This is a genomic window from Pseudomonas sp. GD03858 (genome assembly GCF_029840925.1).
Taxonomy (GTDB): domain Bacteria; phylum Pseudomonadota; class Gammaproteobacteria; order Pseudomonadales; family Pseudomonadaceae; genus Aquipseudomonas.
Map to the genome: position 1 here is coordinate 1 of NZ_JAOCDM010000033.1, position 45585 is coordinate 45585.

At 65.1% G+C, this 45585-nt stretch carries 43 protein-coding genes; 14 read left to right on the forward strand and 29 right to left on the reverse strand.

The annotated features are described in order from the left end of the window. Positions 1-46: 46 nt before the first annotated feature. Positions 47-961: a DUF808 domain-containing protein gene (locus tag N5D48_RS11350; protein ID WP_279884153.1), complete on the reverse strand. Its 915-nt coding sequence runs from the start codon at positions 959-961 to the stop codon at positions 47-49. A gap of 130 nt (positions 962-1091) precedes the next feature. On the opposite strand from N5D48_RS11350, the gene N5D48_RS11355 reads away from it, so the two are divergent. Further along, positions 1092-1703, forward strand: a complete 612-nt coding sequence (locus N5D48_RS11355; protein WP_279884155.1) for a TetR/AcrR family transcriptional regulator — start codon at positions 1092-1094, stop codon at positions 1701-1703. A gap of 127 nt (positions 1704-1830) precedes the next feature. Here N5D48_RS11355 and N5D48_RS11360 read toward each other — a convergent pair whose 3' ends face one another. After that, positions 1831-2271 carry a heme-binding protein gene (locus N5D48_RS11360; RefSeq protein WP_279884157.1) on the reverse strand — a complete coding sequence of 147 codons (441 nt, stop codon included), beginning with the start codon at positions 2269-2271 and terminating at the stop codon, positions 1831-1833. 257 nt (positions 2272-2528) lie between these two features. Between N5D48_RS11360 and gcl the strand changes: the two genes are divergently transcribed. The 8 genes from gcl to N5D48_RS11400 all read left to right on the forward strand — a co-directional run bounded on the left by gcl (position 2529) and on the right by N5D48_RS11400 (position 12307). Next, positions 2529-4304, forward strand: coding sequence for a glyoxylate carboligase (gcl, locus tag N5D48_RS11365; protein ID WP_279884159.1), 1776 nt, complete (start codon positions 2529-2531; stop codon positions 4302-4304). 54 nt (positions 4305-4358) lie between these two features. Next, positions 4359-5141 (forward strand): hydroxypyruvate isomerase, encoded by a 783-nt coding sequence (gene hyi / locus N5D48_RS11370; protein ID WP_279884161.1) that lies wholly within the window; start codon positions 4359-4361, stop codon positions 5139-5141. Positions 5142-5318: 177 nt separating this feature from the next. Further along, positions 5319-6209, forward strand: a complete 891-nt coding sequence (locus N5D48_RS11375; RefSeq protein WP_279884162.1) for a 2-hydroxy-3-oxopropionate reductase — start codon at positions 5319-5321, stop codon at positions 6207-6209. A 177-nt stretch (positions 6210-6386) separates the two neighbouring features. Continuing rightward, positions 6387-7661 (forward strand): glycerate kinase, encoded by a 1275-nt coding sequence (locus N5D48_RS11380; protein ID WP_279884164.1) that lies wholly within the window; start codon positions 6387-6389, stop codon positions 7659-7661. Further along, positions 7658-9073, forward strand: a complete 1416-nt coding sequence (gene pyk, locus N5D48_RS11385) for a pyruvate kinase (protein ID WP_279884166.1) — start codon at positions 7658-7660, stop codon at positions 9071-9073. Before N5D48_RS11380 ends, pyk begins: the two co-directional genes overlap by 4 nt. 207 nt (positions 9074-9280) lie before the next feature. Next, positions 9281-10156 carry an urea transporter gene (locus N5D48_RS11390; protein WP_279884168.1) on the forward strand — a complete coding sequence of 292 codons (876 nt, stop codon included), beginning with the start codon at positions 9281-9283 and terminating at the stop codon, positions 10154-10156. A gap of 45 nt (positions 10157-10201) precedes the next feature. Beyond that, positions 10202-11038, forward strand: coding sequence for an ion transporter (locus N5D48_RS11395; RefSeq protein WP_279884170.1), 837 nt, complete (start codon positions 10202-10204; stop codon positions 11036-11038). 270 nt (positions 11039-11308) lie between these two features. Then, positions 11309-12307 carry a sulfate ABC transporter substrate-binding protein gene (locus N5D48_RS11400; protein ID WP_279884172.1) on the forward strand — a complete coding sequence of 333 codons (999 nt, stop codon included), beginning with the start codon at positions 11309-11311 and terminating at the stop codon, positions 12305-12307. A 160-nt stretch (positions 12308-12467) separates the two neighbouring features. Here the strand turns inward: N5D48_RS11400 and N5D48_RS11405 are convergent, their stop codons facing one another. After that, positions 12468-13397, reverse strand: a complete 930-nt coding sequence (locus tag N5D48_RS11405) for a class I SAM-dependent methyltransferase (RefSeq protein ID WP_279884173.1) — start codon at positions 13395-13397, stop codon at positions 12468-12470. A 164-nt stretch (positions 13398-13561) separates the two neighbouring features. Here N5D48_RS11405 and N5D48_RS11410 point away from each other — a divergent pair, with 164 nt between their 5' ends. Then, complete coding sequence (locus N5D48_RS11410; protein WP_279884174.1) at positions 13562-14194, forward strand: DsbA family protein; 633 nt, start codon at positions 13562-13564, stop codon at positions 14192-14194. Here N5D48_RS11410 and N5D48_RS11415 read toward each other — a convergent pair. The 12 genes from N5D48_RS11415 to ccmA all read right to left on the reverse strand — a co-directional run bounded on the left by N5D48_RS11415 (position 14187) and on the right by ccmA (position 23389). After that, positions 14187-14975 (reverse strand): PhzF family phenazine biosynthesis protein, encoded by a 789-nt coding sequence (locus N5D48_RS11415; RefSeq protein ID WP_279884176.1) that lies wholly within the window; start codon positions 14973-14975, stop codon positions 14187-14189. The two genes, N5D48_RS11410 and N5D48_RS11415, sit on opposite strands and share 8 nt — an antisense overlap. A 52-nt stretch (positions 14976-15027) precedes the next feature. After that, complete coding sequence (locus tag N5D48_RS11420) at positions 15028-15966, reverse strand: 2-hydroxyacid dehydrogenase (RefSeq protein WP_279884178.1); 939 nt, start codon at positions 15964-15966, stop codon at positions 15028-15030. A gap of 76 nt (positions 15967-16042) precedes the next feature. Beyond that, positions 16043-16468 (reverse strand): hypothetical protein, encoded by a 426-nt coding sequence (locus N5D48_RS11425; RefSeq protein WP_279884180.1) that lies wholly within the window; start codon positions 16466-16468, stop codon positions 16043-16045. A gap of 13 nt (positions 16469-16481) precedes the next feature. Then, on the reverse strand, positions 16482-17669 hold the full coding sequence (ccmI, locus tag N5D48_RS11430; RefSeq protein ID WP_279884182.1) for a c-type cytochrome biogenesis protein CcmI: 1188 nt from the start codon (positions 17667-17669) through the stop codon (positions 16482-16484). Further along, complete coding sequence (locus N5D48_RS11435; RefSeq protein ID WP_279884184.1) at positions 17662-18138, reverse strand: cytochrome c-type biogenesis protein CcmH; 477 nt, start codon at positions 18136-18138, stop codon at positions 17662-17664. The genes ccmI and N5D48_RS11435 overlap by 8 nt, the downstream gene beginning before the upstream one ends. Continuing rightward, positions 18135-18671, reverse strand: a complete 537-nt coding sequence (locus tag N5D48_RS11440; protein ID WP_279884185.1) for a DsbE family thiol:disulfide interchange protein — start codon at positions 18669-18671, stop codon at positions 18135-18137. Before N5D48_RS11440 ends, N5D48_RS11435 begins: the two co-directional genes overlap by 4 nt. Further along, the gene (locus N5D48_RS11445; protein ID WP_279884221.1) at positions 18668-20641 is read right to left on the reverse strand and encodes a heme lyase CcmF/NrfE family subunit; all 1974 of its coding nucleotides are present in this window, start codon (positions 20639-20641) and stop codon (positions 18668-18670) included. The genes N5D48_RS11440 and N5D48_RS11445 overlap by 4 nt, the downstream gene beginning before the upstream one ends. An 11-nt stretch (positions 20642-20652) precedes the next feature. Further along, positions 20653-21108: a cytochrome c maturation protein CcmE gene (gene ccmE, locus N5D48_RS11450; protein WP_279884187.1), complete on the reverse strand. Its 456-nt coding sequence runs from the start codon at positions 21106-21108 to the stop codon at positions 20653-20655. Next, positions 21105-21281 (reverse strand): heme exporter protein CcmD, encoded by a 177-nt coding sequence (gene ccmD / locus N5D48_RS11455; protein ID WP_011534872.1) that lies wholly within the window; start codon positions 21279-21281, stop codon positions 21105-21107. The genes ccmE and ccmD overlap by 4 nt, the downstream gene beginning before the upstream one ends. Further along, positions 21278-22045 carry a heme ABC transporter permease gene (locus N5D48_RS11460; RefSeq protein ID WP_279884189.1) on the reverse strand — a complete coding sequence of 256 codons (768 nt, stop codon included), beginning with the start codon at positions 22043-22045 and terminating at the stop codon, positions 21278-21280. The genes ccmD and N5D48_RS11460 overlap by 4 nt, the downstream gene beginning before the upstream one ends. 46 nt (positions 22046-22091) lie before the next feature. Continuing rightward, positions 22092-22760 carry a heme exporter protein CcmB gene (gene ccmB / locus N5D48_RS11465; RefSeq protein ID WP_279884191.1) on the reverse strand — a complete coding sequence of 223 codons (669 nt, stop codon included), beginning with the start codon at positions 22758-22760 and terminating at the stop codon, positions 22092-22094. Beyond that, positions 22757-23389, reverse strand: a complete 633-nt coding sequence (ccmA, locus tag N5D48_RS11470) for a cytochrome c biogenesis heme-transporting ATPase CcmA (RefSeq protein WP_279884193.1) — start codon at positions 23387-23389, stop codon at positions 22757-22759. The genes ccmB and ccmA overlap by 4 nt, the downstream gene beginning before the upstream one ends. 243 nt (positions 23390-23632) lie before the next feature. Between ccmA and N5D48_RS11475 the strand changes: the two genes are divergently transcribed. The 4 genes from N5D48_RS11475 (at position 23633) to N5D48_RS11490 (ending at position 31164) form a co-directional block, all read left to right on the forward strand. Beyond that, positions 23633-25201, forward strand: a complete 1569-nt coding sequence (locus N5D48_RS11475; protein WP_279884195.1) for a flagellar hook-length control protein FliK — start codon at positions 23633-23635, stop codon at positions 25199-25201. Next, positions 25198-25530 carry an EscU/YscU/HrcU family type III secretion system export apparatus switch protein gene (locus N5D48_RS11480; RefSeq protein WP_279884197.1) on the forward strand — a complete coding sequence of 111 codons (333 nt, stop codon included), beginning with the start codon at positions 25198-25200 and terminating at the stop codon, positions 25528-25530. Before N5D48_RS11475 ends, N5D48_RS11480 begins: the two co-directional genes overlap by 4 nt. Positions 25531-25640: 110 nt before the next feature. Further along, the gene (locus N5D48_RS11485; RefSeq protein WP_279884199.1) at positions 25641-28319 is read left to right on the forward strand and encodes a DUF6543 domain-containing protein; all 2679 of its coding nucleotides are present in this window, start codon (positions 25641-25643) and stop codon (positions 28317-28319) included. 118 nt (positions 28320-28437) lie between these two features. After that, complete coding sequence (locus tag N5D48_RS11490) at positions 28438-31164, forward strand: DUF6543 domain-containing protein (protein WP_279884201.1); 2727 nt, start codon at positions 28438-28440, stop codon at positions 31162-31164. 64 nt (positions 31165-31228) lie between these two features. Here the strand turns inward: N5D48_RS11490 and N5D48_RS11495 are convergent, their stop codons facing one another. The 14 genes from N5D48_RS11495 to flhA form a co-directional block, all read right to left on the reverse strand. Beyond that, on the reverse strand, positions 31229-31624 hold the full coding sequence (locus N5D48_RS11495) for a DUF2802 domain-containing protein (protein WP_279884203.1): 396 nt from the start codon (positions 31622-31624) through the stop codon (positions 31229-31231). 1 nt (position 31625) lies between these two features. Beyond that, positions 31626-32105, reverse strand: a complete 480-nt coding sequence (locus N5D48_RS11500) for a chemotaxis protein CheW (RefSeq protein ID WP_003254393.1) — start codon at positions 32103-32105, stop codon at positions 31626-31628. A 67-nt stretch (positions 32106-32172) separates the two neighbouring features. Then, positions 32173-33081 (reverse strand): CheW domain-containing protein, encoded by a 909-nt coding sequence (locus tag N5D48_RS11505; protein WP_279884204.1) that lies wholly within the window; start codon positions 33079-33081, stop codon positions 32173-32175. Next, complete coding sequence (locus N5D48_RS11510; RefSeq protein WP_279884206.1) at positions 33081-33869, reverse strand: ParA family protein; 789 nt, start codon at positions 33867-33869, stop codon at positions 33081-33083. The genes N5D48_RS11505 and N5D48_RS11510 overlap by 1 nt, the downstream gene beginning before the upstream one ends. 78 nt (positions 33870-33947) lie before the next feature. After that, positions 33948-34805 carry a flagellar motor protein MotD gene (motD, locus tag N5D48_RS11515; protein ID WP_279884208.1) on the reverse strand — a complete coding sequence of 286 codons (858 nt, stop codon included), beginning with the start codon at positions 34803-34805 and terminating at the stop codon, positions 33948-33950. A gap of 3 nt (positions 34806-34808) precedes the next feature. Beyond that, positions 34809-35549: a flagellar motor protein gene (locus tag N5D48_RS11520; RefSeq protein WP_279884210.1), complete on the reverse strand. Its 741-nt coding sequence runs from the start codon at positions 35547-35549 to the stop codon at positions 34809-34811. Beyond that, positions 35549-36670, reverse strand: coding sequence for a chemotaxis response regulator protein-glutamate methylesterase (locus tag N5D48_RS11525; protein ID WP_279884212.1), 1122 nt, complete (start codon positions 36668-36670; stop codon positions 35549-35551). The genes N5D48_RS11520 and N5D48_RS11525 overlap by 1 nt, the downstream gene beginning before the upstream one ends. 45 nt (positions 36671-36715) lie before the next feature. Further along, positions 36716-38914, reverse strand: coding sequence for a chemotaxis protein CheA (locus N5D48_RS11530; RefSeq protein WP_279884213.1), 2199 nt, complete (start codon positions 38912-38914; stop codon positions 36716-36718). Positions 38915-38926: 12 nt separating this feature from the next. Beyond that, the gene (locus tag N5D48_RS11535; protein WP_279884215.1) at positions 38927-39715 is read right to left on the reverse strand and encodes a protein phosphatase CheZ; all 789 of its coding nucleotides are present in this window, start codon (positions 39713-39715) and stop codon (positions 38927-38929) included. A gap of 18 nt (positions 39716-39733) precedes the next feature. After that, the gene (locus N5D48_RS11540) at positions 39734-40108 is read right to left on the reverse strand and encodes a chemotaxis response regulator CheY (RefSeq protein ID WP_178125875.1); all 375 of its coding nucleotides are present in this window, start codon (positions 40106-40108) and stop codon (positions 39734-39736) included. 103 nt (positions 40109-40211) lie between these two features. Then, a complete protein-coding gene (fliA, locus tag N5D48_RS11545) occupies positions 40212-40952 on the reverse strand; it encodes an RNA polymerase sigma factor FliA (protein WP_279804621.1) in 741 nt (246 codons plus the stop codon). Continuing rightward, complete coding sequence (gene fleN / locus N5D48_RS11550; protein WP_279804622.1) at positions 40949-41782, reverse strand: flagellar synthesis regulator FleN; 834 nt, start codon at positions 41780-41782, stop codon at positions 40949-40951. Before fleN ends, fliA begins: the two co-directional genes overlap by 4 nt. A 114-nt stretch (positions 41783-41896) precedes the next feature. Beyond that, entirely contained in the window at positions 41897-43207 is a 1311-nt protein-coding gene (gene flhF, locus N5D48_RS11555; protein WP_279884217.1) for a flagellar biosynthesis protein FlhF, read from the reverse strand. Between the two features lie 11 nt (positions 43208-43218). Further along, complete coding sequence (flhA, locus tag N5D48_RS11560) at positions 43219-45348, reverse strand: flagellar biosynthesis protein FlhA (RefSeq protein ID WP_279884219.1); 2130 nt, start codon at positions 45346-45348, stop codon at positions 43219-43221. Between the last annotated feature and the right edge of the window lie 237 nt (positions 45349-45585).

The following is a 45585-nucleotide window of genomic DNA, read 5'->3' on the forward strand; positions in this document are numbered from 1 at the left end:
AAGGCCGCTCCTACAGGAGATCCGAGGCAAGCCCCGGCCGGGCGCCTCAGCTTGCCGGTTTAACCGCCCGCCACACCTTGCCCGCGACAGCAACCACCGCCAGCACCACAGCTCCCGCAATCACCCCCGCCACACCATTGAGTAACGCCCCGGTCAACGCCCCGCCCCGACCTTCGCTGAACGCCTCGATGGCGTGATGCAGCGGCGCGATGCCATGCACCAAGATGCCGCCACCGACCAGGAACATCGCCGCGGTGCCGATCACCGACAGGCTCTTCATCATGTACGGCGCGGCGCGCAGGATGCCGTTACCCACCGCCCGAGCCAGGCTCGAAGCCTTTTGCGTCATCCACAGCCCCAGGTCGTCGAGCTTGACGATGCCCGCCACCAGGCCATAGACGCCAATGGTCATGACCAGCGCGATGCCCGACAGCACGATGATCTGCTGGCTCAGCGGCGCATCGGCCACCGTGCCCAGGGTGATGGCGATGATCTCGGCGGAAAGAATGAAGTCGGTGCGCACCGCGCCCTTGATCTTGGTCTTCTCGTAAGCCACCAGGTCGATGTTGGCATCGGCCACGGCTTCCTTGCGCGCCTCGTGCTGAACCTGGTCCTCTGCCTTGCTGTGCAGGAACTTGTGCGCCAGCTTCTCGAAGCCCTCGAAGCACAGGTAGGCACCACCGACCATCAACAACGGCGTCACCGCCCAGGGAATGAACGCGCTGATCAGCAGCGCCGCCGGCACCAGGATCGCCTTGTTCAGCAGCGAGCCCTTGGCCACCGCCCACACCACCGGGAGTTCGCGCTCGGCACGCACGCCCGTCACCTGCTGAGCGTTGAGCGCCAGGTCATCGCCCAGCACCCCGGCGGTCTTCTTCGCCGCGACCTTGGTCATCAGCGACACATCGTCCAGCACCGTGGCGATGTCATCGATCAGCACCAACAGACTGCTTCCTGCCATGTTCTTCGATCCAAAGGGTCCAAAGCACCGATTCTAGCCGAAAGCGGCTGCCTTGAGCGCTCATCGGGGCCGGTGCTACCATGCCCGATCCCTCTCAGAGGCGGTCAGACCACGAGGAAGATCCCCGACAATGAGCACCATTCGCGAGCGCAACAAGGAACTGATCCTGCGCGCGGCCAGTGAAGAATTCGCCGACAAGGGCTTCGCCGCCACCAAGACCAGCGACATCGCGGCCAAGGCCGGGCTGCCCAAGCCGAACGTCTACTACTACTTCAAGTCGAAGGAAAACCTCTACCGCGAAGTACTCGAGAGCATCATCGCGCCGATCATGCAGGCCTCGACGCCGTTCAACGCCGACGGCGACCCCAAGGAGGTGCTGAGTTCGTACATCCGCTCGAAGATCCGCATCTCCCGCGACCTGCCCCACGCCTCGAAGGTGTTCGCCAGCGAGATCATGCACGGCGCGCCGCACCTTTCACCACGCCAGGTCGAGCAACTCAACGAGCAGGCGCGGCACAACATCGAATGCATCCAGCGCTGGATCGAGCGTGGGCAGATCGCCAACGTCGACGCGCACCACCTGATGTTCAGCATCTGGGCGGCGACGCAGACCTATGCGGATTTCGACTGGCAGATCGCCGTGGTGACCGGCAAGACCAAGCTGGCCGACAGCGACTATGACGCGGCGGCGGAGACGATCATCCGCCTGGTTTTGAAGGGCTGCGAGCCCGAGGCGGCCTGATAGGGCCAATGGGGCTGCTGTGCAGCCCGTTCGCGACACAAGGCCGCTCCTACAGAGGTTACGCATTTCCCTGTAGGAGCGGCCTTGTGTCGCGATGGGCCGCAGAGCGGCCCCAAAATGACGAGCCTTACGCAGCAACCCCCGCATCCGCCATCAGCCCCACCTCTTCGATCGCGCTGATCGCGCACTGCTCGTCGATATCCGACGTATCCCCGCTGATCCCGACAGCCCCCAGCACCTTGCCATCCTGATCACGGATCAGCACCCCACCCGGCACCGGCACCACCGGTCGCTCACCCAGCCCGTTCAGCGCGGCATAGAACGCCGGCCGCTGCTGTGAATCCAGCGCCAGCAGGCGCGATCCCTTGCCCAGCGCCACCGCCCCCCAGGCCTTGCCTATGGCCACCTGCGGGCGCAGCAAGGTGGCGCCATCCTCGCGCTGCAACGTCAGCAGGTGCCCGCCGGCATCCAGTACCGCGACGGTCAGCGGCGCGGCGTTGATCTTGCGCCCTGCGGCCAACGCGGCGTTTACCACACCGACAGCGTCTTTGAGGGTCAATGCGTTCATGGAAAGGTCCTCTTCTTGTTGTGAGAAGCCCTGAGGGCAGTTGAAAACCAGTAGACAGCATAGAACACAACAAAGACACCATTTGTATACAATTATCTGGATCAGTTTCGCCAGATGCGACGAAATGCCGCCTCATCGCCCAATGACTGCCCAGTCAACGCCGCCGACGAAAATGGATTGACCTTTTGCGCAGAGCATGAATACACTTTGCCGCAACGCAAGTTGTATACAATTACAAAATCGATGAGGCACAACCCATGAGCAAAATGAGAGCAATCGATGCAGCCGTTCTGGTCATGCGCCGTGAAGGTGTAGATACCGCGTTCGGCATTCCAGGGGCTGCCATCAATCCGCTGTACTCGGCCCTGAAGAAAGTCGGTGGCATCGATCACGTCCTCGCTCGCCACGTCGAAGGTGCCTCGCACATGGCCGAGGGCTACACCCGCGCCAACCCGGGCAACATCGGTGTGTGCATCGGCACCTCCGGCCCCGCCGGCACCGACATGGTCACCGGCCTGTACAGCGCCTCGGCCGACTCCATCCCGATTCTCTGCATCACTGGCCAGGCCCCGCGTGCGCGCCTGCACAAGGAAGACTTCCAGGCCGTCGACATCACCAGCATCGTCAAACCGGTGACCAAGTGGGCAACTACTGTACTGGAGCCGGGCCAGGTGCCCTATGCCTTCCAGAAGGCCTTCTACGAAATGCGCACCGGTCGCCCTGGCCCGGTGCTGATCGATCTGCCGTTCGACGTGCAGATGGCCGAGATCGAATTCGACATCGATGCCTACGAGCCGCTGCCAGTACACAAGCCACAAGCCAGCCGCGTACAGGCCGAAAAAGCCCTGGCCCTGCTCAATGACGCCGAGCGCCCGCTGCTGGTCGCCGGTGGCGGCATCATCAACGCCGACGCCAGCGACAAGCTGGTCGAGTTCGCCGAGCTGACCGGCGTGCCGGTCATCCCGACCCTGATGGGCTGGGGCTCCATCCCGGACGACCACCCACTGATGGTCGGCATGGTCGGCCTGCAGACCTCGCACCGCTACGGCAACGCCACCCTGCTCAAGTCCGACCTGGTATTCGGCATCGGCAACCGCTGGGCCAACCGCCACACCGGCTCGGTCGACGTCTACACCGAAGGCCGCAAGTTCGTGCATGTCGACATCGAGCCGACCCAGATCGGCCGCGTGTTCACCCCTGACCTGGGTATCGTCTCGGATGCCGGCAAAGCGCTGGACGTGTTCCTCGAGGTGGCCCGCGAATGGAAAGCCGCCGGCAAGCTCAAGGATCGCAGCGCCTGGCTGGAAGACTGCCAGCAACGCAAGTCGAGCCTGCAGCGCAAGACCCACTTCGACAACGTGCCGGTCAAGCCGCAGCGCGTGTACGAAGAGATGAACCAGGTGTTCGGCAAGGACACCTGCTACGTCAGCACCATTGGTCTTTCGCAGATCGCCGGCGCGCAGTTCCTGCACGTGTACAAGCCACGCCACTGGATCAACTGCGGCCAGGCCGGCCCGCTGGGCTGGACCATCCCTGCCGCCCTAGGCGTGGTCAAGGCCGATCCGAAGCGCAAGGTCGTCGCGCTGTCCGGTGACTACGACTTCCAGTTCATGATCGAAGAGCTGGCAGTCGGCGCGCAGTTCAACCTGCCGTACGTCCACGTGCTGGTGAACAACGCCTACCTCGGCCTGATCCGCCAGGCCCAGCGTGGTTTCGACATGGATTACTGTGTACAACTGGCGTTCGAGAACATCAATTCCACCGACGCCGCCACCTACGGTGTCGATCACGTCGCCGTGGTCGAGGGCCTGGGCTGCAAGGCCATCCGCGTATTCGAACCGGCCGACATCGCCCCTGCCCTGCTCAAGGCGCAGAAGATGGCCGAAGAGTTCCGCGTGCCGGTGGTGGTCGAAGTGATTCTCGAGCGCGTGACCAACATTTCCATGGGCACCGAGATCAACGCGGTCAACGAATTCGAAGACCTCGCCCTGGTCGGCAACGACGCGCCGACCGCCATCTCGCTGCTGGACTGATCGCCTGACGCCCCCGTGCCTTGCGCGGGGGTACTCAACGCAAGGAGACGACTTATGCCTCGCTTCGCCGCCAACCTGTCCATGCTGTTCACCGAACAGGACTTCCTGGCCCGCTTCAAGGCCGCCGCCGACGCCGGTTTCAGCGGCGTCGAATATCTCTTCCCGTACGATTTCAGCGCCGCCGAAATCAAGCAGCAGCTCGACGCCCACGGCCTGACCCAAGTGCTGTTCAACCTGCCTGCCGGCGACTGGTCGAAAGGTGAGCGCGGCATCACCTGCCATCCCGAGCGCATCGCAGAGTTCCGCGCCGGCGTCGACAAGGCCATCGAGTACGCCAAGGTGCTGGGCAACACCCAGGTCAACGCCCTGGCCGGCATCCGCCCCGAGGGCCTGGACTGCGCCACCGTGCGCAAGACCTTCGTCGACAACCTGCGCTACGCCGCCGACAAGCTCAAGGCCGCCGGGATCCGCCTGGTCATGGAAATGATCAATACCCGCGACATCCCCGGCTTCTACCTGAACACCACGAAACAGGCCCTGGAAATCCAGGCCGAGGTGGGCAGCGACAACCTGTTCCTGCAGTACGACATCTATCACATGCAGATCATGGAAGGTGACCTGGCGCGCACCCTGGAAACCAACCTGAAGCTGATCAACCACGTGCAGCTGGCCGACAACCCAGGTCGCCACGAGCCGGGCACCGGCGAGATCAACTACCGCTTCCTGTTCGAGCACCTGGACCGCATCGGCTACCAGGGCTGGGTGGGCGCGGAGTACAAGCCCAAGACCACCACCGAGGCGGGCCTGGGCTGGCTCAAGACCCATAACGCAATTTAAGGATGCACACGGTCCCTGTAGGAGCGGCCTTGTGTCGCGATGGGCTGCGCAGCAGCCCCCGGCAATCGCTGAAATGGCCGAAATCGTGGGGCCGCTTCGCGCCCCAATCGCGACACAAGGCCGCTCCTACAAGGGCCTGGTCGCCTGTTCATACAAATACAAAGAGGCAGAACTCTCATGGCTAAAATCGGTTTCCTCGGCACCGGCATCATGGGCAAGCCCATGGCCCAGAACCTGCAAAAAGCAGGTCACAGCATCTTCGTTTCCACCCACCACGACGCCGCTCCGGCCGACCTGATCGCCGCCGGCGCCGTGGCCCTGGCCAACCCGAAAGAGGTTGCCCAGGAAGCCGAGTTCATCATCGTCATGGTCCCGGACACCCCGCAGGTCGAAAGCGTGCTGTTCGGTGAAAACGGCGTCGCCGAAGGCGTCGGCCCGAACAAGGTGGTGATCGACATGAGCTCGATCTCCCCCACCGCCACCAAGGCCTTCGCCGAGAAGATCAAGGCCACCGGCGCCGCCTACCTGGACGCCCCGGTGTCCGGCGGCGAAGTCGGCGCCAAGGCCGGCACCCTGAGCATCATGGTCGGTGGCTGCCCGAAAGCCTTCGAGCGCACCCTGCCGCTGTTCGAGGCCATGGGCAAGAACATCACCCGCGTCGGTGGCAACGGTGACGGCCAGACCGCCAAGGTCGCCAACCAGATCATCGTCGCCCTGAACATCCAGGCCGTCGGCGAAGCCCTGCTGTTCGCTGCCAAGAACGGCGCGGATCCAGCCAAGGTGCGTGAAGCGCTGATGGGCGGCTTCGCCTCGTCGAAGATCCTCGAAGTGCACGCCGAGCGCATGATCAAGGGCACCTTCGATCCGGGCTTCCGCATCAACCTGCACCAGAAGGACCTGAACCTGGCCCTGCAAGGCGCCAAGGAGCTGGGTATCAACCTGCCCAACACCTCCAACGCCCAGCAAGTGTTCAGCACCTGCGTGGCGCTGGGCGGCGGCAACTGGGACCACTCGGCGCTGATCAAGGGCCTGGAGCACATGGCCAACTTCTCGATCCGCGACGAATAACCAGCTTCAAGCTGCCAGCTTCAAGCGGCAAGCAACATCAAGAGCAGATCTGCTTTTACTTGTAGCTTGTCGCTTGAAGCTTGCAGCTGCGAAGGGGCGCCCCTGGTTCGGCCTGCACGGAGGCAGTTCCAGGGGCGTTTTCGATTTTGCAGAACAACAAGAATCTGGGAGCCTGCCATGTCGGTCGATCCACAAAAACTCCTGCGCGAACTGTTCGACACAGCCATCGCCGCCGCCCACCCCCGCCAGGTGCTGGAACCCTATCTGCCCGCCGACCGCAGCGGCCGGGTCATCGTCATCGGCGCCGGCAAGGCCGCCGCCGCCATGGCCGAAGTGGTCGAGAAGAGCTGGCAGGGCGAAGTCTGCGGCCTGGTGGTCACCCGCTACGGCCATGGCGCCAGCTGCCAGAAGATCGAGGTGGTCGAAGCCGCCCACCCGGTCCCCGATGCCGCCGGCCTGGCCGTGGCCAAGCGCGTGCTCGACCTGGTCAGCAACCTGAGCGAAGACGACCGCGTCATCTTCCTGCTGTCCGGCGGCGGCTCGGCCCTGCTGGCCCTGCCCGCCGAAGGCCTGACCCTGGCCGACAAGCAACAGATCAACAAGGCCCTGCTCAAGTCCGGCGCCACCATCGGCGAGATGAACTGCGTGCGCAAGCACCTCTCGGCGATCAAGGGCGGCCGCCTGGCCAAGGCCTGCTGGCCAGCCACCGTCTACACCTACGCGATTTCCGACGTGCCCGGCGACCTCGCCACCGTCATCGCCTCCGGCCCCACCGTGGCCGACCCGAGCACCTCGGCCGACGCCCTGGCGATCATCAAGCGCTACAACATCGACGCGCCCAAGGCCGTCATCGACTGGCTCAACAACCCAGCCTCCGAGACCGTCAAGGCCGATGATCCGGCCCTGTCCCGCAGCCACTTCCAGCTGATCGCCAGGCCCCAGCAGTCGCTGGAGGCCGCCGCGGTGAAGGCACGCCAAGCTGGCTTCAGCCCGTTGATCCTCGGCGACCTGGAGGGCGAGTCGCGCGAAGTGGCCAAGGTGCATGCTGGCATCGCCCGGCAGATCGTCCTGCACGGCCAACCGCTCAAGGCACCCTGCGTGATCCTCTCCGGCGGCGAGACCACCGTCACCGTGCGCGGCAACGGCCGTGGTGGGCGCAACGCCGAGTTCCTGCTCAGCCTCACCGAAAGCCTCAAGGGCCTGCCGGGCGTGCATGCCCTGGCCGGCGACACCGACGGCATTGATGGCTCGGAGGACAACGCCGGCGCCTTCATGACCCCGGACAGCCATGCCCGCGCCGAGGCCCTGGGCCTGTCGGCCAGCGATGAATTGGACAACAACAACGGCTATGGCTACTTCGCCGCCCTCGACGCGCTGATCGTCACCGAGCCGACCCGCACCAACGTCAACGACTTCCGTGCCATCCTGATCCTCGAGACTCCGCAATCATGACGCCTGATAAAAAAGTCAAAATCCTCGCCACCCTCGGGCCTGCGATCAAAGGCATCGATGACATCCGCCAACTGGTCGAGGCCGGAGTGAACATTTTCCGCCTCAACTTCAGCCACGGCGAACACGCCGACCACGCCCTGCGCTACCAGTGGATCCGCGAAGTCGAGCAGCAGCTCAACTACCCGCTGGGCATTCTCATGGACCTGCAGGGGCCGAAGCTGCGCGTCGGCCGTTTCGCTGACGGCAAGGTCCAACTGCAACGCGGCCAGGCCCTGCGCCTGGACCTGGACAAGACCCCGGGCGACAGCCGTCGGGTCAACCTGCCGCACCCGGAGATCATCGCCGCGCTGGAGCCGGGCATGGACCTGTTGCTGGACGACGGCAAGCTGCGCCTGCGCGTCATCGCCAAGCACAGCGACGCTATCGACACCGAAGTGCTGGCCGGTGGCGAGCTGTCCGACCGCAAGGGCGTCAACGTGCCCCAGGCGGTGCTGGACCTCTCCCCGCTGACCGAGAAGGACCGCCGCGACCTGGCCTTCGGTCTGGAGCTGGGGGTGGACTGGGTGGCGCTGTCGTTCGTCCAGCGTCCCGAGGACATCGTCGAGGCACGTCAACTGATTGGCGAGCGCGCCTACCTGATGGCCAAGATCGAGAAGCCCTCGGCGGTCGAGCAGCTGCAGGCCATCGCCGAGCTGTCCGACGCGATCATGGTCGCCCGTGGCGACCTGGGCGTGGAAGTGCCGGCCGAGAGCGTGCCGCAGATCCAGAAGCGCATCATCGGCACCTGCCGCCAGCTGGGCAAGCCGGTGGTGGTGGCCACCCAGATGCTCGAATCCATGCGCTTCTCCCCGGCCCCGACCCGCGCTGAAGTCACCGACGTGGCCAATGCCGTGGCCGAAGGCGCGGACGCGGTGATGCTGTCGGCCGAGACCGCCTCGGGTGACTACCCGCTGGAAGCGGTGCAGATGATGAGCAAGATCATCCGCCAGGTGGAGAATGGCCCGGACTACCAGGCCCAGCTCGACGTTGGCCGACCGAAGGCCGAGGCCACCGTGTCGGACGCCATCAGCTGCGCGATCCGTCGTATCAGCGGCATCCTGCCGGTGGCGGTGCTGGTCAACTACAGCGAGTCGGGGGCCTCGACCCTGCGCGCCGCCCGTGAGCGCCCGCGCGCGCCGATCCTCAACCTGACGCCGAACCTCAACACCGCCCGCCGCCTGAGCGTGGCCTGGGGCGTGCACTCGGTGGTCAACGACCGCTTGCGCCAGGTCGACGAAGTCGTCTCCACCGCGCTGGAAATCGCCCAGGCGCAAGGCATGGCCAGCCGTGGCGACACGTTGCTGATCACCGCCGGTGTGCCTTTCGGCAAGCCGGGTTCGACTAACACCTTGCGAATCGAGACCTTGGTTTGAGATCGCCAGGGGCGCTCTGCGCCCCTTTCGCGACACAAGGCCGCTCCTACAGGGATCGCACCCAGGCATGAATACACGATCCCTGTAGGAGCGGCCTTGTGTCGCGATTGGAGGGCGCAGCCCTCCCCGTACACCGCTACAACAGAACTGCGGAAAACCGAGGCCCAAAGAGGCCCACCGCTCCCCCACTCACCTTGCCGACTGCCCATGTACACCAAGAATTTCGTCAACCCGTGCCCCGACTGGGCCACGGCTTTGCTCAACGGTTTCAGCCAGGTGCTGCTGCTGCGCAACCCCCTGTGCGGCCTGTGCTGCCTGCTGGCCATCCTGCTGACCGCGCCGAACCTGGTCGGCGGCGCCCTGCTCGGCGCCCTCGCCGGCCTGCTCACCGCCCAGCGCCGAGGCTACGATCGCGCCGACCGGCAAGCCGGGCTGTACTGCTACAACGGCGTGCTGATCGGCATCCTGATCAGCGCCGTGCTGCCCTGGTCGGCCATCCTGCCGCCGCTGATCCTCGCCGCCGGCGGCCTGTCGAGCATGCTCACCCACCAGTGGCGCAAGCGTGGCGGCAAGCTGCTGATCGCCTATACCGCACCGTTCGTGCTACTCGGCTGGGCCGCCCTGCTGCTGGCCGAGCCATCGGCCAGTGGCCCGGTCGCAGCCGACCCGGTGTACGCCCTGCTGCGCGGCGTCGGGCAGATCTTCCTGCTCGACAAGCCCATGGCCGGCCTGCTGATCGTGGTTGGCATGTACATCGCCAACCCCTATGCCGCCACCTGGGCAGTGATCGGTTCGGCGCTCGGTGGCGGTATCGCGCTGCTGGCCGGTGAAACGCACGCCGCCTGGCTGGGACTGTACGGTTTCAATGCCGCCCTGGCGGCGCTGGCCTTCAGTCGCCAGGGCGAAAAGCCTCGGATCACCTTGCTCGCCATCGCCTGCGCCCTGTTGCTGCAACCGCTGTTCAACCTGCTGCCGATCGCCGGGCTCACCGCGCCTTTCGTCACGGCTTGCTGGCTGATGCACCTGGGCAATCATCTGGCCCAGCTCAACCAACGCCGTAACGCCCCTCGCTTGCACAGCTGAAACGCAGCCCCTAGGCTCTGCCCATTCGCACAATGGAACGCGCCCATGGATAACCCCTCGAGCCTGCGCGAGCGGCTCTACGTCATCGTCTTCCAGACCGACACCGTCGCTGGCAGGCGCTTCGACAAGATTCTCCTGCTGATCATTCTCGCCAGCCTGGTCACGGTGATCCTGGACAGCATCGACGAGGTCCACCAGGGCTATGCCGGCCTGCTGGCCGGCATAGAGTGGGGGTTCACGGCGATCTTCCTCGCCGAATACATCACCCGCCTGTACTGCTCGCCCAAGCCCCTGCGCTATGCCTTCAGTTTTTACGGACTGGTCGACCTGCTGGCCATCGTGCCGGGCATCCTGGCCCTGTACTACAGCGACGCGCAGTACCTGCTGATCATCCGTGTGGTCCGCATGCTGCGCATCTTCCGCGTGCTCAAGCTCAGCCCCTACCTGAAGCAGGCCCACTACCTGCTGGCGGCATTGCAGGGCAGCAAGCAGAAGATCATCGTGTTCCTGGTCAGCGTGTCGACCCTGGTCACCGTGTTCGGCACCCTGATGTACGTGATCGAAGGCCCCGAGCACGGCTTCACCAGCATCCCCAAGGGCATCTACTGGGCGATCGTCACCCTGACCACCGTGGGCTTCGGCGATATCGTGCCCAAGACCCCGCTGGGGCAGGTGCTGTCATCGCTGGTGATGATCACCGGTTATTCGATCATCGCCGTGCCCACCGGGATCTTCACCGCTGAACTGGCCAATGCCCTGCGTGGGGAACAGTTGCAGCACGATTGCCCGACGTGCGCCAAGCAGCATCACGAACATGGCGCGGCATTCTGTTCGCGCTGTGGCAATGCGTTGTTTCCCAAACAACCGGCACAGGACCTGTAGGAGCGGCCTTGACCAGTTCACCTTGCCGAGGCGTCGGACCGGTCGGAAAGGGGCGCGTAGCGGCCCCAGGATTTGTGGTCGACGCAAGATTGCTGGGGCTGCTTTGCAGCCCTTTCGCGACACAAGGCCGCTCCTACAGGGGACGTAAGCGTCTGGCAGTCTTGCGCCAGGCATAACCAAAGACTGTTTTGTTCTTTAACCCGCGCGAAACCACCCGCTATAGTCGCTGGCAAATCGCCAACCCTTTGAACCAGAACAAGGAATGCCCCAGTGAAAAAACTCTTCAGCGCCTCGCTGCTCGCCGCGGGCCTGGCCCTGGGCAACCTCGCCCAGGCCGCGCCGACCCTGCTCAACGTCTCCTACGACGTGATGCGCGACTTCTACAAGGACTACAACCCGGCCTTCCAGAAGCACTGGGAGAAAGAGCACAACGAGAAGGTCAACCTGCAGATGTCCTTCGGCGGCTCGAGCAAGCAGGCACGCGCGGTGATCGATGGCCTGCCGGCCGATGTGATCACCATGAACATGGCCACTGACATCAATGCCCTGGCCGACAACGGCAAGCTGGTGCCGGACAACTGGGTGACCCGCCTGCCGAACAACAGCGCGCCGTTCACCTCGGCCACCGTGTTCATCGTGCGCAAGGGCAACCCCAAGGCGCTGAAGGACTGGCCGGACCTGCTCAAGGACGGCGTGCAGGTGATCGTGCCCAACCCCAAGACCTCGGGTAACGGCCGCTACACCTACCTCTCGGCCTGGGGTTACGTGCTCAAGCAAGGCGGTGACGAGGCCAAGGCCCGCGACTTCGTCGGCAAGCTGTTCAAGCAGGCGCCGGTGCTCGACACCGGTGGCCGCGCCGCCACCACCACCTTCATGACCAACCAGATCGGCGACGTGCTGGTGACCTTCGAGAACGAGGCCGAGATGATCGCCCGCGAGTTCGGCCGCGACCAGTTCGAAGTGGTCTACCCGAGCGTGTCGGCCGAGGCCGAACCGCCGGTGAGCGTGGTCGACAAGGTGGTGGCCAAGAAAGGCACCCAGGCCGTGGCCGAGGAATACCTGAAGTACCTGTGGTCGCCGCAGGCCCAGGAGATCGCCGCGAACAACTACCTGCGCCCACGTGATGCCAGCGTGCTGGCCAAGTACACCGACCGCTTCCCGAAAGTCGACTTCCTGTCGGTGGAAAAGACCTTCGGCGACTGGCGCACCGTGCAGAAGACCCACTTCAACGACGGTGGCGTGTTCGACCAGATCTACACCAACAAGTAACCGCCGCTCTCAGGGTCAGACCTGAGGGAGCGGTTCTGTGGTAGCGGCTCGTGGGAGCGGGCTTGCCCCGCGATAGAGCCAGCCCAGGCAACACTGTCGTTGCCTCCGTCGCCATCGCGGGGCAAGCCCGCTCCCACGCACCTTCCAGTATCAATAAGGGTCAGGCCTGCTGGTGGAAAACCAGGGCTTTGAGCCCACCCTGCGGATCCGCATCGGGAAACTCCGGCGGATTCTCCAGCCGCTCGACGAACACCAGTCCCGGCGCCTGCTCGGCCATGCCATCGACGAGAAACTGCGGCCCGATCCCCGGATCGTTGACGCAGGCCAGCACCGTGCCGCCTTCGTTCAGCAACTCCGGCAAACGACGGAGGATCTTGGCGTAGTCCTGGGTCAGCACGAAGCTGCCGCGCTGGAAGGTCGGCGGATCGATGATGATCAAGTCATATGGCCCGTACTTGCGCACCTTGCCCCACGACTTGAACAGCTCATGCCCCAGGTACGCGACCCGCGAGGCGTCATGGCCATTGAGCCGGTGATTGTCGCGGCCCCGCGACAATGCCGACTTGGCCATGTCCAGGTTGACCACCTGCTCGGCGCCACCGGCGATCGCCGCCACCGAGAAGCCACAGGTATAGGCGAACAGGTTCAGCACACGCTTGCCGGCCGCCTGCTCACGCACCCAGCGCCGACCGTAGCGCATGTCGAGGAACAGGCCGTTGTTCTGGCGCACGCCCAGGTCGAGCAGGTACTTCAGGCCATCTTCGACCACTTCGCGCTGCTGGCAAGGCTCTCCCAGCAACCACTGGCCGGGGCTATCGGGCAGGTAGCGATGCTGCAGGAGGATCGCCTGGCCAGTCCATTGCGGGCGTTCTGCCAGGGCTCGCAGCATGGCTTCGAGTTCCGCCAGCTGGCCTGCGGGCGGCTCGCGGAACAACGCCACCGACAGCACACCGTCGAGCCAGTCGACGGTGATCTGCTCCAGTCCTGGCCAGCAGCGGCCACGGCCATGGAACAAGCGGCGCGTTTCCACTGGCGTGGGGTCGAGGGCGGCGAGCAGGTGCTGCTCGAGGGTGGCGATGGCTGAGGTCATGTCGGCTACGGTCAGGCAAAAGAACGCCATTCTACCCGCTCAGGCCGGCGTCCGACCGCCATCGATGAAGGGAATGGATGGGTTTGCCGCATTTTTGTCGCTTTTCTTGCTCGCCGTTCGCCAGGGATAGTGAGCCATCGCACTCAGCATCAAGGAACCCATCCATGCCTGCCCTCAAGATCGAATTCTTCCACGATGTCGTCTGTGGCTGGTGCTTCGTTCTCGCCCCAAGGCTCAGGCAGTTGCAGGAGGAACTGGACCTGGATATCCAGCACCGCACCTTCATCCTGCAGACCAGCCGCGACGCGATGATCGAACGCTTCGGCTCGATGCCCCAGGCCAAGCAGACCATTCTCGATCACTGGCGCGCCTGCGCCCAGGCCGAGGACGTCAAACGCATCGATATCGAAGGCATGCGCCGACAACACTTCGAGTACCCTTCCGGGCTGCTGGCCGGCCTGGCATGCCAGGCAGCCACCGTGCTGGCCGGCAACGAAGGCCATGGGCGGATGTTCGATCGCCTGCAGGAGGCCCATCTGGTGCAAAGCCGCAACATCGGCGACCACGACACGGTGCTGAGCATCGCCGCCGAGGCGGGCTTCGACCCACGGGCCTTCGCCCTGGCCTTCCACGACCAGGCACCACAGTTGCTCGACCAGGCGCTCACCCGCGGCGAGCGCCTGGGCATCACCTCGGTGCCCAGCCTGGTCATCGAGGATCGCTACCTGCTACCCGGCGCCCTGGACCTCGATGCCCTGCGCAGTGCCATCGCCCAGGTTCGCAACGGCGTCAGATGAAGATGCTGCCGCGCAAGTACAACGCACCCCGCCCACTGATGATCACCCGGCCGTTGCCCGGCACCTCGCAGTGCAACTGACCCTTGCGTGCCCCGCCCTGCTCGCAGTTCAAGCGGCGCTGACCCAGGCGCTCGGCCCAGTACGGCGCGAGCGAGGTGTGCGCTGAACCTGTGACCGGGTCCTCGTTGACGCCCACCCGTGGCCCGAACCAACGGCTCACGAAGTCGAAGCCGCGCCCCGGCGCCGTTACCGCGATGCCCCGCACAGCGAACGCGGACAAGGCCACGAAGTCCGGCTTCAGCGAATCGAGCTGCGCGGCATCGTCGATCACCAGCATGTAATCGTCGGTCCGGTACAACGCCCTGGCCTCGTTCAGGCCCAGGGCCGCCAGCAACTCAGGCTCCATCGCCACGGCAACCGGCTGCTTGGCCGGAAAGTCCATGGCCAGCAGGCCGTTGTCCGAGCGACTGACCCGTAATTCGCCGCTGCGAGTGTTGAAGCGCAGCACCTGGGCACGCTCGCCCAGTTGCTCGAACAGCACCCAGGCGGCCGCCAGCGTCGCGTGGCCGCACAGGTCGACCTCCACTGCCGGGGTGAACCAGCGCAGGTCGAAACCCTCGCCGTTGCGGACGAAGTAGGCGGTCTCGGACAGGTTGTTCTCTTCAGCGATGCGCTGCAGCACATCGTCGGCCAGCCAGCGCTCCAGCGGGATCACGGCGGCAGGGTTGCCGCCGAACGGCGTGGCGGAAAAGGCATCGACCTGGAATATCTCGAGTTGCATGCAAAAGGCTCCTCAATGCCCGGCACGGCGCCGGGCAGGTATCGAAAAAGGATCAGGTCCGCACCGGCGTCAGCACCGGCTCGCCGGCGAAGAACGCCTGCAGGTTGCGCAGCACCAGGGTGACAGTATCCCGCGCAGCCTCCGGCGACTGCCCCGCCACATGGGGCGTGAGTACGGTGTTGCCCAGCCGCTTGAGCGCATCGGGCACGGCGGGTTCGTCGTCGAACACATCCAGCGCCGCCCCTGCTATTACGCCTTGCTGCAAGGCGTCGACCAGGGCCTGGGTATCGACGACGCTGGCACGGGCGATATTGACCAGGTAGCCCTCGGCCCCCAGCGCCTCGAGCACCCTGGCATCCACCAGGTGCCGAGTGCCAGGGCCTCCAGGCGTGGCGACCACCAGGATGTCCACGGCATCGGCCAGGTGCAGCGGGCTGTCGTACCAGGTGTAGGGCACCTCGGCACGCGGGGCTCGGCTGTGATAGCTGACGTTCATGTCGAAGCCCAAGGTCGCGCGCCGGGCGATGGCCTGGCCGACAGCGCCCAGACCGATGATCCCTAAGCGCTTGCCGCTCACCGATGGGCTGATCACCCGGTTCCACTCACCCCGGCGCGTGCTGGCATCGGCCCTGGGAATATCACGCAGCAGCGCCAGCAGCAAAGCCATGGCATGGTCGGCCACGGGGCCAGCGTTGGCGCCAGCGCCGTTGGTGACGGTGATGCCGCGCGCGGCAGCGGCGGCCAGGTCGACCTGCTCGTAGCCGGCGCCAATCACGCAGATGATCCGCAGCTTGCTCAAGGTGTCGATTTCCGCAGCGCTCAGACCCAGCGGGCCACGGGTAAGGACCGCATCGATCTCGTCGGCATGACGGGCGATGGCGTCGGCACGCATTTGTGGCGACGGGGCACGGATCAGGCGATAACCGGCCTGTTCCAATATCGGCAGATAGTCATCGACGGTTTCCACCAGCACCAGGACTGTCTTGCTCATGCCACCCTCCGATTGAATGCGAAGGGGGATTATGCCAGCAGTTGGCTTCGCCGGCCCTATCGCGGGCCAATGGCAATTATTGTCCGAACGCCCTGCCCAGCCCGCCTGGCACACCGCTGCTGTCGGTTTCCTGCCAGGGTCCGCTGGGGCTCAACGACCAGCTCCAGCCATTGTTCCAGCGGTAGTAGGTACGTTGGCGATAGAACGTGTTGGGCTGCTTCTCCAGCACATACACGCCCAGCTTCGGATCCCAGTGGCTGGCGCCGCCGGGCGGCGGTGCGAAGCTGGCGGAAGTCCGTGGCATGGGCTTGGGAATGGCCGCCGGCTTGCTCGGCTGGCGTCCAGGCTGGCCGCCCGGCAGCGGCTTGACCACCGGCCCCTGGTGGGGCGGCGGCGTGGTCTCGATCGGCGGCAACGGTTCACGCTCCGCCGGCTGGTGCACCGTACACGCGGACAGACCCAGGGCCAGGGTGATCAGGGTCAGGCGGACGGTGCTGTTCATGACGGTTGCTCTCTTATGTATCGGGGCTGTCGATGGTCAGGTGCTGGGTGGCCTGGGTGGCGGTGGCCAACGGGGCACTCTGGCCCTTCCACTCGCCACGGGTCGGCACGCCAGCGCGTGAGACGCGGGCCACCAGTTGGACTTCGGCGAAGTCCGACAGTTTCATCTGCGGCATCATCGCGTCGGCATCGGACAGCTCCACCTCGATCGGCAACTGCGCCACGGTCACTCGCTTGGCCGCCACCGGCATGGGCGGACCATTGCTGGCGCGGGCGAAGATGAACACCGTGTCGTCCGGGCGCACCTTGTCCTTGAGCGCCGCGGCCAGCTCGACCCGCACCTTCAGACGCGCCACTTCGACGACCTTGCCGCCGCCGGCCTTGAGCTTGTCGGCTGCGCGGTCGATACCACCCTGCAGCGCGGCGCGGGACGCATCGCCTTCGGGCAGTTGCGCCAGCAGGCGCTGCCAGTAGTCGATGGCTTCCTGGTAACGCTCGCCCTCGAAGGCGGCGATACCGCGCAGGCCCAGGCTGGTGACTTCCCGCGGATCGGCCTTGAGGGCCTCGTCGGTAAGGGCCTGCACCTGCGCCGACCACTGCTTGTCGGCGGCAAAGTACAGCGATTGCGCCCATTGCCCGAGCAACTCGGGTTGGCGCCCGGCCAGCTTCACGGCGCGCTCGAAGGCCTTGGCCGCATCCGCCGGCCGCTGCTCGGCCATGTAGGCCCGGCCCAGGAAGTACAGGCCTTCGGCCGAGTCCGGCTGGGCCTGCACCGCGCGTTCCAGGCGCGTCGTCATCTCTTCCATCGATCGCGGTGCGTTGGCGAACTCCTGGGTCAGCTCGACTTTGTCCGCCGCGCCAAAGTGCAGGTACAGGCCCAGGGCCATGGCCGGCACCAGAACCGCCGCCAGCACCGGCACGGCCTTGCCCAGGCGCCCCTGGCGCGTCGCCTCGCTGCGCTCGGTGTCAGCCAGCAGCTCGCGAGCGGCTTCGTCGCGGCCCTTGGCCAGTTGCTCGCTGTCGAGCACACCGGCCGCCTGCTGCGCGGTCAGTTCGGCGACACGCTCCTCGTAGAGCGCGACATTGAGTGCGGTACGGTCCTGTTCGGCCTGCTGGTGGCGATGCCCCCGCAGGATCGGCAGCAGCAGGAAAGCCAGGGCGGCGAGCAGCAACAGGCCCGCGCTGAGCCAGAATTCAGTCATGGGTGCGTTCTTTATCCAGCAGTTTGGCGAGACGTTCGCGTTCGTCGGCGGACAGTTCGGAGGTGCCGGCCACGGCCTGGCTGCGGCGACGGCGGACGATCACCGCAAGCACCACGAAGCCTGCGGCCAACAGGATCCCGGGACCGAACCAGAGCAGCCAGGTGCGCCCGCTGAGCGCCGGCTTGTAGCGCACGAAGTCGCCATAGCGATCGACCATGAAGTCGACGATCTGCTGGTTGCTCTTGCCCTCGCCCAGCATGCGGAAGATCTCGCGGCGCAGGTCGGCGGCGATCGGGGCGTTGGAGTCGGCGATATCCTGGTTCTGGCACTTGGGACAGCGCAGTTCCTTGGTCAGTTGCTGGTAGCGCTCACGCTCGGCGTCGTCGCGGAACTGGTAGGTATCGATGGCCGCCTTGGCCACACTGGCCAGGCTCAGGCCGAGCACGGCGGCCGCCAGCCAGCGCCTCATGGCCGGGCCTCGTCGACCAGGCCCTGGTACAGCGGCGCCAGCTGTTCGCGCCACACCGTGGCATCGACCACGCCCACGTGCTTGTAGCGAATGATGCCCTTGGCGTCGATCAGGAAGGTTTCCGGCGCGCCGTACACGCCCAGGTCCAGGCCCAGCGAACCTTGCTGGTCGGCGATGTTGAGCTGGTACGGGTTGTGGAACTCGGCCAGCCACTTCAGCGCGGCGGCGTTGTCGTCCTTGTAGTTGACCCCATGGATCACCACGCCTTGCTCGGCCAGCTGGTTCAGGTACGGGTGCTCGACCTTGCACGACGGGCACCAGGTGCCCCACACGTTGACCAGCGCCGGGCGGCCGATCAGGTCGGCCTGGGTCAGCGTGCGGTCGCCCTGCACCGTGCTCAGCGAAAACGCCGGGAACGGCTTGCCGATCATCGCCGAAGGCAGTTCGTCGGGTTTGAGGAACAACCCCTTGTAGAGAAAGACCGCCACCAGCAGGAACACCACCAGTGGCACCACCATGATCCAACGCTTCATGCAGTCGCTCCAGACACGCCCAGGGCCTCACGCACCCGGGTCTTGACCTTGACGCGGTAGCGTCGGTCGAGGGCCGCCAGCAGGCCGCCCAGGCCGGTCAGCAGACCGCCCAGCCAGATCCAGCGGACATAAGGTTTGATATGCACCCGCACGGCCCAGGCGCCATTTTCCAGCGGCTCGCCCAGGGCGACATACAGGTCGCGGGTGAAGCCGGCGTCGATGCCAGCCTCGGTCATCATCGACTGCTGCACCGTGTACAGGCGCTTCTCCGGGTGCAGCACCGAGACTTCACGACCGTCGCGCGAGACTCGGATGGTGCCCTTGTCGGAAATGAAGTTCGGCCCCTCGAAATGCTTGGCGCCTTCGAACAGGAAGTGATAACCGCCCAGCTCGACACTTTCGCCCGGCGCCATGCGTAGGTCGCGTTCAGCGCTGTTGTTGCTCGACAGGACGACGCCCAGCGCGCACACCACCAGGCCCAGGTGCGCCAGGTGCATGCCCCAGTAGCTGCGGCCGAGGCCGCCCAGGCCCTTGAGCAGCCCCTTGTGGCGAGTCTTGTCGAGAATATCGCGCACGCCACCGAGCACCACCCAGGCGGCCAGGGCGAACACGCTCAGGGCCGGCCAGTCGAAGTCGTCGACGATCAGGCCGGCGACCGGCGCCAGCACCGCGCTGCCGATCAGCACCGGAGTCAGCATGCCCGCCAGCCACTTGCCGGGGGTGTCTTTCCAGCGCACCACCACGCCCACGCCGAGTACCACCATCAGCAGGGCCATCAGCGGCAGGAACAACGCGTCGAAGTACGGCGGACCAACCGACAGCTTGGCCCCGGTCAGGGCATCGAGCACCAGCGGGTAGAGGGTGCCGAGCAGGATCATCGACGCGGCCACCACCAGCACCAGGTTATTGGCCAGCAGCAGGGTCTCGCGCGACCACAGGGCAAAGCCCACCTGGCTCTTGACCACAGGCGCGCGCAGGGCGAACAAGGTCAGCGAACCGCCGACCACGAACAACAGGAAGATCAGGATGAACACGCCACGGGACGGGTCGGCGGCGAACGCATGCACCGAGGTCAGCACGCCGGAGCGCACCAGGAAGGTCCCCAGCAGGCTCAGGGAGAACGCGGCAATGGCCAACAGCACGGTCCAGCTCTTGAACACCCCGCGCTTTTCGGTGACCGCCAGCGAGTGGATCAGCGCGGTGCCCACCAGCCAGGGCATGAACGAGGCGTTCTCGACCGGGTCCCAGAACCACCAGCCGCCCCAGCCCAGCTCGTAGTAGGCCCACCAGGAGCCGAGGGTGATGCCCACGCCGAGGAACGCCCAGGCGACGATGGTCCAGGGCCGCGACCAGCGCGCCCAGGCCGCGTCCAGGCGCCCGCCCAGCAACGCGGCGATGGCAAAGGCGAAGGCCACCGAGAAGCCCACGTAGCCCATGTACAGCATCGGCGGGTGGACGATCAGGCCGAAGTCCTGCAACAGCGGGTTGAGGTCGCGGCCATCGCCCGGCACCTGTGGCAACAGGCGCTGGAACGGGTTGGAGGTGATGATCAGGAAGCTCAGGAAGCCCACGCTGATCATGCCCATCACCGCCAGCACCCGGGCCAGCATCACCTGCGGCAGCTGGCGCGAGAAGACCGACACGGCGAAGGTCCAGCCGCCGAGGATCAGCGCCCACAGCAGCAGTGAGCCTTCGTGCGCGCCCCACACGGCGCTGAACTTGTAGTACCAGGGCAAGGCGCTGTTGGAGTTGCTGGCGACATACGCGACCGAGAAATTGTCGGTCATGAAGGCATGGGTCAGGCAGGCGAAGGCGAAGGCCAGGAAGGCGAACTGCCCCCAGGCGGCCGGCCGCGCCAGGCCCATCCACAGGCTGTCGCCACGCCAGGCGCCGAGCAGCGGCACGGTGGCCTGCACGGCGGCGAAGCAGATCGCCAGGATCATCGCCAGTTGGCCCAGTTCGGGGATCACCAGGGCCGCATTCATGGTTTGACTCCTGCGTCGCTGGCGGCCTGGCCGCTTTCCTTCAGGGCCTTGGTGACTTCCGGCGGCATGTATTTCTCATCGTGCTTGGCCAGCACCTCGTCGGCCACCACCACACCGTCGGCGTTGAGCTTGCCAAGGGCGACGATGCCCTGCCCTTCGCGGAACAGGTCGGGAAGGATGCCGCGGTAGGTGATCGGCACCGACTTGCTGTAGTCGGTGACCACGAAGCGCACGTCGAGCGAGTCGGCAGAGCGCTGCACCGAGCCTTTCTCGACCATTCCGCCGGCGCGGATGCGGGTGTCCAGCGGCGCCTCGCCGTTGGCGATCTGGGTCGGGGTGTAGAACAGGTTGATGTTCTGCTGCAGCGCGCTCAGGGCGAAGCCCACGGCGACGCCGACACCGGCCAGCAGGCCGAGGATGATGAACAGGCGTTTCTTGCGCTGCGGATTCACGGTTTGCTCTCCCGGCGCAGACGACGCGCCTCTTCTTGCAGGTAGCGGCGACGGGCCAGCAGGGGTGCGGCGACATTGAGCGCCAGCACCGCCAGGCAGATACCGTAGGCCGACCAGACGTACAGGCCATGGTGGCCCATGGCGAGAAAATCACTGAACGACGCGAAACTCATCGTGCCACCTCCCGTGCGAGCTGGCCCAGCACCTCATCCTTGACCCAGCTGGCGCGCGCCTCGCGCTTGAGCACTTCCAGGCGCATGCGCAGCAGCAGCACGGCGCCGAAGAAGCAGTAGAAGCCCAGCGCGGTGAGCAGCAGCGGCAGCCACATCTCGGCCGGCATGGCCGGTTTTTCGGTCAGGGTGAAGGTGGCGCCCTGGTGCAGCGTGTTCCACCACTCCACCGAATACTTGATGATCGGGATGTTCACCACGCCGACGATCGCCAGCACCGCACAGGCCTTGGCCGCACTGTCGCGGTTACTGATGGCCTGGCCCAGGGCGATGATGCCGAAATACAGGAACAGCAGGATGAGCATGGAGGTCAGGCGCGCATCCCAGACCCACCAGCTGCCCCAGGTGGGCTTGCCCCAGATCGCCCCGGTGACCAGCGCCACCGCGGTCATCCAGGCGCCGATGGGCGCGGCGCACTGCAGGGCGACATCGGCCAGTTTCATCTTCCACACCAGGCCCACCACCCCGGCCACGGCCAGCAGCACGTAGCACGACTGCGCCAGCATCGCCGCCGGCACGTGGATATAGATGATGCGAAAGCTGTTGCCCTGCTGGTAGTCCTGGGGCGCGAAGGCCAGGCCCCAGACGATGCCGACCAGCAGCAGCAGGATGGCGGAAACGGTCAGCCATGGCAGCATGCGGCCGCTGATGGCATAGAACCATTTGGGGGAGCCCAGTTTGTGGAACCACGTCCAGCTAATTTTCATCAGGGTACATCCAGGGTATTGGCCGGGCTGCGATGCCCGGGACTCGTTATTCGCCGACGCTGATCTTCAGCCCGGCCGCGATCGCAAAGGGTGCCAGTGTCACTGCCAGGGCCGTCAGGCTGGCGAGCCAGAGCAGATGGCCGGTGGCCGGCATATTCTGCAACGCCGCCTGCAACGCACCACTGCCCAGGATCAATACAGGGATATACAACGGCAGAATCAGCAATGCCAGCAGCAGACCGCCACGCTTGAGACCGACCGTCAGCGCCGCGCCCACCGCGCCCAGCAGGCTCAGCACCGGCGTGCCCAGCAGCAAGGACGCGAGGAGCACCGGCAGGCAGTTGGCCGGCAGGCCGAGCATCAAGGCCAGCAGCGGCGCCAACAATACCAGCGCCAGGCCGGAAAAGATCCAGTGTGCCAGCACCTTGGCCAGCACCAGCATGGCCAGCGGGTGCGGTGACAGCACCCACTGCTCCAGCGAGCCGTCCTCGAAATCGCTGCGAAACAGCCCGTCCAGCGACAGCAGCACCGCCAGCAAGGCCGCGACCCAGACCAATCCAGGTGACAAGGTTTGCAACAATTGTGTCTCGGGACCGACCGCCAGCGGAAACAGGGCGACGACGATGGCAAAGAACACCAGCGGGTTGGCCAACTCCGCCGGGCGACGGAACAGCAGGCGCGCCTCACGGCGCAGCAGCAGAAGGAATACGCTCATGCCGTCCACTGCCCCAGGTTCAGCTCGCGGTAGCCGCCAGGCTTGCGTTCGAGCGTGTGATGGGTGGTCAGCACCACGGTACCGCCCTGCTCGCAATGCGCCGCCAGGTGCGCCTCGAGCTGGGCGACGCCTTGCTTGTCCAGGGCAGTGAAGGGTTCGTCGAGAATCCACAGCGGCGGGCTGTCCAGGTACAGACGGGCCAAGGCGACCCGGCGTTGCTGGCCGGCCGACAGCGTGTGGCAGGGAACGTCCTCGAAACCGCGCAAGCCGACTGCCTCAAGCGCCTGCCAGATCGCGTCGCGGCTGGCAGGCTGGTGCAGGGCGCAAAGCCAGGCGAGGTTTTCTTCAGCACTGAGCAGGTCCTTGATGCCGGCGGCATGGCCGATCCACAACAGGATGCTGGCCAGCGCATGGCGCTGTTCGGCCAAAGGCTGACCGCCTAGCAGGATCTGCCCGGCGGTGGGTTGCATCAGACCGGCCAGCAGGCGCAGCAGGCTGGTCTTGCCACTGCCGTTGGGGCCGGCGATCTGCAGCATGTCGCCGGGCTGCAGTTCGAAGTGCAGGTGCTCGAACAGCAGTCGCCAGTCGCGCTCGCAGGCCAGGCCCACAGCTTGGAGGTGAAGGGTCACGGTTTTGCCTTATGCGGTTGGGCTCATGTCCGCTGTCGCCTGCTTCGCGGGTAAACCCGCTCCCACAGGGATCATGCCGAACCTGGGGGAGCGGGTTTACCCGCGAAGCAGATGACACTGACGCTGAGCCTTGTGTCTCAAGTCGCCCTCGGTCCTGCCGTTATACTGGCAGTCAGGCGCGCGGCATTATTACACGCACTGCCGCGCTGCCAAGAGGGCTGGTCCGACAGGTTGTATACAATCATGACTGAAATCAATAGTCTCGCCGCACAAACCGCGGTAAGCCCCCAGGCGACGCGGGCCGCCATGACCGGCGAACTGCTGCGTCTGCTGCAGGCCCAGCCTGGCCTGCTGGCACCCGGCGAAACGGCGAACGCCGAAGTCGTGACGCTGCGCCAGGTCGGCCAGGACTTCCAGATGCTGCTGCGGCTCACCCAGGCCAACGGCAACCAGACCCAGCTACTGACCAGTGCCAGCCAGCCCATGCTCCCCGGCAGTCAGATCACCGTCAGCCAGACCGAAGGTAGCCGCCTGGCGGTCATGGTGCAGCAGGTCAACGCCAGCAATGTCGCGGTGCTCACCCAACTGGACAGCCGCCAGATGCCGGTGGGCACCTTGCTGCAGGGCAAGGTGCTGACCAGCCAGGCGCTAGCGCAGCCCTCCGGCGAGCCGGCCAGTTTCCGCTCCCTGGTCAGCCTGCTCAACAGCAGTCAGGCGGGCGCCACCCTGGCCATCGACAGCCCGCGTCGACTCGCCGTCGGCAGCCTGCTCAGTGCCCTGGTACAGGCCGATCAATCGCTGCGCTTCGTGCCCCTGAGCGGCCGTAAGGACCAACTGGCCATCACTCAGCACCTGTCATCCCAGCAGAACCAGCAGGCATCGTTGTCGGGCGTGCTCGATGCCCTTCAGCGGGTCGCCAGCGCTCCGGATGCCAGTTCCGAGTTGCGCGCCAGCGCCCAACGCCTGCTCGCCAGCCTGCCGGAAGCTCGCCAACTGGGCGAGCCCAGGAGCCTGGCTCAGGCGTTCAACGACAGTGGTTCGTTCCTGGAGTCCAAGCTGCTTGGCGGGCTGACCAGCGGCGTCGCTCCCGACCTCAAGGCCCAATTGATCAGGCTGATGGCCCAGGCCTCGCCCAGCGGGTCCGCTCATCCGCCATTGACCCCAGCGCTGACCACCGGCGCCCTCGCCCAGGCCATGCCCGGCCTGGCGCGCAATGCCCTGGGCATGCTCGGCCAGGTCAGTCCGCGCCCGCAGCCCAGCGCGTTCCCACTGCCCTCACGCCTGCTGCAGATGCTGGAAAGCGAAAGCGACCTGCAGCAACTGCTGCGCCTGGCCGCGGCCGCCATCTCGCGTCTGCAGAGTCACGCGCTGTCGAGCCTGCAACAGAGCGGCACCCTGGACAACGGCAACCAGCAAACCACCTGGCAAACCGAGATTCCCGTACGCCACGGTCAGGAGTTCGTGCCGCTGCAGGTCAAGTTGCAGCGCGAGGAAACACCGAAGCAGCAGGCCGACCGTGAGCGCGAACAGCACGATCCACTGGAAGCCCTGTGGCGCATCGAGCTGGCCTTCGACCTCTCGCCCCTGGGCCCTCTGCAGGTCCAGGCGCAACTGCTGCAGGGCAAGCTCTGCGGCCAACTCTGGGCACAGCAGGAAAGCACCGCCCGCCTGATCGACAGCCAACTGGGCAATCTGCGCGATCGTCTGCTGGCCCGGGGCCTGGATGTCGGCGACCTGGAGTGCCACCCCGGCATCCCCCCGCAAGGCCCACGTACTCGCCTCGAACAACGCTGGGTGGACGAAACCGCATGAAGCACAAGCCACCGCGCCAGGCCATCGCCCTGAGCTACGACGGCCAACAGGCCCCGACCTTGAGCGCCAAGGGCGACGACGAGCTGGCCGAGGCCATCCTCGCCATCGCCCGCGAGCACGAAGTGCCGATCTACGAGAACCCCGAGCTGGTACGCTTGCTGGCGCGCCTGGAGTTGGGCGAGCAGATTCCCGAAGCGTTGTACCTGACCATTGCCGAGATCATCGCCTTCGCCTGGCAGCTGCGTGGGCGGGTGCCGGTGGGCTTCCAGGATTCGCCGCCCGAGGAACGTGATGTCACGCCTGAGCTGTTGTACCTGCCAAAGCAATAACTAGTGCCACGGCCTGGCCATCGTCCCCGACCCTTGAGGGCTCCACGCATTCAAGGGTCGAACCCATGATCGAATCCCCCTCAGCAGCCATCGCACTCGCGAGTGCGGCATTGAACGATTTCCCCCAACCCATCCCGCTCGCCCGGCAGGCCCTGTCCGACTGGCTGAAAACGCACACCATCGCCCTCGCACCGGACGACATCGACGTCGTGACCCTGCACTACCAGTTCGAGCCACTGGGCGAAGGGCGCAAGCACTACAGGGAGCAAGCCGTGATCAGCCGTCGCCTCGGGCTGGTGCAGGCCATGCTGAGCAACTGGCAGGGCGAGACGGCCGAGGGCTATGCCGGCCTGCATGTCGGCGACTGGGCCGGGCTGGCGCCCATGGGGGCTCTGACGCTGGTCGAGCGGCTGCAAGCGCCCGGCCCGCTCGAGAACAGCAGCGGCTACCTGATCTTCAATGGCCTGTACCAACGTACCTCGCCGCTACGCCTGGCACCCGACACGCTATTGCCCGCCAGGGCCGAGGACTTCCAGGCGTTCGTCTGGGGCCAGCATTTCAACGAACACTTCAAGCAAAGCCTGGATAGCTACTGGCGCAACAACCAGGCTGTGTACCAACGCGCCCTGAAGATCGCCATGATCACCGCCTGCAACCGCCAGGTGGCCGCTGGCAGCCTGTCGCAACCCGCGCAACGGTTGATCTGGCAGGCAGCGGGACTGCTGCCGGACGAATACGAGCACGTTCAACGGCGCATGTTGAATGTGTACGGCTATGTCTCCAGCGCCATCGTCTGCCTGAGCGACACACACAGCGGCCTGACCGTGCTCTACATTCCCGGTAACTCGTCGCCGCTGCACGAGTTCGCCAGTGCCTCGGCGATGAAAACCTGGTTCGCCGTCCAGTGCCGTACGCCTGATCGCCGCCAGGCCCTGCTGAACGCCTTCAACCCGGCCGACCGCCCGGACGGCCTCGATTACAGCGGCCTGGAAACCGCCTTGACCGGGCTGGCACGGTACCCACAGGCCCATCGCTTCTCGGTCGATCACAGCGGCTTCGCCACCAGTGGCATCTGGCGCCCGGACGACATGATCAACTATCGGGCCGACCACTACAGCCCGGTCATTCACGGCGACCTGTTCGTGACCCTGGCCGAGCATATGAAGACCCGCTCCTATCAGGACGCCGACAATCAGATCACCAGCAACGCTCAGGTCGAGGAAGCTCGCCTGCGCGGTTACGTGCGCAGCAGCCTCAACCTGCTGGCCCCCATCGCCGTCATTGTCCCGGGGCTGGCGCCATTGCTGGCAGTGGGCGGCCTGCTGGAGTTCGCCATGGGGCTGGAGCAGGTGATCGACGGCAAGACCCTGGAGGCCAAGGTCCAGGGCGTCCAGGACCAGGTGTTCGGCCTGCTCAATGCCTTGCCCGTCATTCATTCGATGCTGCCCGGCGTACCGAAGGTGTTCGCCTTCCGGCGTCCCGGCTTCATTCCTGTCCGCGCCTTGCTCGAAGCGCGGGAAGGAGCGCCGAACGAAGTCGAGGGGTTCGAACTGGCCTTTCGCGACGAACAAACGCTCAGGCCTGTGCCTGGCCATGCCCTGCAATACCTGCTGACACGCGTGGACAGCGCCCTGCAGCATCGTTTCTATGCGTTGATCCATGACGATGGAGAGCTGACGCAGTCGCAGGTGGAGTATGAGCTCGCCAGCGACAGCTTCATCAGACAAGGGGAAAGCCGTCTGCGCGAGCCACGCCGCTATGTCGTCCCGGACGACGGCGGACCGGGGCTGGTCAGGCTCAAGGCGTCTAACCGGCAAGTAACTGACGCTGACCGCACGCGCACCCTCCAGGCACTGGGCATCCACGTCGAGCTCCCTCTGGACTTCACAGCGCTCGATGCACTCAAGCGCACCGCCATCCCGCGCCATCTGTTCAGCTTGTGGATCGGCGACCAGGTGATCGGGCAACCCTACCTCGCCGCCATCGCCCACAACGCCAAGATCCTGCAGGGAAGCGCCGTGCCATACCGACTGTACCTCTCGAGCCGGTCCTCCAGTGTCTATGCGCAAAGTGTGGCGCTGCTCGCGGCACATGCGCCGGGTCTCAGCGTTCTGCCCCTGGAAAAGCAATCCTTCTACCTGGAGTTTCTCGCCAGCCCCTACTTCAGCCAGTTCAACGCCGCCATCGAGGGCAACGGCGGCGTGGCGACGAACTTCAGCTCGGCCAGCGACATCTTGCGCTATCGCGTCCTCAAGCGCCTGGGCGGCCTGTACATCGACGCCGACGACATGCTGCACCCGGCAACCAAAGCTGCGCTGAGCGCGCCCGTGGTCTCGCTGCCGCTGGAAACCACGCACGATGGACTGCTGCTCAGCCCGCCGGTCTCCAATGACCAACTGGGCATGTACATCCAGTACAACACCAGCCTGATCGGCAGCCATCCAGGCAACCCGACGCTGGATGCCATCTCCGAGGAAATCTTCCAGCGCTTCACACGGGCCAGGACCTTCTACGATCAGCGCCCCGACCACCAGTCCGATCCCCAGGCCTTCCTCGACTATGCCCGGCAGCTGAACCGGCTGACCGGCCCTGGCGTGCTCAATGACGTGATCGACCGAACACTACCCTGGCTCAAGCAACTGCGCGAAGCCTGCAACCTGATGGTCTCCCCGGTTATCGACGGCGCACGCCATCTCAGCATCCGGCAGTTGAACCTGCTGTACGACCAGTACCTGCCACTCAACCATGTCGCCGGCACCGGCCACGCGCACAGCTGGTACCAGACCTGAGGCCGTGGGCCAGGCGGCGCGCCCTGCCCCACTTGGCCCACGACAGACTTATGTACCACCGCCCGGTCCACCGGCATGACACTTTGGGGCTTTCCACCGCCCTCAAGAGTGCATGTCCATGAACCGACAATCCAACCATGCGAAAGCCAGACGATACCTCAGTGATCACCTGGCGACCTTTCCACGTCCGGACCAGGAAGCCGCCGAAGCCATCCGCAAGTGGGGCAAGGAGCGGAGCATGGACCTCGATCCCGACAACACCCTGGCGGCCACGCTGCACTACCGCTCGGACGGTGCCCACGGCTGGGTCGGTATCGTCGCCGGGCAGCTGACCCTGGCCCAGGCAGTGCTGGGTGACTGGCAAGGCGAATCGGCCAATGACGTGATCGGCGACCTGCTCGGCGGCCCCTGGGCCGGCCAGCTACCGGCCTCGGGTATCCGCGTGGTCGCCAGGCTCGATGCCCGCAGCCCCTGGCAACCCCGCGCCGAAGATGCCATCTTCAATGGCCTGTTCAAGCGCACCACGCCGCAACGCTATGACGCCACCACGCACCTGCCGGTTTCGGCGGAGGACTTCCAGTCGTTCGTGTGGCACCTGGATTTTCGCGAGCGCTACAAGGCCACGCTGGAAAACTACTGGAAAGATGGCCTGGAACACTATCGCCTGACGGCGAAAACCAGCTTCATCGCGGCCTGCAACAAGCAGGTCAGCGAAGGCAGCCTGAGCGATACCGGCCGCCGCCTGGCCTGGCAGGCGGCGGGCATCGCCAAGCGCTCGCCGGGCTATCAGGCGCGGGCGATGAACATCTATGGCTATGCGTCCACCGACCTGGTGCTGATCAGCGAATCCAGCGACGGTCCGGTGCTGTTGTACATTCCCGGCAACTCATCGCCACTGCACGAGTTCACCGACCGCAAGGCGCTCAGAGCCTGGGTCGGCAGCCAATGCCGCAATACCGACACCCGTGAGGCGCTACGCCGCCACTTCGCGCTCGCCGACACCCCGGACGGGCTGGATTTCAGCGGCCTGGACACTGCCCTGGAAGGCCTGGGCGTGTACCCGGCGATTCATCGCCTGCCGCCCAACCGCCCCGGATTCACCACCAATGGGGCATGGCCTGCGCAAATCTATGTCAACTACCGTCCCACCAAGTACAACCCCGCACTCAAAGGCGATCTGTTCCTGGCCCTGGCCAGACGTCAGCAACAACGCAGCCTCGCCGATGCGGACTTCCTCATCACCAGCAACCGCGACGTGCTCAAGGCCAGGTGGCGTGGCTATCTGGTCTCGGCCATCAACATGCTCGCACCAGTGATGTTCGTCCTGCCGGAGCTCGCACCGCTGTTCGCGCTGGCTGGCGCGGCGCAATTCGGCCTCGGGCTCGACCAGGTGATCAATGGCAAGAACGCCGAGGAGAAGGCCGAAGGCGTATCGAATACCACCTACGGGCTGCTCAATGCTGCCCCGCTGATCGTTGAAGGGGCGGCCAAGGCGAAAGTGCTGTTCCGCATCAAGAGCGATAACTTCGTGGTACCGAGCCGCATCAACGATCAGTTGGGCTACCCGCTGAGCCCGGTTTCCCCGCCCCACCTTCCGGACATCGACGTGGCGGAGTTCTTCCACGACTCCGACGCCATCGCGCCACTGCCCGGGGGCGATCCCGCGGTGGCCGGCGCGGTCGTTCGGGTACCGCGCTACGATGGCGGCCACGACATGCTCACCGCCTCCGTCGGAGGCTACAACGCCGATATGGTGTATGACATGGAGCGCGACGCATTTCTTTTCGACGCCGATCTCAACGAAGTCGACCCTACGTACTACATCGCACGAGCCGGTCAGCGAGACCTCGATCCCGTGGATCCAGGTACGCGACCGGTCAGCAACGCCATGCGCGAAAGCAGCCTGCGGGCGATGGGGATCGACCTGAACCTGCCCTTCGAACTGCCGCAGGTGGCCACGGAGGGCTTGCTGCCCATACCCAAGCGAATCACATGCCTGTGGGTAGGCGATCAAGTCATCGATGCCCGCCTGCTGGAAAACCTCTCCCTGAATGCGCAACGCCTTCAAGGTAGCGCGTACCAGTTGCGCCTGTACCTCACCAATGCGCTGCCGGCAGTCTATGAAGAGAACGTGCGGCTGCTGGCGGCTTCAGCCCCCGGCCTGAGCGTCCTGCCACTGGAGGAACAGGCCTTTTTCCAGGCGTTTCGTCAAAGCACCTCGTTCGAACAGTACCAGGCAGCGCTGGACGGCAACGGCGGCGTCGCGCGCAATTACGCTTCAGCCTCGGATGTGCTGCGCTACCCGATGCTGGCCCACGAGGGTGGCATCTACATGGACATGGACGACACCTTGCTGGCTGCCGCCGATGGCAGCGGTGCGGTGATCGACACGGTGGATCTGCGTGCCACCCAGGATGGACTGCTGATCCCGCCGCCCATGCGCAACGAAAAGCTGCGCATGAATTGCCAGTTCAACACCAGCCTGATCGGCAGCCACGCGGGTAATCCGACGCTGGCGGCCATTTCCGAGGAAATGCGCGTTCGCTTTCTGGCGGGAAGGGACTTCTATGACGCCAAGCCAAGCCTTGCGGATGATCCGGAGGGGTTCTATCGCTATGCCGGCCGCCTCAGCAGGCTCACCGGCCCCGCCTTGCTCACGGACATCATCGACCGTCAGTGGCCTGCCCTGCGTAACCTGCGCCATGCCGTCAATCTGCTCAGCATCCCGCAGGTCAACGCGCGTCAGTTCATCGATATAGAGGCCCTGGCACAGGCGATCCACGATCAACTGCCGCTCAACCGCATTGCCCGCGTGGGTGGTTTTCATTCGTGGGCGCGAACCTGAGCCCACCTTGAGAACCGACACAGCCAGATGAAAAAGGCGACCATTCGGTCGCCTTGCCACGCCTTCACTCGCCCCGGTGCAGCTTGCTCATCAGCTGCGCCTCGGCCTGGGTCAAACCGCAGGTCTGGGTCAGCTCCTCGACGCTGGCGCCCATGCCCACCAGCTTGGCCGCCTGGGTGAAGGTGACGCTGTTCGGATCACGTTGCTCGAGCTGCTGCAGCTTCTCGGGCAGCGGCGCCACCACCGCGCGCAGCTCGTGGATCGCCTCGCCCATGCGCACGGTACCGTTCTGGTAGTCGTCCAGGCGCTTGGCCAGGTCCTTGATGCGCTGGTCACGCAGCGCATCGCCCAGGGCCTGCTGGGCGGCCAGCTCACGCTGGCGCTTGCTGTAGTTGAGGAAGAACCACAGGCTCAGCGCCCAGAGCAGCGCCAGGAAGATGACAGCAACCTCGAAGATCAACTCAGATGTTCTCCAGCTCGGACCACTCTTCCTCGGTCATCATCTTGTCCAGCTCGACCAGGATCAGCAGCTCGCCGTTCTTGTTGCACACGCCCTGGATGAACTTGGCCGACTCTTCGTTGCCGACGTTCGGCGCGGTCTCGATCTCCGACTGGCGCAGGTAGACCACTTCGGCGACGCTGTCGACGAGGATGCCGACCACCTGCTTGTCCGCTTCGATGATCACGATACGGGTGTTGTCGGTGACTTCGGTCGGCATCAGGCCGAAGCGCTGGCGGGTGTCGATCACCGTCACCACGTTGCCGCGCAGGTTGATGATGCCCAGCACGTAGCTGGGGGCGCCCGGAACCGGGGCGATCTCGGTGTAGCGCAGGACTTCCTGCACCTGCATCACGTTGATGCCGTAGGACTCGTTGTCCAGACGGAAGGTGACCCACTGCAGGATCGGATCTTCGGAACCTTGTGCAGACGACTTTTTCATTCCCCTAGCCCTCTAAGTCCGCCATTGGCGGTGTGCTCTGTGTGGCCGCGGCAGTAGCGGCGTTGTTTCAGTTGTGTTTGGTGTTCAGTTGCTTGACGGCGCCGCTGGCGATCAACTCGGCCAGTTCGGCGACATCGAGCAGCGCGCACATGTGTTCGATCACCGTGCCGGCCAGCCACGGCCGTTGGCCGCGTTGGCTGCGCCACTTGATCTCGGCCGGATCCAGGCGCAGCGAACGGCTGACCTGATGCACGGCCAATCCCCATTCGTAGCCCTGCACGGAAATCACGTACTGCAGGCCCTGGCGGAAATCGTCGCGGTAGCGGTCCGGCATCACCCAGCGGGCGGTATCCAGCACCTTGAGGTTGCCCGCCTGGCACGTGAGGATGCCCAGGAACCAGTCCGGCTGGCCGAACAGCGGCGTCAGCTCCTGTCCCGCGAGGCTGTAGATCGAGCCCAGGCACACCAGCGGTACCGCCAGGGTCAGTCCGGCGACATCGAACAGCAGGCACTCGAACGGCTCGGCGGCCCATGTCGGACGCCCGTCGACCGTCGCCGGTGGCGTCGGCGCGCCAGGTGCTGGCACATGCAGATCGACCAGCGGCGCAACGGGCTCGATGGACGGCGTGTCGGTCGCCAGCGCAACGCTGGTATCGACCGCGACTTCGGTTTCTACGACGCTGACGACAGGCGGTTCCAGAGGCCGCGCAGGCGGCAGAGTGATCGGCAGGACCTGTACCGGTGGTTCGGCAAAAGGCCGCGCAAGCGCTCCATCGGACACGGTCTGGCGCTGCGCATCGCGCGCCTGTTCCTCACGGACCGCCGCCTCGAATTCGTCGCGCGATTGCTGTTCGATCGGCGGCGCGTCAGGTGCCTCGGGCAGCTCGACGAATTCGGTCGCCTCCTGCAGCAACCCATCGAGATAGGACTGCAGGGCCATCTGAGGTTTGGAAATAATCTCGCGGGGCTGATTCATCACGCCACCTGCAGCGAAGCGCGATAGGTGAGCAGGTGCTTGAGCAGCGCCCGGTAGGCCACCACGCCACGGCTCTTGCCGTCGAACTGCGACGGTGTGAGGCCATTGCGGCTGGCATCGCGCAGACGCGTGTCGACGGGAATGTATCCCTGCCAGACCTGGTCGCCGTAGGTATCGCGCAGCACCTTCAGCGTGCCGAGCGAAGCCTGGGTGCGGCGGTCGAACAAGGTCGGAACGATCTGGTACGGCAGCGCCTGCTTGCGTGAGCGGTTGATCATGCCCAGGGTGCTGACCATGCGTTCCAGGCCCTTGACCGCGAGAAACTCTGTCTGCACCGGGATCACCAGTTGCTGGCTGGCGGCCAGGGCGTTGACCATCAGTACGCCCAACAAGGGCGGGCTGTCGATCAAGGCGAAGTCGAAATCCTGCCACAGCTGCGCCAGACTCTTGGCGATCACCAGGCCCAGGCCGCTCTGACCGGGCGACTGACGCTCCAGCACGGCCAGCGCGGTGCTCGACGGCAGCAGCGAGATGCGCTCGTCGCTGGTCGGCAGCAACAGCTGGCCAGGCAAGCCTTCGGGCACCGCGCCCTTGTGCAGGAACAGGTCGTAGCAGCTGTGCTCCAGCGCGTCGGGATTGTGCCCGAAGTAGCTGGTCATCGAGCCGTGCGGGTCGAGATCGACGACGACCACGCGCTTGCCCGCCTCGGCCAGCAGGCCAGCGAGGGCGATGGTGGTGGTGGTCTTGCCGACGCCACCCTTTTGATTGGCTACTGCCCAGACTCTCATCGTGCGTTGCTTCCTCCCGGGATGGCCGCCTGCCCTGCCGGGAACGGTGTGAAATTCAATGACGGGGATTTGACGGAATCATCCCCCGGTCGACGGTGCTGGCGTGGCTGGTGCACTTTGTGTGCCAGCCCGCCGCAACGCGGCATCCGGGGTGGCGTTGGCGCTACCGCTGCCGGTCAGGCTGCGGCGCACTTCAAGATTGCGCGAAATCACCAGCACCACGCGACGGTTGCGCGAACGACCTTCGGCGGTGTCGTTGCTGGCCACCGGCTGGTACTCGCCGTAGCCGACCGAGGCCATCCGTGCCGGGTTGACCCCTTCCATGGCCAGCAGGCGCACGATGCTCGCCGCCCGCGCCGACGACAGCTCCCAGTTGGTCGGGTACTGAGCGGTGCGGATCGGCAGGTTGTCGGTGAACCCCTCGACATGCACGGGGTTGGCGAACGGCTTGAGGATCTTCGCCACCTTCTCGATGATCGTGAAGGCGGAATCGCTGGGCATTGCGTCGGCACTGGCGAACAGCAGCGAGGAATTGAGCTCGATCTCCACCCACAGTTCGTTGCCGCGCACGGTCATCTGGTCGGACTTGATCAGGTCGCCGAAGGCATCGCGCACATCGTCGCTGATGCGCTTGAGCGGATCGACGCTGGCCTGCGCCAGGCCCGCGTCGGTCTGCTCGCTGTCCTTGATCAGCGGCTCGGCCGGCTTGACGCTGAGCGGTCGCTCCTCGCCGATGGGGATCGGCTTCATGCTCCGGTCAGGATCGTTGAACACCCCGAGCAAGGCCTGGGAAATCACCTTGTACTTGCCCTCGTTGATCGAGGAAATCGAGTACATGACCACGAAGAAGGCGAACAGCAAGGTGATGAAGTCGGCATACGACACCAGCCAGCGTTCGTGGTTTTCATGCTCCTCGGTATGACGACGGCGGGCCATGGCCTACTCCATGAAGCCTTGCAGCTTCAGTTCGATCGAGCGCGGGTTTTCGCCTTCGGCGATCGACAGCAGGCCCTCGAGCAGCATCTCGCGGTAGCGCGACTGGCGCAGGGTGAGGGCCTTGAGCTTGTTGGCGACCGGCAGCAGGATCAGGTTGGCGCTGGCCACGCCATAGATGGTGGCGACGAAGGCCACGGCAATGCCGTTGCCCAATTGCGAAGGATCGGCCAGGTTTCCCATCACATGGATCAGGCCCATCACCGCACCGATGATGCCGATGGTCGGCGCATAGCCGCCCATGCTCTCGAACACCTTGGCGGCCTGGATATCACGGCTTTCCTGGGTCAGGAAATCGACTTCGAGAATGCTGCGGATGGCCTCCGGCTCGGCGCCATCGACCAGCAGTTGCAGGCCCTTGCGCGCATACGGATCGGGCTCGGCATCGGCCACGCCCTCCAGGCCCAGCAGCCCCTCCTTGCGCGCGGTCAGGCTCCAGTTCACCACCCGGTCGATGCCACCGGCCAGGTCCACCCGTGGCGGGAAGAAAATCCAGCGCACGATCTGCAGCGCGCGCTTGAACGACGACAGCGGCGATTGCAGCAGCGCCGCCGCCAGGGTGCCGCCGAGCACGATCAGGGCCGCCGGGCCGTTGAGCAGCGCGCCGGCGTGGCCACCTTCGAGGAAGTTTCCACCGACGATGGCGACGAAGGCGAGGATCAGGCCGATAAGGCTCAGGACATCCATCAGCCGCACGCCTCGACCAGATGCTTGCCGATCTCGTCCAGGCTGTACACGGCATCGGCCAGGTTGGCCTTGACGATGGCCATCGGCATGCCATAGATCACGCAGCTGGCTTCATCCTGCGCCCACACGGTGCTGCCGCCCTGCTTGAGCAGGCGAGCGCCCTCGCGGCCATCGGCGCCCATGCCGGTGAGGACCACCGACAGCACCTTGTCGCCATAGGACTTGGCCGCGGAACCGAAGGTGATGTCCACGCAGGGCTTGTAGTTCAGGCGCTCGTCACCCGGCAGGATCTTCACCGTGCCACGGCCGTCGACCATCATCTGCTTGCCGCCCGGGGCCAGCAGCGCCAGGCCCGGGCGCAGCACGTCACCGTCCTCGGCTTCCTTGACGTTGATCTTGCACAGCTTGTCCAGGCGTTCGGCGAACGCCTTGGTGAAGGCCGCCGGCATGTGCTGGATCAGCACGATGGGCGCCGGGAAATTGGCCGGCAGCTGGGTAAGCACGCGCTGCAGGGCCACCGGCCCACCCGTGGAGGTGCCGATGGCGACCAGCTTGTAGGGCTTGCGCTTGGGCGCCGGCGAATGGCTGGCCGCCGCTGCCACGGTACGCGCCGCAGGAGCCGGCCGCGAGGCCGTGCTGGTGAAGCTGCTGGCCGGCGCATGGCTGCTGGCCGGCGCCGGCGCAGCGCTGGGCGCCGGGCTGGAATAGCCGCTGAAACGTCGGTTGCTGCGCGAGATGGTGTGGACCTTCTCGCACAGCATCTGCTTGACCTTCTCCGGGTTGCGGGAGATGTCCTCGAAGTTCTTCGGCAGGTAGTCGACCGCGCCGGCATCCAGGGCGTCGAGGGTGACGCGGGCGCCTTCGTGGGTCAGCGAGGAGAACATCAGCACCGGTGTCGGGCAGCGTTGCATGATGTGCCGCACCGCGGTGATGCCATCCATCATGGGCATCTCGTAGTCCATGGTGATGACATCGGGCTTGAGCGCCAGCGCCTGGTCGATCGCTTCCTTGCCGTTGGTCGCGGTGCCCACGACCTGGATCGTCGGGTCCGCCGAGAGAATTTCCGAGACACGGCGGCGGAAGAAACCGGAATCATCCACCACCAGGACCTTGACTGCCATAAACACTCCATTAGACGGCGCACCCGCCAGGGCGCGCCGCCGAAATCAAATACGCCGGGCGGCGTAACGCTTGAGCATGCTCGGAACGTCGAGAATCAGCGCGATACGGCCGTCACCGGTGATGGTCGCGCCGGACATGCCCGGGGTGCCCTGCAGCATCTTGCCCAGCGGCTTGATCACCACCTCTTCCTGGCCCACCAGCTGGTCGACGACGAAGCCGATGCGCTGGGTGCCGACCGACAGGATCACCACATGCCCCTCGCGCTGCTCCTCGTGCTCATGGTCCTGGACCAGCCAGCGCTTGAGGTAGAACAACGGCAGCGCCTTGTCGCGCACGATCACCACTTCCTGGCCGTCGACCACGTTGGTACGCGACAGGTCCAGGTGGAAGATCTCGTTGACGTTGACCAGCGGGAAGGCGAAGGCCTGGTTGCCCAGCATCACCATCAGCGTCGGCATGATCGCCAGGGTCAGCGGTACCTTGATGACGATCTTCGAGCCCTGCCCCTTAGCCGAGAAGATATTGATCGAGCCATTGAGCTGAGAGATCTTGGTCTTCACCACATCCATGCCCACGCCGCGGCCGGACACGTCGGAAATCTCGGTCTTGGTCGAGAAGCCCGGGGCGAAGATCAGGTTGTAGCAGTCGGACTCGCTCAGGCGGTCGGCAGCGTCCTTGTCCATCAGGCCCTTTTCCACGGCCTTGGCGCGCAGCACGCTCGGGTCCATGCCCTTGCCGTCGTCGGAGATCGACAGCAGGATGTGGTCGCCCTCCTGCTCGGCGGACAGCACCACCCGGCCCGTGCGGGCCTTGCCGGAAGCTTCGCGCTCGTCCGGCATCTCGACGCCATGGTCGACGGCGTTGCGCACCAGGTGCACCAGCGGGTCGGCCAGCGCCTCGACAAGGTTCTTGTCCAGGTCGGTTTCTTCGCCGACCAGCTCCAGATTGATCTCTTTCTTCAACTGCCGGGCGAGGTCGCGCACCAGGCGCGGGAAGCGCCCGAAGACCTTCTTGATCGGCTGCATGCGGGTCTTCATCACCGCGGTCTGCAGGTCGGCGGTGACTACGTCGAGGTTCGACACGGCCTTGGACATGGCCTCGTCGCCGCTGTTCAGGCCCAGGCGCACCAGGCGGTTACGCACCAGCACCAGTTCGCCGACCATGTTCATGATCTCATCCAGGCGCGCGGTATCGACGCGCACCGTGGTTTCCGCCTCGCTGGCGCCATGCTTGTCGGCGCTGGGGGCCGGGGCACGGGGCGCGGCGGCGGGTTTGGCGGCCGCAGGCGCGGGAGCCGGCTTGGCGACAGGCTTGACCTCGGCCTTCGGCGCGGCGGCCACCGCGGCGACAGGCGCTTCGGCGGCGACAGCGTCACCGGAGAACTTGCCCTTGCCGTGCAGCTGATCCAGCAGCGCCTCGAACTCGTGTTCGGTGATGTTCTCGTCGGCCGCAGCCGGCGCGGCGCTCGCCGCAGGCGCCACGGCGCCCGGCAGCGCATCGACGGCGAACGTGCCCTTGCCATGCAATTGGTCGAGCAGCGACTCGAATTCGTCGTCGGTGATCTCGTCGCTGGAGGGCGCCGCAGCAGCGGCTTCGCCGACGGCGGTTTGCGCAGAGAACTGGCCCTTGCCATGCAACTGGTCGAGCAGCGATTCGAACTCGGCATCGGTGATCTCGTCCGCATTGCCGCTGACGGTCTCACCCAGCATCTGCTCGTGAACAGCGGCCTCGGCCTTGACCGCATCGAGGGAGTCGAGCAGCTGTTCGAACTCGGTGTCGGTGATATCCGGCTCGGCGGCAGGCTCCTCGCTCACCGGCGCGACCTCGGCCACCGCTGCCGGGGCTTCGGCGCCCCCTGGCTCGGCCAGGCGCGCCAGCGCCGCCAGCAGCTCAGGCGTGGCAGGGGTGACGTCGCTGCGCTCGCGCACCTGGCCGAACATGCTGTTGACCGTGTCGAGCGCCTCGAGCACCACGTCCATCAACTCCGCGTCGACCCGGCGTTCACCTTTGCGCAGGATGTCGAACACGTTCTCGGCGATATGGCAGCACTCCACCAGCTCGTTGAGCTGAAGGAAGCCGGCGCCCCCTTTTACAGTGTGGAAACCGCGGAAAATCGCATTGAGCAGGTCCGCGTCATCGGGCCGGCTTTCCAGCTCGACCAGTTGCTCGGACAGTTGCTCGAGGATTTCGCCGGCTTCTACCAGGAAATCCTGGAGGATTTCTTCATCGGCGCCGAAGCTCATTAAACGTGCTCCTTAAAAACCCAGGCTGGACAGCAGATCGTCGACATCGTCCTGACCGGATACGACGTCTTCACGCTTATCGGCATGAATCTGCGGACCTTCACCCCGAGTCGGATGTTTTTCTTGATCTTTTTCAGCGCGTAGCTGCTGGTGGTCATGTTCGATCCCGGCAAAGCGGTCGACCTGACTGGCCATCAGCACGAGCTTGAGCAGATTGCTTTCTACTTCGGTAACCAGCGCGGTAACCCGCTTGATTACCTGGCCGGTCAGGTCCTGATAGTCCTGAGCCAGCAGAATGTCGTTGAGGTGGCCGGCAACCTTGCGATTGCCTTCGGCGCTGTGCGCCAGGAAACCGTCGACGCGCTTGACCAACTCGCGGAATTCCGGCGCCGCCACCTCGCGGCGCATGAAGCGCTGCCAGTCGGCGGACAGGTTCTGCGCCTCGGTGGCCAGCTCGTTGAGCACCGGGGTGCTCTCCTCCACCAGGTCCATGGTGCGGTTGGCGGCGCCCTCGGTGAGACGAACCACATACGAGAGTCGCTCGGTCGCATCGGTGATCTGCGAGACTTCCTCGGCCTGCGGCATCGCCGGGTCGATCTGGAAGCTGACGATCGCGCTGTGCAGCTCGCGGGTCAGCTTGCCCACCTCCTGGTACAGACCGCGATCGCGGGTCTGGTTCAGCTGGTGGATAAGCTGCACGGCTTCGCCGAAACGGCCACGCTCGAGGCTCTCGACCAGTTCCTGGGCATGCTTCTTCAGGGTTGATTCAAACTCACCCAGAGAGTTGTTCTGTGACTCCATGGCGCCCCCTGACATGACTCAGCCGTTGACGCGCTCGAAGATCTTCTCGATCTTTTCTTTCAGCACCTGGGCGGTGAAAGGCTTGACCACGTAGCCGTTGACCCCGGCCTGGGCCGCTTCGATGATCTGCTCGCGCTTGGCCTCGGCGGTGACCATCAGCACCGGCAGGTGCTTCAGTCGCTCGTCGGCGCGGACCTTGCGCAGCAACTCGATACCGGACATGCCAGGCATGTTCCAGTCGGTTACCAGGAAATCGAAGTGCCCGCTCTCGAGCATCGGCAGCGCGGTATTGCCATCGTCGGCTTCCGAGGTGTTGGTGAAGCCCAGGTCACGCAACAGGTTCTTGATGATCCGCCGCATCGTCGAAAAATCGTCAACGATGAGGATTTTCATGTCTTTGTTCAATTAGACCTCCAAGCAGTCTTAAACGCGCTCGGCGCCGAGCGCGCAGTCAATCAATTCGGCACCACAAAAAACGACTGCAGCGAACCTTGGCTCAACGCGCCCGCCACTCACCCAGACGGCTGCGCAGGCGCGCCGCGCACTGGCTGTGCAGTTGGCTGACACGCGATTCGCTGACCCCCAGCACCTCACCGATTTCCTTGAGGTTCAGCTCTTCGTCGTAGTACAGCGCCAGCACCAGGCGCTCGCGCTCCGGCAGGTTGGCGATGGCATCGGCCAGCGCGGCCTGGAAGCGCTCGTCCTCCAGGTCCCGCGATGGCTCCAGCTGGCCGCTGGCGCCGTCCTCGTGCAGCCCCTCGTGTTCGCCGTCCTGCAGCAAGTCGTCGAAACTGAACAGGCGACTGCCCAAGGTGTCGTTTAGAATCCCGTAGTAATCATCGAGACTCAATTGGAGTTCGGCAGCAACTTCGTGATCTTTAGCGTCGCGCCCCGTCTTTGCTTCGACACAACGAATCGCATCGCTGACCATGCGCGTATTGCGATGGACCGAACGCGGCGCCCAGTCCCCCTTGCGCACCTCGTCGAGCATGGCGCCGCGAATGCGGATGCCGGCGTAGGTCTCGAAGCTGGCGCCCTTGCTGGCGTCGTACTTGTTGGCGACTTCCAGCAGGCCAATCATGCCGGCCTGGATCAGGTCTTCCACCTGAACATTGGCCGGCAGGCGCGCCAGCAGGTGATAGGCGATACGCTTGACCAGCGGCGCGTAGCGTTCGATCAGCTCGTACTGAGCATCCTTGGACGCCTTGCTGTACATCTTGAAACCGCTCGCACTCATAGGACGGGCCCTGCACTGGTGGGCTGCACCAGGCGCTCGACGAAGAATTCAAGGTGACCGCGCGGGTTGGCAGGCAGCGGCCAGCTGTCGACCTTCTGCGCGATGGCCTTGAAGGCCAGCGCGCACTTGGACCGAGGGAAGGCTTCATAGACCGCCCGCTGCTTCTGCACCGCCTTGCGCACACATTCGTCGTAAGGCACGGCGCCGACGTATTGTAGGGCGACGTCGAGGAAGCGGTCCGTGACCTTGGTCAACTTGGCGAAGAGGTTGCGGCCCTCCTGCGGGCTCTGGGCCATGTTGGCCAGCACACGGAATCGATTCATCCCGTAATCGCGGTTGAGCAGCTTGATCAGGGCGTAGGCATCGGTGATCGAGGTCGGCTCGTCGCACACCACCAGCAGCACTTCCTGCGCGGCGCGCACGAAGCTGACCACCGATTCGCCGATGCCCGCGGCGGTGTCGATCACCAGCACATCGAGGTTGTCGCCGATGTCGCTGAAGGCCTGGATCAGGCCGGCATGCTGCGCAGGCGCCAGGTGCACCATGCTCTGCGTGCCCGAGGCCGCAGGCACGATGCGCACACCGCCGGGCCCCTGCAGCAGCACATCGCGCAGCTCGCAGCGGCCCTCGATGACGTCGGCGAGGGTGCGTTTGGGCGTGAGCCCCAACAGAACGTCGACATTGGCCAGGCCCAGGTCGGCGTCCAGCAACATGACCCGACGGCCGAGCTCGGCTAGCGCCAGCGACAGGTTCACTGAAACGTTGGTCTTGCCGACGCCACCCTTGCCGCCGGTCACGGCGATTACCTGTACGGGATGCATGCTACCCATGTCTGTTCTTTACCTTGTCTCGCTTGGACCCAGGCCACATGAGGGGCTGAACACTCAAGGCCACGTACAGGCCGGGCAACCCCATGATGTAGGTACTTTGCACAGTATTCACCTTCAACCCGCGCGCTTGCCAGGGTTGTGGTAGAGATCAGCGAACATGTCGGCCATGGCCTCGTCGCTGGGCTCGTCCTGCAACTGCACGCTGACCGCACGGCTCACCAGCTGGTGCTTGCGTGGCAGCTGCAGGTCGTCAGGAATGCGCGGCCCATCGGTCAGATAGGCCACCGGCAATTCATGACTGATGGCCAGGCTCAGCACTTCGCCGAGGCAAGCCGTCTCATCGAGCTTGGTCAGGATGCACCCGGCCAGGCCACAGCGCTTGTAGCTGTGGTAGGCGGCGGTGAGCACCTGCTTCTGGCTGGTGGTCGCCAGCACCAGGTAGTTCTTGGCGGCGATGCCACGTCCGGCCAGGGTTTCCAGCTGCATGCGCAGGGCCGGATCGCTGGCCTGCAGGCCGGCGGTGTCGATCAGCACCACGCGCTTGCGCAGCAGCGGCTCCAGCGCCTGGGCCAGGGACTCGCCCGGATCGACGTAGGTGACCGGCACGTTGAGGATACGCCCCAGGGTCTTGAGCTGCTCCTGGGCGCCAATGCGGAAACTGTCCATGCTGACCAACGCCAGGTTGCTTGCGCCGTACTTGAGCACGTAGCGCGCGGCCAGCTTGGCCAGGGTGGTGGTCTTGCCCATGCCGGCCGGGCCGACCATGGCGATCACCCCGCCCTCCTCGATCGGTTCGATCTCGGGCACCTCGATCATCCGTGCCAGGTGCGCCAGAACCATGCGCCAGGCATGGCGCGGCTCTTCTATTCCCGCAGTCAGGTCGAGCAGCTCGCGAGCCAGCCCACCGGACAGACCCAGGCGCTGCAGGCGACGCCAGAGGTTGGCCTGTTGCGGCTTGCTGCCCTGCAACTGGCCCCAGGCCAGCGAGCCCAGCTGTACTTCGAGCAGTTCGCGCAGGCCATTGAGCTCGCTGCGCATGGCATCGAACAGGCGCGGATCGACCGGCGCCGCCACAGGCGTCGACGCTGGCGCGAGCTCATCGGCATGCGGCTCGATCAGCGGCTCGGCGGCGGTCAGCGACTGGCCGGCGAACAGCTGTCGGTTACCCTCGCTGGCCTCGCTGCGCCCACTCAGTTCGGCCTGGGCGGTGACGATGCGCGATTGCGTCTTGCGCAGCTCGTCCTCGAGCTCGACGTTGGGCACACGCGGGGCCAGGGCGGACAGCTTGTAGTCCAGCGCGGCCGTCAGTTCGACACCGCCGGCGATGCGCCGGTTGCCGATGATGGCGGCATCGGAGCCCAGCTCATCCCGGACCAGCTTCATGGCCTGACGCATATCGGCGGCGAAAAAACGCTTAACTTGCATAACCCACTACCTCAGCCGTTGGGGCCCACGGTGGCAACGATGGTGACTTGCTTGTTGTCAGGTATTTCCTGATACGCCAAAACATGCAAATTCGGTACAGCCAGGCGACCGAAGCGCGACAGCATGGCGCGGATCGGGCCGGCGACCAGAAGGATGGCCGGCTGGCCCTGCATTTCCTGGCGCTGGGCCGCCTCGATCAACGAACGCTGAAGCTTCTCGGCCATGCTCGGCTCAAGAAGAACACCCTCTTCCTGACCCTGCCCGGCCCTTTGCAGACTATTGAGCAAGATTTGTTCCAACCTTGGCTCCAGGGTGATCACAGGCAGCTCGGACTCAACACCGACAATGCTTTGCACGATAGCGCGACACAATCCGACCCGCACCACCGCCACCAACGCGGCGGTATCTTGACTCTTCATCGCGTTATTGGCGATGGCCTCGGCAATGCTGCGAATATCACGCACCGGCACCTGCTCGGCAAGCAATGCCTGCAAGACCTTGAGCAGCCCCGACAAGGAAATGACACCCGGCACCAGCTCTTCGGCCAGCTTTGGCGATGCCTTGGCCAGTACCTGCAGCAGTTGCTGGACCTCCTCGTGACCTATCAGCTCATGACAATGCTTTTGCAGTATCTGGTTGAGGTGGGTGGCGACCACGGTGCTGGCGTCGACCACCGTGTAGCCCAGCGATTGTGCCTGCGCGCGCTGGCCGACATCGATCCAGACCGCTTCCAGGCCGAAGGCCGGGTCGCGCGCGGCGATGCCGTTGAGGGTGCCGAACACCTGGCCCGGATTGATTGCCAGTTCACGGTCCGGGTAGATCTCGGCCTCCGCCAGGATCACCCCCATCAGCGTCAGGCGATAGGCACTGGGCTGCAGGTCGAGGTTGTCGCGGATGTGCACGGTGGGCATGAGAAAGCCCAGGTCCTGGGAGAGCTTCTTGCGCACACCCTTGATCCGCGCCAGCAACTGCCCGCCCTGGTTGCGGTCCACCAGCGGGATCAGGCGGTAGCCGACCTCGAGGCCGATCATGTCGATGGGCGTGACGTCATCCCAGCCCAGCTCCTTGGTCTCCATCGCACGCTGCGGCGAGGGCAGCAGGTCTTGCTGGCGCTGGGCCTCCTGCTGAGCGGCCAGCTTGGCTTTCTGCTGCTTCTTCCAGACGAAGTAGGCGCCACCGCCCGCCAACGCGCCCAGGCTGAGGAAGGCGACGTGGGGCATGCCCGGCACCAGGCCCATGATGATCATCAGCGCGCCAGAGACGGCCAGGGCCTTGGGCGAGTCGAACATCTGCCGATTGATGAGCTTGCCCATGTCTTCCGAGCCGGAGGCACGGGTGACCATGATCGCGGCGGCGGTGGACAGCAGCAGCGATGGCAATTGCGCCACCAAACCGTCACCGATGGTCAGCAGGGCGTAGACCTTGCCGGCGTCGCTGAAGGTCATGCCGTGCTGCAGCATGCCGATGAGCATGCCGCCGATCAGGTTGATGAACAGGATCAGCAGGCCGGCGATGGCGTCGCCGCGAACGAACTTGCTGGCGCCGTCCATGGAGCCGTAGAACTCGGCTTCCTGGGCGACTTCGGAGCGGCGGGCCTTGGCCTGGGCCTGGTCGATGAGGCCGGCATTGAGGTCGGCGTCGATGGCCATCTGCTTGCCGGGCATGGCGTCGAGGGTGAAGCGCGCGCTCACCTCGGAGATGCGTCCGGCGCCCTTGGTCACCACCACGAAGTTGATGATCATGAGGATGGCGAAGACCACCGCGCCGACCACGTAGTTGCCGCCGATCACCACCTCACCGAAGGCCTGGATCACCTTGCCCGCGGCGCCGTGGCCTTCCTGGCCGTGGAGCATGACCACGCGGGTGGAGGCCACGTTCAACGCCAGGCGCAGCAGGGTCGCCACCAGCAGGATGGTCGGGAAGGCGGCGAAATCCAGTGGGCGCAGGGCATAGACGCAGACCAGCAGGACCACGATGGACAGGGCGATGTTGAAGGTGAAGAACACGTCGAGCAGGAACGGCGGGATCGGCAGCATCATCATTGCCAGCATCACCAGCAACAGCAGCGGCACGCCGACGTTGCCCCGGCCGAGACCGGCCAGGTTGTTACGGGCGTTGCTGATTAACTGAGTGCGATCCACCGCGATTCCTCTTCAGGCAAAACTTTGACGCCTGGGTGGCGCCTGGCGCTGCCTCTGCAAGAAGCTTTCCAACTTTTTCCAGGCTGGGGAAATCGGGGCTTTGGCTTTGGCCTCAAGAGAGTGGGTCTTGATTTTTTTATGCGCATTCATTGGCGATGGTGACGCACAGTCACCTTTCCGCCCTTACGGCGGGTTACTTTTTGAAGGATCAAAAAGTAACCAAAAAATCCTCGCTCC

What these genes read in the sequence shown, in the direction of transcription:
- N5D48_RS11350 (WP_279884153.1), bottom strand. Translation starts at nt 961, where the DNA reads ATGGCAGGAAGCAGTCTGTTGGTGCTGATCGATGACATCGCCACGGTG.
- N5D48_RS11355 (WP_279884155.1), top strand. Translation starts at nt 1,092, where the DNA reads ATGAGCACCATTCGCGAGCGCAACAAGGAACTGATCCTGCGCGCGGCC.
- N5D48_RS11360 (WP_279884157.1), bottom strand. Translation starts at nt 2,271, where the DNA reads ATGAACGCATTGACCCTCAAAGACGCTGTCGGTGTGGTAAACGCCGCG.
- gcl (WP_279884159.1), top strand. Translation starts at nt 2,529, where the DNA reads ATGAGCAAAATGAGAGCAATCGATGCAGCCGTTCTGGTCATGCGCCGT.
- hyi (WP_279884161.1), top strand. Translation starts at nt 4,359, where the DNA reads ATGCCTCGCTTCGCCGCCAACCTGTCCATGCTGTTCACCGAACAGGAC.
- N5D48_RS11375 (WP_279884162.1), top strand. Translation starts at nt 5,319, where the DNA reads ATGGCTAAAATCGGTTTCCTCGGCACCGGCATCATGGGCAAGCCCATG.
- N5D48_RS11380 (WP_279884164.1), top strand. Translation starts at nt 6,387, where the DNA reads ATGTCGGTCGATCCACAAAAACTCCTGCGCGAACTGTTCGACACAGCC.
- pyk (WP_279884166.1), top strand. Translation starts at nt 7,658, where the DNA reads ATGACGCCTGATAAAAAAGTCAAAATCCTCGCCACCCTCGGGCCTGCG.
- N5D48_RS11390 (WP_279884168.1), top strand. Translation starts at nt 9,281, where the DNA reads ATGTACACCAAGAATTTCGTCAACCCGTGCCCCGACTGGGCCACGGCT.
- N5D48_RS11395 (WP_279884170.1), top strand. Translation starts at nt 10,202, where the DNA reads ATGGATAACCCCTCGAGCCTGCGCGAGCGGCTCTACGTCATCGTCTTC.
- N5D48_RS11405 (WP_279884173.1), bottom strand. Translation starts at nt 13,397, where the DNA reads ATGACCTCAGCCATCGCCACCCTCGAGCAGCACCTGCTCGCCGCCCTC.
- N5D48_RS11410 (WP_279884174.1), top strand. Translation starts at nt 13,562, where the DNA reads ATGCCTGCCCTCAAGATCGAATTCTTCCACGATGTCGTCTGTGGCTGG.
- N5D48_RS11415 (WP_279884176.1), bottom strand. Translation starts at nt 14,975, where the DNA reads ATGCAACTCGAGATATTCCAGGTCGATGCCTTTTCCGCCACGCCGTTC.
- N5D48_RS11420 (WP_279884178.1), bottom strand. Translation starts at nt 15,966, where the DNA reads ATGAGCAAGACAGTCCTGGTGCTGGTGGAAACCGTCGATGACTATCTG.
- N5D48_RS11425 (WP_279884180.1), bottom strand. Translation starts at nt 16,468, where the DNA reads ATGAACAGCACCGTCCGCCTGACCCTGATCACCCTGGCCCTGGGTCTG.
- ccmI (WP_279884182.1), bottom strand. Translation starts at nt 17,669, where the DNA reads ATGACTGAATTCTGGCTCAGCGCGGGCCTGTTGCTGCTCGCCGCCCTG.
- N5D48_RS11435 (WP_279884184.1), bottom strand. Translation starts at nt 18,138, where the DNA reads ATGAGGCGCTGGCTGGCGGCCGCCGTGCTCGGCCTGAGCCTGGCCAGT.
- N5D48_RS11440 (WP_279884185.1), bottom strand. Translation starts at nt 18,671, where the DNA reads ATGAAGCGTTGGATCATGGTGGTGCCACTGGTGGTGTTCCTGCTGGTG.
- ccmD (WP_011534872.1), bottom strand. Translation starts at nt 21,281, where the DNA reads ATGAGTTTCGCGTCGTTCAGTGATTTTCTCGCCATGGGCCACCATGGC.
- N5D48_RS11460 (WP_279884189.1), bottom strand. Translation starts at nt 22,045, where the DNA reads ATGAAAATTAGCTGGACGTGGTTCCACAAACTGGGCTCCCCCAAATGG.
- ccmB (WP_279884191.1), bottom strand. Translation starts at nt 22,760, where the DNA reads ATGAGCGTATTCCTTCTGCTGCTGCGCCGTGAGGCGCGCCTGCTGTTC.
- N5D48_RS11475 (WP_279884195.1), top strand. Translation starts at nt 23,633, where the DNA reads ATGACTGAAATCAATAGTCTCGCCGCACAAACCGCGGTAAGCCCCCAG.
- N5D48_RS11480 (WP_279884197.1), top strand. Translation starts at nt 25,198, where the DNA reads ATGAAGCACAAGCCACCGCGCCAGGCCATCGCCCTGAGCTACGACGGC.
- N5D48_RS11490 (WP_279884201.1), top strand. Translation starts at nt 28,438, where the DNA reads ATGAACCGACAATCCAACCATGCGAAAGCCAGACGATACCTCAGTGAT.
- N5D48_RS11500 (WP_003254393.1), bottom strand. Translation starts at nt 32,105, where the DNA reads ATGAAAAAGTCGTCTGCACAAGGTTCCGAAGATCCGATCCTGCAGTGG.
- N5D48_RS11505 (WP_279884204.1), bottom strand. Translation starts at nt 33,081, where the DNA reads ATGAATCAGCCCCGCGAGATTATTTCCAAACCTCAGATGGCCCTGCAG.
- N5D48_RS11510 (WP_279884206.1), bottom strand. Translation starts at nt 33,869, where the DNA reads ATGAGAGTCTGGGCAGTAGCCAATCAAAAGGGTGGCGTCGGCAAGACC.
- motD (WP_279884208.1), bottom strand. Translation starts at nt 34,805, where the DNA reads ATGGCCCGCCGTCGTCATACCGAGGAGCATGAAAACCACGAACGCTGG.
- N5D48_RS11520 (WP_279884210.1), bottom strand. Translation starts at nt 35,549, where the DNA reads ATGGATGTCCTGAGCCTTATCGGCCTGATCCTCGCCTTCGTCGCCATC.
- N5D48_RS11525 (WP_279884212.1), bottom strand. Translation starts at nt 36,670, where the DNA reads ATGGCAGTCAAGGTCCTGGTGGTGGATGATTCCGGTTTCTTCCGCCGC.
- N5D48_RS11530 (WP_279884213.1), bottom strand. Translation starts at nt 38,914, where the DNA reads ATGAGCTTCGGCGCCGATGAAGAAATCCTCCAGGATTTCCTGGTAGAA.
- N5D48_RS11535 (WP_279884215.1), bottom strand. Translation starts at nt 39,715, where the DNA reads ATGGAGTCACAGAACAACTCTCTGGGTGAGTTTGAATCAACCCTGAAG.
- N5D48_RS11540 (WP_178125875.1), bottom strand. Translation starts at nt 40,108, where the DNA reads ATGAAAATCCTCATCGTTGACGATTTTTCGACGATGCGGCGGATCATC.
- fliA (WP_279804621.1), bottom strand. Translation starts at nt 40,952, where the DNA reads ATGAGTGCGAGCGGTTTCAAGATGTACAGCAAGGCGTCCAAGGATGCT.
- fleN (WP_279804622.1), bottom strand. Translation starts at nt 41,782, where the DNA reads ATGGGTAGCATGCATCCCGTACAGGTAATCGCCGTGACCGGCGGCAAG.
- flhF (WP_279884217.1), bottom strand. Translation starts at nt 43,207, where the DNA reads ATGCAAGTTAAGCGTTTTTTCGCCGCCGATATGCGTCAGGCCATGAAG.